53 protein-coding genes and 5 pseudogenes (1 of these 58 cut by a window edge) are annotated in these 55,837 nt (G+C 61.0%); 23 read left to right on the forward strand and 35 right to left on the reverse strand.

Features of this window, described 5'->3' with window-relative positions; translation table 11 throughout:
* The 3 genes from Q5Y72_RS14940 to Q5Y72_RS14950 all read right to left on the reverse strand — a co-directional run.
* A partial coding sequence (locus tag Q5Y72_RS14940) for a cation:proton antiporter (RefSeq protein WP_305964227.1) occupies nt 1-1,157 on the reverse strand: 1,157 nt, incomplete at its 3' end.
* Nucleotide 1,158: 1 nt separating this feature from the next.
* On the reverse strand, nt 1,159-1,674 hold the full coding sequence (locus Q5Y72_RS14945) for a DUF421 domain-containing protein (protein ID WP_305964228.1): 516 nt from the start codon (nt 1,672-1,674) through the stop codon (nt 1,159-1,161).
* Between the two features lie 27 nt (nt 1,675-1,701).
* Nucleotides 1,702-2,304, reverse strand: a complete 603-nt coding sequence (locus tag Q5Y72_RS14950; RefSeq protein ID WP_305964229.1) for a hypothetical protein — start codon at nt 2,302-2,304, stop codon at nt 1,702-1,704.
* Nucleotides 2,305-2,478: 174 nt separating this feature from the next.
* On the opposite strand from Q5Y72_RS14950, the gene Q5Y72_RS14955 reads away from it, so the two are divergent.
* The 14 genes from Q5Y72_RS14955 to Q5Y72_RS15020 all read left to right on the forward strand — a co-directional run bounded on the left by Q5Y72_RS14955 (nt 2,479) and on the right by Q5Y72_RS15020 (nt 14,634).
* On the forward strand, nt 2,479-2,922 hold the full coding sequence (locus Q5Y72_RS14955; RefSeq protein ID WP_305964230.1) for an MgtC/SapB family protein: 444 nt from the start codon (nt 2,479-2,481) through the stop codon (nt 2,920-2,922).
* A gap of 55 nt (nt 2,923-2,977) precedes the next feature.
* Nucleotides 2,978-3,670 (forward strand): Crp/Fnr family transcriptional regulator, encoded by a 693-nt coding sequence (locus Q5Y72_RS14960; protein WP_305964231.1) that lies wholly within the window; start codon nt 2,978-2,980, stop codon nt 3,668-3,670.
* A gap of 350 nt (nt 3,671-4,020) precedes the next feature.
* Nucleotides 4,021-5,328 carry a glycosyltransferase family 2 protein gene (locus tag Q5Y72_RS14965; protein WP_305964293.1) on the forward strand — a complete coding sequence of 436 codons (1,308 nt, stop codon included), beginning with the start codon at nt 4,021-4,023 and terminating at the stop codon, nt 5,326-5,328.
* Nucleotides 5,325-6,305 carry a glycosyltransferase family 2 protein gene (locus tag Q5Y72_RS14970; protein WP_305964232.1) on the forward strand — a complete coding sequence of 327 codons (981 nt, stop codon included), beginning with the start codon at nt 5,325-5,327 and terminating at the stop codon, nt 6,303-6,305. The genes Q5Y72_RS14965 and Q5Y72_RS14970 overlap by 4 nt, the downstream gene beginning before the upstream one ends.
* Nucleotides 6,286-7,338: a glycosyltransferase gene (locus Q5Y72_RS14975; protein WP_305964233.1), complete on the forward strand. Its 1,053-nt coding sequence runs from the start codon at nt 6,286-6,288 to the stop codon at nt 7,336-7,338. The genes Q5Y72_RS14970 and Q5Y72_RS14975 overlap by 20 nt, the downstream gene beginning before the upstream one ends.
* Before the next feature lie 62 nt (nt 7,339-7,400).
* The gene (locus Q5Y72_RS14980; protein WP_305964234.1) at nt 7,401-8,426 is read left to right on the forward strand and encodes an acyl-CoA dehydrogenase family protein; all 1,026 of its coding nucleotides are present in this window, start codon (nt 7,401-7,403) and stop codon (nt 8,424-8,426) included.
* Nucleotides 8,423-9,124, forward strand: a complete 702-nt coding sequence (locus tag Q5Y72_RS14985) for a PIG-L deacetylase family protein (RefSeq protein ID WP_305964235.1) — start codon at nt 8,423-8,425, stop codon at nt 9,122-9,124. The genes Q5Y72_RS14980 and Q5Y72_RS14985 overlap by 4 nt, the downstream gene beginning before the upstream one ends.
* Nucleotides 9,124-9,687, forward strand: a complete 564-nt coding sequence (locus tag Q5Y72_RS14990; protein ID WP_271071009.1) for an SAM-dependent methyltransferase — start codon at nt 9,124-9,126, stop codon at nt 9,685-9,687. The genes Q5Y72_RS14985 and Q5Y72_RS14990 overlap by 1 nt, the downstream gene beginning before the upstream one ends.
* Nucleotides 9,684-10,748 (forward strand): glycosyltransferase family 2 protein, encoded by a 1,065-nt coding sequence (locus Q5Y72_RS14995; RefSeq protein WP_305964236.1) that lies wholly within the window; start codon nt 9,684-9,686, stop codon nt 10,746-10,748. Before Q5Y72_RS14990 ends, Q5Y72_RS14995 begins: the two co-directional genes overlap by 4 nt.
* A gap of 1 nt (nt 10,749) precedes the next feature.
* Nucleotides 10,750-11,235, forward strand: coding sequence for a YciE/YciF ferroxidase family protein (locus tag Q5Y72_RS15000; protein ID WP_305964237.1), 486 nt, complete (start codon nt 10,750-10,752; stop codon nt 11,233-11,235).
* Nucleotides 11,236-11,437: 202 nt separating this feature from the next.
* On the forward strand, nt 11,438-12,001 hold the full coding sequence (locus Q5Y72_RS15005; RefSeq protein ID WP_305964238.1) for a hypothetical protein: 564 nt from the start codon (nt 11,438-11,440) through the stop codon (nt 11,999-12,001).
* A complete protein-coding gene (locus Q5Y72_RS15010; RefSeq protein WP_271071005.1) occupies nt 11,998-12,396 on the forward strand; it encodes a phage holin family protein in 399 nt (132 codons plus the stop codon). The genes Q5Y72_RS15005 and Q5Y72_RS15010 overlap by 4 nt, the downstream gene beginning before the upstream one ends.
* Nucleotides 12,386-13,630, forward strand: coding sequence for a DUF3618 domain-containing protein (locus Q5Y72_RS15015; protein WP_305964239.1), 1,245 nt, complete (start codon nt 12,386-12,388; stop codon nt 13,628-13,630). The genes Q5Y72_RS15010 and Q5Y72_RS15015 overlap by 11 nt, the downstream gene beginning before the upstream one ends.
* Before the next feature lie 53 nt (nt 13,631-13,683).
* Nucleotides 13,684-14,634, forward strand: coding sequence for a YihY/virulence factor BrkB family protein (locus Q5Y72_RS15020; RefSeq protein WP_305964240.1), 951 nt, complete (start codon nt 13,684-13,686; stop codon nt 14,632-14,634).
* Between the two features lie 24 nt (nt 14,635-14,658).
* Here Q5Y72_RS15020 and Q5Y72_RS15025 read toward each other — a convergent pair whose 3' ends face one another.
* On the reverse strand, nt 14,659-15,300 hold the full coding sequence (locus Q5Y72_RS15025; RefSeq protein WP_305964241.1) for an SDR family oxidoreductase: 642 nt from the start codon (nt 15,298-15,300) through the stop codon (nt 14,659-14,661).
* Between the two features lie 437 nt (nt 15,301-15,737).
* Here Q5Y72_RS15025 and Q5Y72_RS15030 point away from each other — a divergent pair, with 437 nt between their 5' ends.
* Both Q5Y72_RS15030 and Q5Y72_RS15035 read left to right on the forward strand, forming a co-directional pair.
* A complete protein-coding gene (locus Q5Y72_RS15030; RefSeq protein WP_305964242.1) occupies nt 15,738-16,034 on the forward strand; it encodes a hypothetical protein in 297 nt (98 codons plus the stop codon).
* Nucleotides 16,018-16,206: pseudogene (locus Q5Y72_RS15035) on the forward strand (integrase core domain-containing protein); the annotation flags it as partial. The gene Q5Y72_RS15030 and the pseudogene Q5Y72_RS15035, both read left to right, overlap by 17 nt.
* A 271-nt stretch (nt 16,207-16,477) precedes the next feature.
* Here the strand turns inward: Q5Y72_RS15035 and Q5Y72_RS15040 are convergent.
* The 3 genes and pseudogenes from Q5Y72_RS15040 to Q5Y72_RS15050 form a co-directional block, all read right to left on the reverse strand.
* Nucleotides 16,478-17,047 carry a type 1 glutamine amidotransferase domain-containing protein gene (locus Q5Y72_RS15040; protein ID WP_305964243.1) on the reverse strand — a complete coding sequence of 190 codons (570 nt, stop codon included), beginning with the start codon at nt 17,045-17,047 and terminating at the stop codon, nt 16,478-16,480.
* A gap of 30 nt (nt 17,048-17,077) precedes the next feature.
* Entirely contained in the window at nt 17,078-18,217 is a 1,140-nt protein-coding gene (locus Q5Y72_RS15045) for a glutathione-independent formaldehyde dehydrogenase (protein WP_305964244.1), read from the reverse strand.
* A gap of 361 nt (nt 18,218-18,578) precedes the next feature.
* Nucleotides 18,579-19,187: pseudogene (locus tag Q5Y72_RS15050) on the reverse strand (transposase); the annotation flags it as partial.
* A gap of 316 nt (nt 19,188-19,503) precedes the next feature.
* On the opposite strand from Q5Y72_RS15050, the gene Q5Y72_RS15055 reads away from it, so the two are divergent.
* Nucleotides 19,504-19,920: a ribbon-helix-helix domain-containing protein gene (locus Q5Y72_RS15055; protein WP_305964294.1), complete on the forward strand. Its 417-nt coding sequence runs from the start codon at nt 19,504-19,506 to the stop codon at nt 19,918-19,920.
* Between the two features lie 31 nt (nt 19,921-19,951).
* Nucleotides 19,952-21,037 (forward strand): extracellular catalytic domain type 1 short-chain-length polyhydroxyalkanoate depolymerase, encoded by a 1,086-nt coding sequence (locus tag Q5Y72_RS15060; protein ID WP_305964245.1) that lies wholly within the window; start codon nt 19,952-19,954, stop codon nt 21,035-21,037.
* Between the two features lie 30 nt (nt 21,038-21,067).
* Here the strand turns inward: Q5Y72_RS15060 and Q5Y72_RS15065 are convergent.
* From Q5Y72_RS15065 to Q5Y72_RS15130, 14 genes and pseudogenes are all read right to left on the reverse strand, one after another.
* Nucleotides 21,068-21,268 (reverse strand): annotated as a pseudogene (locus Q5Y72_RS15065) (IS110 family transposase); the annotation flags it as partial.
* Between the two features lie 65 nt (nt 21,269-21,333).
* A pseudogene (locus Q5Y72_RS15070) lies at nt 21,334-21,906 on the reverse strand (ParB/Srx family N-terminal domain-containing protein); the annotation flags it as partial.
* Nucleotides 21,907-22,206: 300 nt separating this feature from the next.
* Nucleotides 22,207-24,747: a DEAD/DEAH box helicase family protein gene (locus Q5Y72_RS15075; protein ID WP_305964246.1), complete on the reverse strand. Its 2,541-nt coding sequence runs from the start codon at nt 24,745-24,747 to the stop codon at nt 22,207-22,209.
* Nucleotides 24,748-25,130: 383 nt separating this feature from the next.
* Nucleotides 25,131-26,690 carry an Eco57I restriction-modification methylase domain-containing protein gene (locus tag Q5Y72_RS15080; RefSeq protein ID WP_305964247.1) on the reverse strand — a complete coding sequence of 520 codons (1,560 nt, stop codon included), beginning with the start codon at nt 26,688-26,690 and terminating at the stop codon, nt 25,131-25,133.
* Nucleotides 26,687-27,340 carry an N-6 DNA methylase gene (locus Q5Y72_RS15085; RefSeq protein WP_305964248.1) on the reverse strand — a complete coding sequence of 218 codons (654 nt, stop codon included), beginning with the start codon at nt 27,338-27,340 and terminating at the stop codon, nt 26,687-26,689. The genes Q5Y72_RS15080 and Q5Y72_RS15085 overlap by 4 nt, the downstream gene beginning before the upstream one ends.
* A gap of 49 nt (nt 27,341-27,389) precedes the next feature.
* A complete protein-coding gene (locus tag Q5Y72_RS15090) occupies nt 27,390-28,079 on the reverse strand; it encodes an RES family NAD+ phosphorylase (protein WP_371930841.1) in 690 nt (229 codons plus the stop codon).
* Complete coding sequence (locus Q5Y72_RS15095; protein WP_305964249.1) at nt 28,076-28,489, reverse strand: antitoxin Xre/MbcA/ParS toxin-binding domain-containing protein; 414 nt, start codon at nt 28,487-28,489, stop codon at nt 28,076-28,078. The genes Q5Y72_RS15090 and Q5Y72_RS15095 overlap by 4 nt, the downstream gene beginning before the upstream one ends.
* Before the next feature lie 58 nt (nt 28,490-28,547).
* Nucleotides 28,548-29,207: a hypothetical protein gene (locus tag Q5Y72_RS15100; RefSeq protein WP_305964250.1), complete on the reverse strand. Its 660-nt coding sequence runs from the start codon at nt 29,205-29,207 to the stop codon at nt 28,548-28,550.
* Nucleotides 29,204-29,980, reverse strand: coding sequence for a DNA methyltransferase (locus tag Q5Y72_RS15105; RefSeq protein WP_305964251.1), 777 nt, complete (start codon nt 29,978-29,980; stop codon nt 29,204-29,206). Before Q5Y72_RS15105 ends, Q5Y72_RS15100 begins: the two co-directional genes overlap by 4 nt.
* A gap of 28 nt (nt 29,981-30,008) precedes the next feature.
* Nucleotides 30,009-30,491 (reverse strand): annotated as a pseudogene (locus Q5Y72_RS19940) (DNA cytosine methyltransferase); the annotation flags it as partial.
* A gap of 5 nt (nt 30,492-30,496) precedes the next feature.
* Nucleotides 30,497-31,462 (reverse strand): helix-turn-helix domain-containing protein, encoded by a 966-nt coding sequence (locus tag Q5Y72_RS15115; RefSeq protein ID WP_305964253.1) that lies wholly within the window; start codon nt 31,460-31,462, stop codon nt 30,497-30,499.
* Complete coding sequence (locus Q5Y72_RS15120; RefSeq protein ID WP_305964254.1) at nt 31,459-31,854, reverse strand: VRR-NUC domain-containing protein; 396 nt, start codon at nt 31,852-31,854, stop codon at nt 31,459-31,461. The genes Q5Y72_RS15115 and Q5Y72_RS15120 overlap by 4 nt, the downstream gene beginning before the upstream one ends.
* On the reverse strand, nt 31,851-32,108 hold the full coding sequence (locus Q5Y72_RS15125) for a hypothetical protein (protein WP_305964255.1): 258 nt from the start codon (nt 32,106-32,108) through the stop codon (nt 31,851-31,853). The genes Q5Y72_RS15120 and Q5Y72_RS15125 overlap by 4 nt, the downstream gene beginning before the upstream one ends.
* Nucleotides 32,108-32,314 carry a helix-turn-helix transcriptional regulator gene (locus tag Q5Y72_RS15130; protein ID WP_305964256.1) on the reverse strand — a complete coding sequence of 69 codons (207 nt, stop codon included), beginning with the start codon at nt 32,312-32,314 and terminating at the stop codon, nt 32,108-32,110. The genes Q5Y72_RS15125 and Q5Y72_RS15130 overlap by 1 nt, the downstream gene beginning before the upstream one ends.
* Nucleotides 32,315-32,511: 197 nt before the next feature.
* Between Q5Y72_RS15130 and Q5Y72_RS15135 the strand changes: the two genes are divergently transcribed.
* A complete protein-coding gene (locus Q5Y72_RS15135; protein WP_305964257.1) occupies nt 32,512-32,706 on the forward strand; it encodes a hypothetical protein in 195 nt (64 codons plus the stop codon).
* Between the two features lie 222 nt (nt 32,707-32,928).
* A complete protein-coding gene (locus Q5Y72_RS15140; RefSeq protein WP_305964258.1) occupies nt 32,929-34,194 on the forward strand; it encodes a tyrosine-type recombinase/integrase in 1,266 nt (421 codons plus the stop codon).
* A gap of 24 nt (nt 34,195-34,218) precedes the next feature.
* On the opposite strand, the gene Q5Y72_RS15145 is transcribed toward Q5Y72_RS15140, so the two are convergent.
* Complete coding sequence (locus Q5Y72_RS15145; protein WP_305964259.1) at nt 34,219-34,818, reverse strand: hypothetical protein; 600 nt, start codon at nt 34,816-34,818, stop codon at nt 34,219-34,221.
* An 871-nt stretch (nt 34,819-35,689) separates the two neighbouring features.
* Between Q5Y72_RS15145 and Q5Y72_RS15150 the strand changes: the two genes are divergently transcribed.
* Together Q5Y72_RS15150 and Q5Y72_RS15155 are read left to right on the forward strand one after the other, a co-directional pair.
* Entirely contained in the window at nt 35,690-35,998 is a 309-nt protein-coding gene (locus Q5Y72_RS15150; RefSeq protein WP_305964260.1) for a helix-turn-helix domain-containing protein, read from the forward strand.
* The gene (locus Q5Y72_RS15155; protein WP_305964261.1) at nt 35,995-36,906 is read left to right on the forward strand and encodes a reverse transcriptase family protein; all 912 of its coding nucleotides are present in this window, start codon (nt 35,995-35,997) and stop codon (nt 36,904-36,906) included. Before Q5Y72_RS15150 ends, Q5Y72_RS15155 begins: the two co-directional genes overlap by 4 nt.
* Before the next feature lie 616 nt (nt 36,907-37,522).
* On the opposite strand, the gene Q5Y72_RS15160 is transcribed toward Q5Y72_RS15155, so the two are convergent.
* The 4 genes from Q5Y72_RS15160 to Q5Y72_RS15170 all read right to left on the reverse strand — a co-directional run bounded on the left by Q5Y72_RS15160 (nt 37,523) and on the right by Q5Y72_RS15170 (nt 43,891).
* Nucleotides 37,523-40,579, reverse strand: coding sequence for a type ISP restriction/modification enzyme (locus Q5Y72_RS15160; protein ID WP_305964262.1), 3,057 nt, complete (start codon nt 40,577-40,579; stop codon nt 37,523-37,525).
* Between the two features lie 414 nt (nt 40,580-40,993).
* Complete coding sequence (locus Q5Y72_RS15165) at nt 40,994-42,778, reverse strand: DUF2326 domain-containing protein (RefSeq protein WP_305964263.1); 1,785 nt, start codon at nt 42,776-42,778, stop codon at nt 40,994-40,996.
* The gene (locus Q5Y72_RS19945) at nt 42,775-43,014 is read right to left on the reverse strand and encodes an ABC-three component system middle component 8 (RefSeq protein WP_371930842.1); all 240 of its coding nucleotides are present in this window, start codon (nt 43,012-43,014) and stop codon (nt 42,775-42,777) included. The genes Q5Y72_RS15165 and Q5Y72_RS19945 overlap by 4 nt, the downstream gene beginning before the upstream one ends.
* Nucleotides 42,998-43,891, reverse strand: coding sequence for an ABC-three component system protein (locus tag Q5Y72_RS15170; protein ID WP_305964264.1), 894 nt, complete (start codon nt 43,889-43,891; stop codon nt 42,998-43,000). The genes Q5Y72_RS19945 and Q5Y72_RS15170 overlap by 17 nt, the downstream gene beginning before the upstream one ends.
* Nucleotides 43,892-44,147: 256 nt before the next feature.
* On the opposite strand from Q5Y72_RS15170, the gene Q5Y72_RS15175 reads away from it, so the two are divergent.
* Nucleotides 44,148-45,110, forward strand: coding sequence for an SOS response-associated peptidase (locus tag Q5Y72_RS15175; RefSeq protein WP_305964265.1), 963 nt, complete (start codon nt 44,148-44,150; stop codon nt 45,108-45,110).
* Nucleotides 45,111-45,279: 169 nt separating this feature from the next.
* Here the strand turns inward: Q5Y72_RS15175 and Q5Y72_RS15185 are convergent, their stop codons facing one another.
* The 9 genes from Q5Y72_RS15185 to Q5Y72_RS15225 all read right to left on the reverse strand — a co-directional run.
* Nucleotides 45,280-45,531 carry a hypothetical protein gene (locus tag Q5Y72_RS15185; RefSeq protein WP_305964267.1) on the reverse strand — a complete coding sequence of 84 codons (252 nt, stop codon included), beginning with the start codon at nt 45,529-45,531 and terminating at the stop codon, nt 45,280-45,282.
* The gene (locus Q5Y72_RS15190; protein WP_305964268.1) at nt 45,531-46,205 is read right to left on the reverse strand and encodes a YcbK family protein; all 675 of its coding nucleotides are present in this window, start codon (nt 46,203-46,205) and stop codon (nt 45,531-45,533) included. Before Q5Y72_RS15190 ends, Q5Y72_RS15185 begins: the two co-directional genes overlap by 1 nt.
* A 93-nt stretch (nt 46,206-46,298) precedes the next feature.
* Entirely contained in the window at nt 46,299-46,586 is a 288-nt protein-coding gene (locus Q5Y72_RS15195; protein ID WP_305964269.1) for a DUF6127 family protein, read from the reverse strand.
* A complete protein-coding gene (locus Q5Y72_RS15200) occupies nt 46,583-47,659 on the reverse strand; it encodes a DUF2793 domain-containing protein (RefSeq protein WP_305964270.1) in 1,077 nt (358 codons plus the stop codon). Before Q5Y72_RS15200 ends, Q5Y72_RS15195 begins: the two co-directional genes overlap by 4 nt.
* A 20-nt stretch (nt 47,660-47,679) precedes the next feature.
* Nucleotides 47,680-51,681, reverse strand: coding sequence for a baseplate multidomain protein megatron (locus tag Q5Y72_RS15205; protein ID WP_305964271.1), 4,002 nt, complete (start codon nt 51,679-51,681; stop codon nt 47,680-47,682).
* Between the two features lie 12 nt (nt 51,682-51,693).
* The gene (locus tag Q5Y72_RS15210) at nt 51,694-52,140 is read right to left on the reverse strand and encodes an NlpC/P60 family protein (RefSeq protein WP_305964272.1); all 447 of its coding nucleotides are present in this window, start codon (nt 52,138-52,140) and stop codon (nt 51,694-51,696) included.
* Nucleotides 52,137-53,021, reverse strand: coding sequence for a phage/gene transfer agent baseplate hub protein (locus tag Q5Y72_RS15215; RefSeq protein WP_305964273.1), 885 nt, complete (start codon nt 53,019-53,021; stop codon nt 52,137-52,139). The genes Q5Y72_RS15210 and Q5Y72_RS15215 overlap by 4 nt, the downstream gene beginning before the upstream one ends.
* Complete coding sequence (locus Q5Y72_RS15220) at nt 53,018-53,641, reverse strand: DUF2460 domain-containing protein (protein WP_305964274.1); 624 nt, start codon at nt 53,639-53,641, stop codon at nt 53,018-53,020. The genes Q5Y72_RS15215 and Q5Y72_RS15220 overlap by 4 nt, the downstream gene beginning before the upstream one ends.
* 28 nt (nt 53,642-53,669) lie before the next feature.
* On the reverse strand, nt 53,670-55,837 hold the 3' portion of the coding sequence (locus Q5Y72_RS15225) for a phage tail tape measure C-terminal domain-containing protein (protein WP_305964275.1). 10 nt of this gene lie beyond the right edge of the window; 2,168 of the gene's 2,178 nt are visible here — the last part of the coding sequence; its start codon lies off the right edge, out of view — the gene reads right to left on this strand; it ends in the stop codon at nt 53,670-53,672.

Here is a 55,837-nt window from a genome sequence, read left to right on the forward strand (position 1 = left end):
CACAGATCGGGCAGATTGGCAAACTGGGCGTGTCCGCTTGCATAGGCCAAATAGTAGATCGACCCGATACCCCGCACACCGTAGACGGCCACAAGTGTCCGATCGGAATTCACCATTTCGCTTCCCGAAAGGGAAAGCAAACCCGCCAGGGGCCGCAAACACACGATCAACAGCACTGCCAGCGCGACGTGATGCCAGCCCAGATTGGTAGTTAGGACAGGCAGCACGCCGCCCAAGGCAATTAGCAGAAGTGCTGTCAGCGCGTGTTCAATGGATTCCGAGAAATCGTGCAGGTGCCGGTGATAGTCGTGCCCGGTCTCGATCCGGCGCAACGACAGGCCCATGGCTGTCACCGCGATAAAGCCGTACCCCTCGACCAGTTCGGTTGAGCCATAGCACAGGAACACGCCGGCAATTGCAATCACGCCCGATCCGGTATCGGCCAACCGGGTATCGCGCGGCCAATTGAAGATGATCTGGCCCAACAGCCAGCCTCCGGCCCAGCCCATGACCGCGCCAACTCCGATACGCCAGCTCACGTCTTCCAAGAGCCATCGCAGGCCCCATTCTCCGGGCATCAGACCTTGCGCGATGATCAGCAATCCCAAGTAGACGAACGGAAAGGCCAACCCATCGTTCAGTGCCGCCTCGGTCGTCAACGCGAAACGGACGGGGTGTTCACCGCCTTCATGCGGCGGCGCGATCTGCACATCAGCGGCGAGCACCGGATCGGTGGGCGCAAGCACCGCCGCCAGCAGGACGGCCCCGCCTGCCGTCAGTCCGCCCAGTATGACACCCAGTATCGCTATCAATATAATTGTCAGCGGCATGGCGAACAGAAGCAGACGAAAGGTCGGTCCCCATTTGCTGGGCGGCCCGAGGCTGTCCACACGCATCGCCGCGGCGAAAAGGGCCACGATCACGGTGATTTCTGCCATAACCTCCCACACCAACGGTGCATGACGCGGGTCGGGCGGAGTGGGCAGCCCCGGTATCGCAAGCACGGCAAACGCGCCAAAGAGGATCATCAGCGGTGCCGCTGCCGGTTCACGGGAAGAAACCAGCCGCGGAAACCACCGTGCCAGGATGACGATGATCCCGACGACGGCCAATGAAAGGTGATAGCCGCTGAATTCGAAAAAGGCTTCGGCATCCATTTTAGGTGTTCCCCACGCCTTTGAACAGCACCTCGTCCATGCGATCACCGTGCAAGACCGAGATATTGCCTGTCGTCTCCAGCACGACGGCTCGGATCGAAGACAGGTCTAGAGCGTTTGCCTCGCGCAGCTTTGCGATCAGGTCCTCCTCGGCCACGCGGGTGGCGCGCAGGGTGTCACGCAAGATCACCCCGTCCTTCATAAGCAGGACCGGCGTATTCTGCACCAACCGGTCAATTTGCTGCGACCAGCGCCGCAGCCGGGACATCGAGTATTGCACAGCAAACAGGCTTGCCATCGCCGTGAGCGTTTGCAAAAAGCCCGACCATTGCTGCGATTGCGAGACGTTGGCCAGAAGCGAACCCATGGCGATCGTCATGACGAAATCGAAATTCGTCATCTTCGAGAAGGATCGCAGACCGACGATGCGGACTAGCAGGATGATCCATGAGATGCCGAGCGCACTCAGCAATGCCCCCTTGATGATGGCGTCGAGGAAAGGTTCGTCAACGAACATGGGTTTGTTCCTTTCAGAAGAAAGACGTTACTGCTTCAATTCCGTCTCCAGCTCACGCTTCAAACGACACCGCCCCCACCAAGACCGGATCTGCGTGGCATAAACCGTCTTCGGGCGTATCCGGCATTTGCCTGCGTCAAATGTGATGCAGAACTGTCTTTTAGCGGCGACGACCGCAGAACTGGCCGCCGAAATGGCAGCAACCTTCAGTTCTACTCCGCTTACACCGTCAGCCTGCAGATCATCGGAGGTATTTCGCTGTGCCCGCTGCAAGAGGTCCTCGAAGCTGCCAATATCTACAAATTCACCGCTTTTCAAAGGCCCTTGGGAAGTCGTGGCAACCGGGTTGGTTACTTCCTCTTTTGCGATCTCCGTCCGGTCAGCGACAGAGGTTTGCCGTTCGCCATCCGAGGTCCGTATCGTGAGGAGAATTTCAAAGATATAGATCGGCTCGAAACCAAGATTGCTGATGAACAAGCGCCCATCAAGGCTGCGACTTCCGCCAAGATGAATCAATATCTCGGTGCGCCGCTGACGGCGCACACCCGAAACAAGGACTTGCAGGTATACAAACCAGACCAGAGCCGTAACGATTCCGACTGCAGCTTGAACCGGACCGGCATTTTCCACCAACCACGTCCATATGAATAGATCCTCCGGAGAAATAGCGTCGCTCCTCTGCCTCTTCGGCGATATCGGCACCATAAATGCGCCTGCGATGCTTCGCCTCAATACATATTGAATGTGCGGCTCCCTAAACCTGTTAACCAAGCTTACGGCAACCTTCATGGAGCACGTTGGAAAATGATTGATTTCAGCGAATTCATCATGCGCGTCCTCTTCGCGGGAGGGGGCGGGCTGGTCGTCGGCCTAGACCGTGAGATCAAGGGAAAACCACTCGGGGCCGGGACCTACGTGCTTGTCGCGATCGGCTCGGCCGCGCTGATGGTCGTCACGCTGAACTTCGCGCTGAGCGGAGTGGCGGAGGATGAGGCCATGACCGTCGATCCGACCCGCCTCATACAGGGTATCGTGGGCGGTATCGGTTTCCTTGGTGCCGGCGCGATCATGTCGCCGGGCGATAACGGTCGCCTCAAGGCCATCCGCAGCGGAGCCGCCATCTGGGCTGTGGGCTCGATCGGAATTGCCTGCGGTCTCGGCTATCTTAAAGAAGCGGCTTTCATCACGGCGTTGATTTTCGTGGTTCTCAACATCTTCGATTGGCTGCATATTCGAGGTCAGGAATAGGAGCTCTGTCGTGCCCGAAGCATCCAGTTGTCTGGTTACCAAACTTTCTCACTACATGCCGCTGTCCGATCTGGACAAAGAGCGGCTTGCGAGGCTGGAAAAGTCCGAGCGCACTTTCCCTGCGGGACAGGAGATATATCAGGGGGGTGACGAGAATAGGAACCTCTATGTGGTCAAGCACGGCTGGGCTTTCAGCTATACGGATCTGCCCGATGGTCGGCGCCAAATTGTCAAGATTCATCATCCGGGTGATATCATAGGGTTTCCGGATGTCGCTCTGAAACACGCGACGACAACCCTGCGCACGGTGGAGAACGTTTGCCTGTGCCCGTTCCCGAAATCCTCTCTCGACGAAATTCTGAGGAAATCGCCACGGCTTTCCGCGTTGCTCATCTCGATCGCGCTGAGAGATCATGTGGTGCTGATCGACGTGCTGCGCGCCATGGGCCGGATGAGTGCGCAAGAACGGATCAGCTACATGCTGCTCGACCTGCTGGCGCGGTTGCGGATCACCAACCGCAGAATGACCGATACCTTTCGCCTGCCAATGACCCAGAGCCAGATCGCAGACTATCTGGGGCTGACCAACGTCTATATCAGCAAGACCTTCCTCCGCCTTGAGCGCGAAGGTTTCATCCAGCGCGATCAGGATCAGGTTCGCATCCTGAAAGAGAGCGAGATGATCGAGCTTACCGATTTCCATGATCGCTATGCCGAGATGGACACATCCTGGTTTCCACAGGACTGATCAGACGGCCTTTCAATCCAGTTGAAAGCCGGACCTCGTCTTCTCAGGCAGGCTTGTCCTGCGTCTGGGCGTGTAATGCGCCTGCACGTGGGAACTTAAAAGCACCAGAAGCGTTGCCGTGGAGGCTTCTAATAATCCTGTAAGCCACTGATTTCTGGAATCTAATATCTCTATTTAACGCCCGGGGGTGAACGGTGGAGCTACGGCTTTTCATAGCTTTGAGCGTGCTTGTCCTTGCGGCAGCGATTCCCGTAATCGGCGCCGCGATCTGCGGTGCCACCATTGCAGTTCAGGTCGCCCTCCTGGCGCTTCGGCCATTAGGCGCCTGTCTGTCCGTTCATCCCTCTCCTGTGCCGCGGGATCCTGCCACTCCCTGGTTTTCGGTTCACATCGCCACCCATTGCGAACCGCCCCGCATGGTTATCGCCACGCTGCGCGCCCTGCTGGATCAGCAGTGGCCGACAGAAGGTTACGAAATCATCGTGATGGACAACAACACAGCCAATCCCGCGCTTTGGAAGCCCGTAGAACGGTTCTGTGCCACCCATTCCGACCGAATCAGGTTCCTGCACCGAACCGGCGTGAAGGGTGCCAAGGCCGGGGCGCTCAACATTGCGCTTGCGCATACTGACACGCGCACCACCCATATCGTGACCGTGGATGCCGACTACGTTGTCGCGCCCGATTTCCTGGGGCGCGCTGCCGTCGTCCTGCAGCGGACTGGCGCAGATTACGTCCAGTTTCCTCAATCCTACATGGGCACCGCTCTCGTAGCGCCGGGCGTGGATGCCGAGCTTGAGGAATATTTCCGTACCAACGCCGCCAGTGCCGACGACGCCGAGGCTGTGCTTTTGACCGGCACGCTTTGCGTGATCTCGCGTGCGGCCCTTGTTGCCGCGGGCGGATGGTCAGGCGCGGCCACAACAGAGGATGCGGAACTGGGCGTGCGGCTTTGCAATGCTGGCTTCTCGGGCCGCTTCATCAATCAGGTGGTCGGCAAGGGCCTGCTGCCGCTGTCGCTGTGCGACCTTGAAAAACAGCGTTATCGCTGGTGCAGTGGCAATGTTCAGACGCTGATGCGCCATGCCGCTATCGTCTTCGGCCTTGCCGGTTCGCTTACGCTGGCCAAGCGGATCGCGATCTTGTCCCAGCTGACCGCATGGGTCAACCTGGCGTTGGTACCGTCCCTACTCCTGATGGCGTGGCTGCTGACCGGACAGGATCACACGGCTCCCGCGACGCTGGCAGGCGTTGCCATCGTCCTGAGCCTTTGTGACATCATCATCCGCGTTTTAGCGCGGGGCTGGCGGGACCGGTTGGCTCCGGGGATCGCGTTACGCGCCCTTGCCTGCCGCATTGCCTTGGCCCCACAATCGGCGAAGGCGACGTTTGATGCACTGACCGGCTGTCGGCTGAAATTCATCGTGACTGACAAGACCGGCAGCAGAACCCCTGCTGTGAGCGCGCTGTCTCCCTGCACACTGCTGATCTTCATCATCGGCGTTCTGTTGCTTGCTATCGCGCAACCGCCGGATCCGATCGTCCTTACCGCGCTTACGGCACTGATGCTGCCGCTTCCGGCAGCAGTTCTCACCGGCAACAGCTTGCGCGCTTATCGCGACGCTGTGAAGGCGCAAACACAAGAGGCTATGGCATGAAATCCAATCCGCTCGCCCCACTCGTCGACATCATAATTCCCACCTACAACCGCGCGCATCTGATCGACAGCGCCATCCGCGCCGCGCTGGATCAAAGCTGGTGGAACATCCGTGTAACGGTGATTGACGATGCCAGCACGGATGTCACCGCGGAGGCGGTGGCGCCCTACCTTGAGCATCAGAAGTTCAACTACGTCCGGCTCGCGCGAAACGTCGGCACGGCACAAGCCAAGAACGTAGGCCTTTTGTTGACCGACGGCGATGCGGTCACCTTCCACGATTCAGATGACATCCCGCATCGCGACAAGGTGCTGCACCAGGTTCGCGTGCTGACCGCGCAGGACGTGCGCGCCAACGAATGCCTGAACTGGCGTCTTGCGGGCAAGCAGGGTGGCCAAAAGCTGGAGGTGAGTGCCGTCCTGACCCATCATGAACTGATCCTGCCAGACGGTCGGCGGGTTGAGATCCGGCGCGACCTGTCGCTGCTCGATGATGTGTTCCCGAACCTCCAGATGGGTTCGCAGGTCCCAGGCGAATGGACGCATATCAATTCGGGCCTCTTTCGCACCGACGTGTTCCGGCGCCTTGGCGGTTTCGCGGATTGCATCGAGGAGGACCGCGAGTTTCGCAACCGATTGATTCTCGAAGGTGAGGTCATCTGGATTGTGCCGGAACTGCTCCTGACGAAGATCGAGACGCCCGACAGCCTGACACAGTCTGCGGCATCCGATTATGACAGCGCGCGCCGCCGGATGGACCGGGCAAATGTCTGGGCAAAGGTCGAGGCATGGCGGGCCGGCAGAAGGGTCAACCCCGTGCCGGTGGATATCCCTAACCTTGAGATTGCGCAGATCAGTCGCCTCGCTTGCCTAAACCTCCGCGACATCCCGATGACAGAGGCGACGGCAGCGTGGGTTACAAACATTTTCTCCGGTCCTGCGGAACAGGTGGCATGCAATGAAATCGATCCGGCATGAAACCGCGCCAGCGCGGATTGCCATCGTCGACCCGTGCAGCGCGGCTGGCTACGATTTGCCCGATATCGACACCGGCGGGCTCGGCGGCACCGAGGCCACGGTGCTGCGCGTTGCCAGCGGTTTGCACACCCGGTTCGACATCACCCATTTCCAGAGCGGTCGCACCAAAATGCAGCTTTCGCACGCCGGTCTGCTCTGCCCGCTGTCCGATCTGGACGCGACCGGCAGCTTCGAGACCATGATTGTGATCAACCGCTGGAAAGTCGCGCTGAAGCTGCGCAAGCGATATCCCGACACAGCCATCTTCCTGTGGCTGCATGTCTATCCGGGTCGCCACAACCGCAAGATGGGCGCGGCCCTGAAAGAGGCGGGTATTCTCGTCATCTGCGTATCGCACACCCATGCCTGCCAGTTGCAGGCGTTTCTGGGCGACGAAGCCACACCGCCGCTCCACGTGATCTACAACCCGCTAGACAACGATCTGCGGCCTGACGCGACGCCGCGCGACCCCAACCGGCTGCTTTTTGCCAGCTCTCCGCATAAAGGGCTGGCGCAGGTCTTCGCGCAATTTGCGGCGCTGCGTAAACACCGTCCGAAGCTAACTCTCGCGGTGGCCGATCCGGGCTATCTACGATGGGAGACCGGCCCGGTGCCGGAGGGTGTCGTCTTCCTCGGCGCGCTACCCCACCCGGAGCTGGTCCGCCACATGCGCCGCGCCTCGTGCTTGTTCTATCCCCAAACCGCTTTTGCCGAGACCTTTGGCTTGGTGCTGGCCGAGGCGAATGCGGTCGGAACCCCGGTCCTCGTGCATCGGGGTCTCGGAGCCAATGAGGAGATCGTCTCGGATGCGCGGCAATGGGTGAATGGCGACGACCCGAGCGAGATTTTACAGCGCATTGACGCATGGCGTCAGTCGCCGCCGGAGGTAAGAGGTAATCCGGCTTTCCGCCTTAGCGAAGTTGCCCGGCAGTGGGCGCGGCTTCTGCGGTCTGGGGCAGCCGTTCAGGGCAAGGCTCGTGAGGTGCAGCCATGAAAACGGGCCCCTTCGCATCTTGGCAAATACCGAATTTGAATGGTCCATCCCTGCCCCCGCACGTGACGGATGGTCTGCGGGCCGCAGCTGACGCCGAGGAGTGCGGCGAGCGCCCTGTTTCCCGTTCGATCGCGCTGCTGAGTAATGCCGGCCTGCTCGGCGATGACGGCAGCGCCGACCCTATCTGCACCGCGCGGGCGCTGATGCAGGTCGGAGCTGCGAACCTCAGTGTTGGCCGGCTCTGGGAGGGGCATGTGAATGCACTTCGGCTGATCCATCTTTACGGGTCAGCCGCATTGAAGCTCAATGTGGACGCCCTGATCGCCGAGGGCGCCGTGCTCGGCGTTTGGGGTGCGGACGGGCCTGTGCCCGTCACACTAGACGCCAGCGGCACGCGGCTGCAGGGGGCCAAGCGTTTTACCTCAGGCCTTGGCACGGTCAGCCATGCGCTCGTGAGCGTGGGCTGCGATGTCGGCGTTCGGCTGGCACTGGTCGATGTGCGTGACCCCGACCGTGCCGACACCTCTTGCTGGAACATGCAAGGAATGCGGGCGTCAGCCTCGGGCAATTACGATTTTTCCGGGCTGAAAGTGCAGGACTGGATCGGCGGCCCAGACGATTACCTGAAGGAGCCGAATTTTGTGGGCGGTGTCTGGCGAATTGCTGCGTTGCAGGCGGGGGCAGCCATCGGTTTGCTGGACCAGGCCGCGACCGATCTGCGCGCCATGGACCGGATGCAGACCGAGGCGCAGCAGGCGCGCCTGATGACCGTGTTGACCCGGGCTTGGGCCGGCGCCGCGCTGGCAGAACGCGCCGCGCAGGCCTCGGTTGATTGCTCTCTCGAGGCTGAGCAGATTGTCGCCACCTCCATCGCGGCGCGGCTCTTTACTGAAGAGGTTGGGCTTGATGCCATCCGCGCGAGCGAGCAGTCGATCGGGCTGCGCCATTTCGAGTCCGGTGCCGAAACTGGACGCATGGCCCGCGACCTTGCGGTCTATATGCGTCAGGCCGCGCGCGACGCCTTTCTGCAACGGACAGCCCGGCAGGCGTTGGGGCAGGACGATCGGGCATGGGGGGTCTTCGGATGAATGTCGCCGACCATCCTGACCAAGCCGTGTTCGAAGGCCGCGAGAAATTCGTGGTGCTGGCACCGCACCCCGACGATGAATCGCTGGCCTGTGGGGCGCTGCTGGCGCGCGCCTTTGCGGGTGCGGGTGCGCATGTAATATGCCTGACGAATGGCAGCGCCAGCCATCCCGGGTCTCGCGCGTGGCCCCCTGAGCGTCTAGGCGTTCTGCGTTGCGCCGAGCTTACTCGCGCCATCGAATGCCTCGGCGGCACAGCGCGCGACCTGACTTGGATGGGCTTGCCCGACGCGGCTCTTTATCGCGTCGATCCGCAGGACGTCACGGCACGACTTGAAAAGACAATCGCACGGACAGGCGCAAGGCATGTCTTCGTGCCAGCGCGTGAAGATCACCATGAGGATCATCAGGCTACCGCTGCCTTCGCGACAGCGCTTCGCACGAAGAGGCCTGACTGGATATTTCATAGCTATCCTGTTTGGTCCAGATGGGACGACCCGGATTTTGCAAACAGCATCGCACCCTATGCGCCGATCTTCTTGGCGCCGGAGGAGCATGAGGCGCGCAAGCGCTCCGCCATCGCCGCACACCGTTCCCAGCTGGGTCAGGTGGTCGCGGACGATCCTTTGGGCTTCGTGCTTCCGTCGGGTTTCATCGAACGCTTCGCAAGCGAAGACGAGATCTTCTGGAGGATGCCGTGATGGGCGTAGGCCTGGAACATCTGAACGCGCTTTATGCCGATAATGCGGACCCGTGGAATTTCGCGGAGAGCAATTACGAACAGGACAAGTTCACCGCGACCCGCGCAGCGCTGTCGCGTCCGCGCTATGAGGGCGCTTTTGAGCTGGGCTGCGGGAATGGCCAGCTTGCGCGTCGCCTCGCGCCGCTTTGCGACACTTATACCGGCATGGACGCCGTGGAAGTCGCCGTGGAGACCGCTCGGCGCACACTTCCACAGGCGTGTTTCCTACAAGGCTTCTACCCCTGCGCCTTGCCGAAATACGCCTTCGACCTGCTGATCCTGTCCGAGATTTTATACTTCCTTGACCCCAGTGCTTTAAAAACCCTTGCCCGCGACATCGCCACGTTCTGGTCCCGGGCCGAGGTGATCTGCGTGACCTACTTGGGTCAGACCGGCCACGGGCTGCAGGGACAGGAGGCGCTGCAGATCTTCACCGCCGCGCTCGACACACATGCGTTCGAAGCAGTCACACGGACCGAAGGGTATCGCATCGACCGCGGAGTGCCGGAGGATGCGTCATGACCAGGCCCCAACCCCCGGATATCGCTATCGTTATCCCAGCTCGCAACGAGGCTGCGCGGATTGCTGATTGCCTGACTGCACTGGCCGGACAAGTCAGCGAGCGTGTAAGGGTGATCCTTGTGGTCAACAACACCACGGACGGCACTGCCGGTTTGGCCCGCAAGGTCGCCAGCGGGAACGGGATCAACCTGTCGGTGCTGGAATGTACATTGGCCGCGCACGAAGGCGTCGGCACCGCGCGCAGGATGGGTTGCGATCACGCGCTGCGCAACATGCAGGGCCTGCGCAGCCTTCTGACGACGGATGCCGATTGCATCGTGGCATCGGACTGGATCGCGCGAAACCTCGCGCACTTGGACGAGGCTGACGCGGTCTGTGGCAGGATCGAACCAATGGCGTCCGAAACCGAGATCCTTGTCGGGATAGATGCGCAGCTCGGCATGCTGGAAGCTACCTATCGCCGACTGGTGCAGGATTTCTTTGCCTGCCACGTTCCGGGTCACGCGGAAATTGCAGGCACCCATGGCGATGCCGCCGGGGCGAGTCTCGCTCTTACGCGGGAAGCCTACGTGATGGCGGGTGGCTTCGCCCCCGTCAAATGCGGCGAGGACCGTCGCCTTGTCCGCGCGTTGCGCCGGGCCGGGGCCAGGGTTCTCCACTCCGATTACGTTAGCGTGCAGGCCTCGTGCCGCCTGACCGGACGCGCGCCTGGCGGAATGTCTCATGCCTTGAAAGTTCGCAGGGGCGCAAGAGACTACCTGATCGACGATAGCCTGCCGCCGGCCGACTGGCTAATCCGGCAGGCCGGTTGCGGGTGCCTGGGCCCATGGCCGTTGCTGGTGCCTGCCCGGCTGAGGCTGAACGTGCGCGATCTCCCCCGCCACATCGAAATACTCGAAACCTTCCGAAACTCAGAGCGGGTTCTGCCCGCCGCGAGAACACCGGACGCATCGCTGTTCAAATGCCACGTGATTGGCGCTGCACCGGAAAGAAGGACGGCGATTATTCCTGCCGTCCCCTCACCGCGACCGTCGGCACGGTCAACCTTGAAAGGAGCCTGAAATGACTAAACTGAAAGATCTGTATATCGAAGAACTACAGGATCTCTGGTCCGCGAATGACCAGATGTCCGAGGTGGTCTCGGCCATGGCCGACAAGGCCTCGGACAGCGAGCTGGCCGACCGGCTGAGCGCGGCAAAGGACGGCATTGACCAGCACACCCGGCTGCTGAAATCCCTTCTGGAAGATGCCGATGCTGAGGTGAAGAAGGAGCACTGCAAGGGCATGGAAGGGCTGGTGAAGGAGGCGCGGAAACACGCACTCGACAGCGACATGAGCGGCGCCGCGCTGGATGTTGCGATCATCGCGCAATACCAGCGCATGTGCCATTACGGCATCGCCGGGTTCGGCACCACCAAAGCCTTTGCCGAGGCTCTTGGCGAAGACGACGCCGCACGCAAGCTCGATGACGCGCTCGATAACATCTACGAGTCCGACGACTTCATGACCGAACTGGCCGAACGTTCACGCAATGTCGATGCGGCGTAAACTTTAACCGGGCCGGCCAGAGGGCCGGTCCGGTAATCCTGACAATCTGCCCGAAGGGAACGCCGGAAGGTTGGTTGGGTTAAGTAAGTATATATTTCGGAGATTCCGGAGAGGTTCAATGCACGCGGTAATTTATCTGATCGGAATCATCGTGGTCGTTCTCGCAATACTCAATCTCGTCACCTGATCCAGGGAGGATACAATGACAGCCCAAAACGAAGAAAAGCCGGACGCCGGCAAGACCATTTCCGAGAAGACAAGGGAAGCTGCCGAGGCTGTGTCGGAGACAGCGAAGGAACATGCTCAGGATCTGAGCAGAACGGTCGTTTCCGAAGCGAAGGACTATGCAGGGCAGGCCAAGGATGCGGCGGCTGGCGAAGTCAAGAACGTCGCCTCGGCGCTCAGGACAGCCGCGAGCGAATTGCGCAGCGGCTCACCGCAAGAGCGCACCTTCGGTCAGATTGCGGACACGCTGGCGGGAGCCTCCGACGCGTTGCGCGACAAGGATCTGGGCGAGATGGTCGGTGCCATAAATGATTTCGCACGGCGCAATCCCATGCTCTTTCTTGGAAGCGCGGCCCTGATCGGTCTTGCCGCAACCCGTTTCGCCAAGGCGAGCGGCGGATCGTCTTATCCCCGAGCGGAGACATCCGGCTTGCAAAGCGGGCAGTCCACATATCCGCCGGCGACAACGTCATCCGTGCTGCCGACTGGCAGCACTTCGGCGCCTGCCAGCACGAGAACACGGGAAGGAGGCGCAGCATGACACACGATCCTAACAAGTCCACCGGCGGCCTGCTGAGCGATGCGCTCTCCCATGTGAGCTCGCTTGTTCGCAACGAGGTCGACCTGGCGCGCGCCGAGGTGAACGAGAACCTCAAAAGCGCCGGGATCGCCATCGGCATGATCGTTGGGGCAATCGTCGTGGCCCTGACGGCGCTCAACGTCCTTTCGGCCGCGCTTGTCGCAGCCCTGACCGAGGCGGGCATCCCCGCCGGCTGGTCCGCCCTAATCGTCGGGGTGATCTTTGGCATCATCGCCTATGTGATGTTGAACAAGGGTACGAACGATCTGAAACTCAACAGTCTGGCTCCGACGCGGACTGCGAAGAACGTGAAGCGCGATGCGCAAGCCGTGAAGGAGGCATACGATGACAAGTGATACCCGCTCTCCCGAAGAGATCGAACGCGATATCGAACGCGAACGCGCAGGTCTGCGTGATACGCTCGGGGACTTGCAGGACAAGTTCTCGGTTGAGACCATTGCGCGGCAATTCACCGATCAATTCCGCGAACATGGCGGTGAGATCGGACGATCTGTCTCCGATGCCGTCAAGAGAAATCCAGTTGCTTTGGCCTTGACCGGAGTGGGCATCGCCTGGTTGATGATGGGCAATCGTTCGGATGATGTTTATCGGCGCGACGACTATAATCGCCGGGACGATTACCGCCGTTATCGGTCGCGTCTGGACCACGAACGATCTCACGACGATGCCCGATCTTCTTATGATCGAGACGATCGGCTATCCCGCTCACGGCAATGGAGCAGCCCCGATCGGCATCTTTATTCGGGGCGCTTTGGCAGCACGCACGACGCCCCTGCCTGGGCTCGGACGCGCCAGGAGGACGATGAGAATGATGTAACCGAGCGCATTGGACAGGCGGCCTCTTCGGCGCGCAGTTCGGTCTCGGATGCAACATCCAGTATCTCCGCCAGCGCCAGTGATGCGGGTTCTCGTGTTGCGGAAACTGCGCGCTCTGCCGGATCAGGCGTGGCCGACAAGGCTAAGGATCTCGCTGCGTCTGCCAGGGATGCGGGCAGTTCAACTGCGGAAACGGTCCAGAACCTGACCTCAACCGCTGCCGACCGCGCCGCTGCCCTTCGTAACCGATTGGCGCAAGGGACGGAAGACCTGACCGAGGAGGCACGCAAGCGCGTCATCGACGCGCGACACCGCGCGGTGGAGGCTCGCGAGGCGGCAGCCGAATACGCCCGCAAGGGCCGCGATCGCGTCATTGACATCTTCGAGGAACAGCCGCTGATCGCGGGTGCCCTGGCCGTGGCGCTTGGTGCCGCTCTCGGAGCCGCGCTGCCGCGCACCCGGATCGAGGATGAATATCTCGGTGAGCAGAGCGATAACTTGATCGAAGAGGCGGAGCGCATCTTTGCCGAGGAAAAGGAAAAGCTCGGCAAAGTCGCCGACGCGGTAAAGGACGAGGCCGGCAAGGCGGCACGCGATCTTAAGGATGAAGCGGATGAAGCCGCATCGAAAGTGGCTCAGACGGCAAAGGACAAGGCCACCTCTGCGGGCAAGCGCGTTTCCGATGCCGCCAGGACGGAAGCCGAAAAGCATGATCTGGGCGACGTGAAGAAGTCGCCGAAATCCTCCTCCTGACCCATGCCCGGTCCGCAAAGCCGCGGGCCGGGTTTTACGAAAGCAAAAATTATATGGCACGTGGCAGACAAGCGGAATCGCCTACCGACATTCCCGCGAAGGGATGGAAGGACATTACCCTCAGAGTAAAATCAGAACTGGCCGACGATCATGTCGGCCTCATCGCGGCCGGCGTTGCATTTTACGCGTTGCTGGCGATCTTCCCTGCCCTCACCGCCCTGATGGCCCTGGGCGGTCTGGTGCTGGAACCCTCCGAGGTGACGGCACAACTGGACCAGTTGACCGACGTGATGCCGCAGGAAGCCGAGCAGATCATCCTGGATCAGGCCGTGGCCGTCGCCGGATCGCGCGAAGGCGGGCTCGGCCTTGCCTTTATCGTAGGTCTATTGCTCGCGATATACTCTGCGTCCAAAGGCATGGGCAGCCTGATGGAAGGATTGAACGTCGCCTATGACGAGGAAGAAACGCGCGGCTTCATCTCGAAAACCCTCTGGACGCTCGGACTCACGGTGTTCCTGATCCTCGGGCTTGTCCTTGGCCTGCTCGCGACATTGGCGCTACCGGCGGTTTTGAACCTCATTGCGCTGCCCGATTGGCTGGAGACCGGGATGGGATTGGCACGTTGGATGATCCTCGCCTTGATGACGGTGTTCGGCTTGGCTGTGATCTACCGCTACGGCCCATCACGCGACGATGCGGAATGGAAATGGCTCAGCCCCGGTGCTGTTGCGGCCTGCCTGATATGGGTGATCGCATCGGTGGGCTTTTCGATCTATGTCAGCAACTTCGGCAGCTACAACGAAACCTTCGGCAGCATGGCAGGGGTCATCATCCTGCTGATGTGGCTGTGGATTTCGGCATTCATTATCCTGATGGGTGCGGAACTGAACGCGGAAATCGAAGCGCAGACAGCACATGATACGACAGTAGGGCCGGACGAGCCGATGGGTGAAAGGGACGCCGAGAAGGCTGACAGACTGGGCCCGACACAAGGACGATCCTGACGGACGGTCATTTGGTGAGATTGGTCAGCGGTCTGATCCGCAGCAAGAACCGCAAAGGTCAATACGCCCCAGATTGACAATCTCGTTCGATGATAACCCGCCAATCAGATCGCCGCCGTTCGGATGGAGCACTTGCCCCGTCATGTAGGACACATCCTCACAGGCGAGAAACAGCATCGAGGGTGCTACCTCGTTCGGCTCGCCGAGCCGGCCGAGGGGCGCGCACTTCCCAATATCCTCCACCTTGTAAGGAGGAAACGATGCGGGGATCAGCGGCGGCCAGATCCGGCCCGGCGCGACCCCGTTCACCCGGATCCCGCGCGGCGCCAGTTTCGATGACATTGCCCGCACGAAAGACAGGATTGCCCCCTTGCTGGACCCATAGTCGATCAGCAGGTCCTGCCCGCGATAGGCGGTGACGGAGGTCGTGCAGATGATGGATGCACCCTTCTCAAGATGCGGCAATGCCGCCTGCACCATGAAGAAATGACCGCCGATGTTCGTCCGGAACGTGCGGAAAAGCTGCTCTTCGGATATCTCTGTGACCTCTTCCCGCGCATGCTGTTCGGCGGCGTTGCAGATCAACACGCCAAACCTGCCGAACCTGTTGTCGCGTTGCCCTTTAATCTGAGACGGGACGGGGAGTGGGCAAAACTTGGGGGTCATGCGGCTGCTCTTTGGTAGGCTCCGGTTAGCCGACAGTCGAGAACGGCGGCGCGGGCAAAAGCCAATCCACGGAGCCTTCCATGACGATACTCACCGACACCCAGACCCTGATCCTAAAGCGTCCCGCCCGAAGGTTGAATCATGATGGTTTCCGGATGGCTTGATTTGCGATTCCTCCTTTTCAGGAGGATGGATCATGTCAGCACCTTTGCCAGATGCGCTGCGCGCGCGGTTTCAGAGATTGATTGAGGAAGGGTTAAGCGGGCGTGCGGCGGCGCTGCGCCTTCAGCTTTCTGCGGCGACTGGAGCGCGTTGGGCGCTGGCGATCCGGCAGACGGGTTGCGCCCGAGCGGGCCCGCAAGGCCGTCCTGCGGGCAAGGGGAAGCTCGATCCGCACCGTGCCTTCCTTTGCTGAAGTCATCGGTCAGGACGGGGATATGACGATGCCCGAACTGGCTGCCGCCCTGCTGGACGCAACAGGTGTGCGGGCCCATCCGACGATGATCCACCAGTGGAAGAAGGCGCTGCTCGAGGGGGCATCGGAGATCTTCGAACGCGGCGGGAAGAAGAAGGCTGAGGTCGACGAGGAGACGGTGCGGTCGCTGCACGCCAAGATCGGGGAACTGGCTGTCGCCAACGATTTTTTTGTCACGAAAGCTCAAGCCCTGGACCGGCAAGTGAGGCGCGGAATGATTGAACGTCACCACCCTAAGCTGTCGGTCGGGACGCAATGAGTGCGTCTACCTGCACGCTAGGGAGACCGGTTCGCAGGCCAAGGCCGGCGTTGGCCGATGGATCACCTTCTACAACCACCAGCGGCCTCACGCCGCCCATGGCGGACAGCCGCCCGCCGTGGTCTACTTCAACCAGATCGAAACCGACCAGCAGGGGCAGAAAGTAGCTTAAGTTACGCCAGATCCTGTCCAAGAGATGGGGAGTAGCTCAGTGGAACGAAACCGGACGCTACAATGGGTCAAGCCTAGAAGCTTATCAGACCGGCCGAAGAGTTCACCGCGGTTGAAGCCACTTAACGTTTGACTGTTCGTCCGGCGCGCCGTGTTCGTCTGATACGCGGCGTAGCGGATGGCCATCACCACCGGCAATCCGCTACGCCTGTCTTGCGTTGATCTTCTTCCGTGAGCGGGCCCTCAAATGGTTTGTCGAGACCGCCCCGTTTTTAATTCCCGGCTGCGAGCCCAGCGCCCGCACCTGCCGCGACTTGCTCCACGAGTTTTGCACAGAAGGCGGGTAAATCGTTGGGGTCGCGGCTTGTGACAAGGCCGTTTTCGACTACCACTTCCTCATCGATCCATGTACCGCCGGCGTTCTCGATATCGATCTTCAGCGTTGGGTAGGACGTCAGGGAACGCCCCTTAAGCACGTCAGCCTCAATCAATGTCCAGGGTGCATGGCATATAGCCGCAACCGGTTTTTTTTGATCGAAGAAGGCCCGGATGAAACCAATTGCCTCGCCGCTGCCGCGCAGCTTGTCGGCGCCAACAGTCCCTCCGGGCACGACAAGACCGTCGAAATCGTCGGCTTTGACCTCGTCAAACGTCTTGTCGATAGTATAGCTGCCGCCCTCGTCAAGGTCGCTATTGACTGTACGAGCCAGGCCCGCTTCAAAACTGATCACGGTCACTTTGCCGCCAGCCTCCTCGATAGCTTGCTTGGGCTTCGAGAATTCTGGTTCTTCCGTCCCGCGGGGCGCGATCAGAACCGCAACTGATTTGCCCTGTAATGTCATAGCTATTTCCTTTTCCGTCAAAGATTAAGGTCAGTCCGTCGGCTTCAGCACAACCTTGGTCCAGCCATCGTCGCGTGCGTCGAAATGCTTGTAGGCGTCTGGCGCCTGATCGAGCGGCAGTCGATGCGAAATGATTTGCGCAGGATTGGCCCGGCCATGCTCGATAAGATTCATCAGTCGCCGGTTATAATGCTTTACATTGCATTGCCCGGTGCCGATCTTCTGCCCCTTGAACCAGAAGTTGCCGAAGTCGAACGCAATCTTGCCTTCCTTCTGCAGATCGTCGGGCGCATTGGGGTCTTCCGGGATGAACACGCCGACAACGCCGATGCCGCCGGTGGCCTTCGTGCTTTTAACGAGGCAGTTCATCGTGTAATTGCTGCGCTCCTTGCCGTGGCGATCGCAGCACTGGTAACCTACCGCCTCGACCCCACGGTCGGTCCCGAGGCCGCCGGTTGCTTCTAGGATCTGCTGGGCGGGATCGCCCTTGCGCATGTCGATCGGAATCGCGCCCATCGCCTCGGCCAGTTTCAGGCGGTCATCGTGGAAATCGACCACGAAGATCTGAGCGGCGCCGCGGATTTGGGCTGAGTGCGCGGCCATCAGACCGACCGGACCAGCGCCATAGATCGCGATGCTTTCGCCGGGCAGGAAACCGGACAGTTCGACGCCATGCCAACCCGTCGGGAAGATGTCGGAGAGCATGACATAGTCATCCTCCTTCTCTTTGGCGTCTTCGGGCAGCTTCAGACAGTTGAAGTCCGCATAAGGAACGCGCAGCAACTCGGCCTGACCGCCTTGCCACGGCCCCATCTCAGCAAAGCCATAAGCTGCGCCGGCGGTTCCGGGGTTGGTCGTGAGGCAAAACCCCGTCAGACCGCGTTCGCAATTTTCGCAGAACCCGCAACCCACGTTGAACGGCATGCAGACCCGATCGCCCTTCTTGATCCGATCTACGGCAGAGCCAACCTCGATGACTTCGCCAAGGTTTTCGTGACCAAAAACCCTGCCCTTCTCGAAGCTGGTGCGGCCCTCATACATGTGAAGGTCAGACCCGCAAATGTTGGTGGTGGTCACCCGAATGATAACATCGGTCGGTTTCTCGATCTTGGGATCGTCGATGGTATCCACGGAAACGTCTTTGGGTCCGTTGTATACGACTGCTTTCATCGGCTTTTCCTTTCGTAGCGCTGCTCAAGACGTCATCAAGTGGAGCGCTTGCTGATGATCCGGACCAGCGCAACGGCGAAGGAACGCGCATCTTTCCAACTGATCTCAGGGCCCTAACCCGCCGGATGCCTGAGCGGTTCCTTCCCGTTCGCAGTTCTTGGATCGATTTTCGGCGGCTTTTCGATTTCTTTTGCCGGGAAGGTCTAAAAAAGCGGCGGATTGATGCACTCAAGAAATCCCTGCGAAAACCACGGCGCCATGACGGCGCAGTGCATAGACGCAGCCCTGCCAGCAGCACCATCAAAAGCGGTATAAGCGCAACAAGATACAGCTGTGGATAAATTTGGGTGACGCGACTTGATCAGGCGGCGCGGCTTTGGTTGGCATCGTCAGCGACGACCCCGTCGGTAAATCTGACGCCTTCGATGACGCGTGGCAACTGGTTTGTGCCGTTGAGCTTGCGCCACTTCTTCGATGCGGCCCGGACCAGGGTGAAGACCATCAGCTTTGCGGTTTACTGCGACACTTCGCCGTTGGTGCGGACAGTGCGATGTCGGACGGTGGCAAAGACACTTTCAATGGGGTTGGAGGTGTGCAGATGCTCCCAGTGTTCGGCCGGGAAGTCGTAAAATGCTAGCAAGGCCTCGTTGTCCTTGGTCAGGCAGGAGACGCCACGCTGGTATTTGGCGGCGTATTTTTCCTTGAAGATCTCTATGGCCGCCAATGCCGAGGCGCGGGTTGCGGCGTGGGAGATCTCGCGCAGATCGGCGGTGACAGCCGGCTGCACGGCTTTGGGGAAGCAATTGAGCACATTCGCCTTCTTGTGAAACCAGCAGCGTTGATGGCGGGTGCCAGGAAAGACCTCATCCATGGCCTTCCAGAAGCCCAAGGCGCCATCGCCGACAGCCAGTTCCGGCGGCACGGCAAGGACGCGGGTGTTGGATGTCACTGAGAACTGACCCAGCCACGATAGAAAATCTCACTGAGAATTGACCCATGTGGAACCCTCCCGCTGACGGGAATTGTCGGGGGTCATTGGAGTGATCGACATGGATATTTTGAGCGTCATTCGACGTTGGGCACTTCGGGATAAGTTGCCCAGGGCATAGGAAAATTCCAGCGCGCAAGGATCGCTATTCCTCATGTCGTCTGCTCCTTCAGGTTGGGCAGACTCTACATCACGGCGAGGGAACTTCCGGGGAGCAGGTCACCTGAGCCGGTGCAGAAGACTCATTGAAACCCCGACTATAACCATCTATATACCATCCATGCGGATGGAGGTTGCGATGCACAATGTCACCCGTCTGCCCGAGCGGCAGGCAGAACCCGAAAAGATCACGATCAATCTCGGCCATGTCGACTTGGGCCGGATCGATCTTCTCGTGCGCGAAGGCTTCTATGCTAACCGGACAGACTTCATTCGCACCGCCATACGCAACCAGTTGAGCAGTGAAGGAGGTTCGGTCGCGCAGTCGATCGAACGGCACAAGCTGGAACTTGGGCTCTTCGACATCACGCGGGCCGATCTGGAAGCCTTCGCAGAGGCCGGGCAAATCCTGCACCTCAAGGTTGTCGGACTGGCGAGGATCTCGGCGGATGTTTCACCCGAACTGGCCGTGGCGACGATCGGGTCGTTGAACGTGCTTGGGTCACTTCAGGCACCGAAGGCCGTCAAAGCCGCCCTTAAAGACCGCATCACCTGAGGCCGTCCGCCTCTTAAGAAGGATAGTATCAATGAACGACGATTTCGCGACGGCCATGCGCCGGGCGCTCGGGAAGACGTGTGCCAATGACCCAGTCAGTGCCACGGCAATCATTCAAGAGGCTCTTGCGCGTCAGACTGGTACTGCGCCAAGCGCCCCGGACAGGAGCGACACAGTTGCAATGAGGTCCGGAGACCCATTCGCCAGCCTGCTGCGTGACGGTTGCAAGCCCTGTTCCGGCGGCGGCTTGATGCAGGGATTGCAATTGCCCTCGCGACCCGCTGGTAAAGAGATCGAAGTGCCGGAGGGCGCCCACTATGAAAGCCGCCACCATGGGGGCCCAGCCGGGTCACGCCGCTATACGCTCTATACCCCCACGGACCGTCCGGCGGGTTTCGCCGGGATTGTGCTGATGCTGCATGGCTGCACACAGTCACCCGACGACTTTGCTCGCGGCACGCGCATGAATGAGGCGGCCGAAATCGCGGGCTACATCGTCGCCTACCCAGAGCAGGCGCGCGCGCACAATATCCAATCCTGCTGGAACTGGTTCCGACCGGAGGACCAGGCGCGCGACCAAGGCGAGCCAGGGATTCTGGCAGAACTCGTCCGAGATCTCATGGCCGAGTTTGATTTGCCAGAGGGTCGGGCCTTCGTGGCTGGCTTGTCGGCGGGCGGCGCGATGGCGGCCATCATGGCGCAGGCCTATCCTGACATATTTGCGGCCGCGGGTGTCCATTCCGGGCTTCCTGCAGGTGCGGCCAGCGATGTCATTTCAGCCTTTGCCGCAATGCAAGGGAACAGCGTTTCCCGGACGCCGCAAGGGACAATACCGATGATCGTGTTCCACGGAATGGCGGATACGACAGTTTCGCCGGTAAATGGTGTTCGTTTGATCGCCGGTTCAGGTATTGAGACCCAGCATAACGGAAATGGCCGAACCTGGTCGCGTTTCATCACCCACGATGGCTCGGAACTGTGGCGCGTCGCGCAGGCCGGTCATGCTTGGTTCGGGGGCGATCCGGCGGGCTCATACACCGACCCCTTCGGTCCCGATGCCTCGGCAGAGATGATCCGTTTCTTCGAGAAAATCGCTGAGGGCGAAAGCAGCAGGTGACGAAGGGCAGAGGTGGTCGCGAGATTTCGGACCAGTTGCTAACCCGATCCGCACCGGAAGGTCGTAACCAGCAAGGGTCGCAGACAGGCGCTGGAAGTCTTCCAGCGTGTTCATGACGGTCATACGACGCCGACGGGTCTTGCCCGGAATGCTGATCAGGACTTCGTGGCGATGCTTGGAAATGTCGATGGCAACCAGCACGGTCGCGACGATAGAATGCTTGACGGTCATAGCCAGTCTCCTCAGCGGTGTGGTTCACGCAAAACCACTGTTGAGACCTGAGACCCGGTTATTGCCAGCAGTTTGCTGACCACATCCGCCGAGGTGCTGTCGCCGCAGATCAGCCGGTGATCGCCCAGCCGCCAAAGATCGCCCGGCACCGAGACCGGATCGGTCGGCGGTTCGGGCACCTCGTCCTCACCCTCGGCGACGGCGTCATCGCCGAGATCCGGATCCTGCAGCAGCGCCTCCAACTCGTCTTCGGCAAAGCCTAGCAGCGAGAGGTCGAAATCGTCGGCCAGCAGACCGGCCACCTCGTCGCGCAGCAGGCTTTCGTCCCAGTCGCCGAGTTCTGTCAACTTGTTGTCGGCGATCCGGTAGGCCCGGCGCTCTGCCTCGTCGAGATGGCCGAGCCGGATCACCGGCACTTCCGCAAGCCCCAGTTCGGTCGCCGCCAGCACCCGGCCGTGACCCGCGATCAACTCGCCATCGTCACCAACCATGCAGGGCACGGTCCAGCCGAAACGCGCCATGCTGGCGGCGATCCGGGCGACCTGATCGGGCCCGTGCAACTTCGCATTTCGGGCATAGGGGCGCAGCCGCTCGATCGGCCAGAACTCGATCTGGCGCGGCGCAAAGGTGAGGTCCATGGGGCAGGGTGGTCCTGTGGTTTTGGGTGGTTTCCAGAAGGTGGCTTCCTCCTGGCTTCCGGTCGTGGTGGCTTCCGCAAAGTGGATCCCGGGATCCACCTTGGAATCCAGCAGGAATCCACCCTGCGGAGACGCTTAAAGCCTTGTATTATTGAACGAAAATGGTCTCAAGCTGGCCAAGTGGATTCCGGGTGGATTCCCCGGTGAAATCGCCTGACGCTGGCAAACTTCCGCGCTGCGCCCCCCCGAATACGGATGCCGCCGGGGAGGAACCAAGGCAGGGGGTAGGGCCTCCCTACTTCATTCCTTGGCAACCACAGTGTCGTAGAGCCCGTAATGGGTCAGATCTTGGTGGCTTTCGATCCCGGTGTAGCGCAGCGACGCATCCTCATAGCGCCGAAAGGCGAACACGGCCTGGTTCATCTGCTCGGTGTTAAAGACCTTGAGGCGCACCAGCAGATGGAAATCCTTAACCGTCAGACCTGTGACGGCCAAGAATAGGTCAGGCTCCAGCTTTGTGATCACGTCCTGCAAGGTGTTTTCACGGAAATCGGTCAGATACATGAATGCGGGGATCCGCGTCGCGAATTTGATCAGCTTTTCCTGAACCAGCTTTCGCTTGGACTTGTATTCCTTCTCCTCCTCGGTCAGTTCCTTTTTCTCTTTTTCGGTCGCCCCACCGGCCTTGACCTTGCTCTTGAGGGCTTTGACCTTCTCGCTCTTGTTGATGATCGTTTCGATGATGTTATCGCCCAACGCACGCCAGCCTTCGATCCGCTCGACGGCGGCCATGGCTTCGGGGTTGTCCATGATCCGGCGCAGCGTATCATTGTCCACGTTCACCAGCAGGGCGCTTTCCCATTTGCGCGCCAAGAGCGTGGCCGATGTGCCTGCCATTGCGATGTCGAGAATGCTTCCGGCGTCGATTTGCGCCATGACCGCGCCGTTGTAGGCCAAGACGGGCAGGAACGAGACGAGGTCCTTCACTGCATTCTCCGGGTTCGGCTCGCTGGGGGATAAGCCGATCCCGTATTCGGATAGCTGGCGCAGGGCGCGCGTCGGTGCGAAGTCGAAGACGAAGCAGACCGGCTTGAGGACTTCTTCCTCGTTGGGATCGTCGCCGTTTGGATTCTTAATGGACCAAGGCGATTGCACCCGGAATGCCGCCTGAAAGTAGGTCTCGGGCGATTTCAGGTTGCGCAGCATCAGGATCGACGACCATTGCGCCACCGTCACACCGGTCGTCAGCTTGCCACAAGACAGGGTGATCGTCTTGCTGTCGAAACCGCTGCCGATGGCGTTGCGGACGGGTGGCAATGCCTCAAGGCCGATCCCCGCCGTTGCGCCTGCTGCGACGATAACCTTGTAATCGTGCCAGAAGGTGTTGTGCTTCTCGTTCAGCAGGTTGGCCATGGCGTGGCAGGCGGCCACGTTCGGCAGGAACCAGAACGAATGCTGCAGATAGGGCAGCAGACGCACATCGGAATATGGGAACGGCGGGCGCATTCCCGACTTCAGGCTCTCTACCGTGGATGGCGCATATTGCCCCCGGATGATGTCCAGCCATTTCTGGACGTCGCTCTTGTGCGTGAACTGGGCGGCGCTGTTCGTGCCGGTGGCCGAGAAGAACTCGTTCAGATCAAACTCATCGAACTCGCCCGAACTTGCGACCGCCACCAACTCGTCGGGCATCTGATAGGTCAAGAGCCGCATCTGCGGCAGAGATCCATAGGGGTTCCACTGGCCGGGGTGCTTTGCCGCCCATGCCGCCTTGGCGCGTTGTTCGTCGGTGTAGGTCCAGTTGAAGATCTGCTCTTCGATGAATTCGCCGGTCGCCAGCGCCTTGAACGGCGTGCCCGAGAGGTAGAGATACGCTTTCGTCGTTATGGGCAGGAATTCGGTCTCTGACTCCAGCGGTTGCTGAAGGTCGGCGATCCGGTCCTTAAGCTTCTTCGCGTTGTCCAGCCGTTCCTCTTCGCGCGAGATTTCCTCTTCCTCGCCTGCGAACAGTTCCTTGGCGGTCTCTCTCCAGGCCCCGAAATGGTATTCGTCGAAGATCACCAGATCCCAGTTTTCGGCATGAAGCCATTCGTTCTTGGGCTTGATGTTTCCGCGCGCGTCGCGGCCGAGCAGGTCCTGGAACGACCCGAAATAGACCACCGGCTTCTTGCGGTCGATCTGGGTAGGGTCGCCGCCGGTCTTGACCGACAGATACTGCCAGCCAGCGAAATCCACATGGCCTTCGAGGTCGGACTGCCAAGCGTCTTCAACGGCGGGCTTGAACGTTACCACCAGCACCCGCTTGGCGCCCATCTTCCGCGCCAGCTGATACGAGGCGAAGGTCTTGCCGAAGCGCATCTTCGCGTTCCACAGAAAGCGTGGCACGGCATGCATGTCTTCGGCCCAGCGCGAGACGAAATAGTCATGCGTCACCCGGACCGCCTCGGCCTGTTCCTCGCGCATCCGGTGGGTCTGGGCGCGGGTTCCGTCCAGCTTCTTGCCCGTGCGCAATTCGGTCAGCACGGTGAGCACATCGGCCACCGTGCAGCGCATCCATTCAAGTTCGTGATTGGCCAGACCCTTGCGGGCCAGCGCCGCGCGCACCTGATGGTCGGTGAAGAACGTGCCGTCCTCGCGCTCGGCCGGTTCATCAAGTTCGATGGTGTAGTTCTTGATGGCGGCGGTCTTCAACTGCTCCGCCACGCGGCCTTTGACGCTGCGGGTGGTCTGGCCGATCTTGAGCAGGCCCGCATGCGCGTCGTCGGCAATCGCATAGGCGTAGATGCGCGGGCGGGCTTCGGGTTTGGCGGCGAGGATTTCGTCGATGGTCGGTTTGTTCATTGAACTCCTAGTCCGACGTTGCCGGTCGTTCGGCGTCAGTTTAGACCCAAGCGGAGACCGGAAGTCTCTACGAGTTTCCACCAAAACCTGTTATCGTTGACGCGGAAACGATAACTTCCTGATCTATAACCGCGCCGCCCCTTCTCGACATTCAGGCCGACGGCAGATAACGCAGCTGCCATGGCCGGATCGTTAAAGTACACGCGCAACTCCGAACCCCATTTGTTACCTTGGTTTTGGTAATGCGGGGGTGAGCCGGGCGACACGCTGACACCTGTTGCCGCGTGGTAGCGCTTTTCAAATCTCGACTGTGAGCGGGGCGCGACTTCTGCCTCGAGGAGAACGTCTATTGATGTCGGCATTGCCGTGGAACCTTCCGAAAATTAATCTATAGATCGTATCTTGGAGCCGATAAATTCTCGTTCCTCCAATGTCAGTTGATACCGTTGGGCGAGTGCTTCATCAGTCCACAAAGTCGTCATGTCGAGAATTGGGACAAAATTATACGCCGATTTCGTAAGATGATGGGAATACATGAACTGCGCGACAAGAAATCTAAAAAACTTTGATCTCATATACATAATGAGATTTTCCGCTTCGGCTCTGGATCCGTATGCTCCGATTACGAGATAAGTCTCGGTGCAGATTTCGCCCGGTGGCAAAACCTCAATCTTGGAAAAGACTTTCCGCTTTCCGTCTTTTCCCGGGTTCCCAGCATGGTCGTAGGCGACATAGGAAGTAATCACTTTCCATTTGTCGATGATCTCCGATCCAACGGTAATTTTGTTCCGTGGAAATGGTCCTTCGCCCTTTTCCCAGCGCAACACCAAGTCTCCAGTCTCCTCTGGGCGCGCATTGGTAGCAAGTCCAAACGGTTTCCTGCTGGAGACCTGCAGGCTCATCGTTGGTTCGTTCTCTTGCAGAACTTTCCGAATAATTGGAACGGCGCCGCTGTGACGAACGAAAGTCGAAAATTCATCTAACCGTCGTTCCGTCGTACTTTCAGACGAACTACCTACTATGTTTGTGACTTCGCACAGACCGCGTTCGTCGCGGTTCCAAAGAAAATAGCAGACACCGCCCGCAAGGTCTACACCCGGGAATGCGTCTTTTGCATTCTCAAAATCAACCAACTTTCGGAGTCGACTATCGGCCAGCATTGTGGCTCTGAAATCACCTAAACCCTTTCCGCCCCCAAACCAGCGCGAGGGGATAATCATCGAAAGATATCTCGGTTCTAGTGTCTTGGCCTGCTCAACAAATTCTTGATAGATCGGCGAAGCGCTGACGCCGTGCCCTCCATCGGACAACTGGTAAGGTGGATTGCCGATAATCACATCGAACTGCATGTGTCCTCCGAATATCTCGCTAATACGAGACTTAATGTTGTCGGTATGAATGAACGTATAGGCGTGCGATTCACGGTCGGCGCCCCGATCCATGGTTTTGTTGCTTGCTCCGCAGTAGCGACATTTCCCATTTACCCACACGTGCTCAGTCCGTTCAAACCAGACATTGCCTGCGTCGGTCGTGAAACTGCACGCGATGGAATGCGCGCCGTTGGCATGCTTCGAGCAGTAGAGGCTCCGCCGCGCCAGCAGGCTGGTCAGTTGCGTGATGCCGATGCCGAAGACCTGTCTGGTCAGGATGTGATCGACGCGCGCCTGCAGGTCGGGGATTTCGCCCGCCAGCCCGTCGATCAGACGGCGCGTGATCTCGCGCAGAAAGACGCCCGACTTGGTGCAGGGATCGAGGAACCTGACCGTGCTGTCGGCCCAGAGATCGGCGCCGCCATGGTCGGCGGCCCAAGCCTCGGTCAGCGTGTCCAGCATGCGGTTGGCGAACTCGGGCGGAGTGAATACCTCGTCGTTCGACAGGTTGGCGATGCAGGTCAGCACATCGGGATTGCGGCCCCGAAAGGAAAATCCGACCTGATCGTTCATGCGGCCTCCTGCGGGGTGCCGTCATGAGCGATGGCCAGATCGCGCAGGGTCATCGCGGGCCAAGTGCGGATCGGGATGAAGATTTCATGCTTGCCCAGGTGCGAGAACAGCGTCCCCTCTGCGCTGAAGGCGGAGGAACCGGTCAGAACATCCAAACGGAAATCGCGGCGCTGGAACTTGCCTTTGCCCAGATAGCCCCATTCGGCAAAAGCAATCGGTTGATCGTCCTGCGTCCGCATTGTCAGCGCATCGCCATGAACAAGGTTCTGCGCCAGAACGTATGATGCGGCGCGATACATATCGTCGTTTTCGTCGATGTTCAGATATTCGGCCATCACACCGATCATGTTCGCCCGGCATTCAGCGATGTTGTCGGGCAGAAGCTCGATCCCATAGGTGCACATGAGCGCGTAGAGAGAATAGTGCCGCTTCTCGAAATCAGACTTGCCGAACTTGATTTCCACAGCGGCCAGTTTGCGTTGCAGCACCCGAACCAGAAAGTTGCCGCTGCCGCAGGCGGGTTCGAGAAATCGAGAATCGATCCGGTCGGCCTCGTCCTTGACGAGATCGAGCATGGCATCGACGAGCCATGGGGGCGTGAAGACTTCCCCATGATCTGCGACGCGTTTCTTTGACTTTATCAGGCTCATGCGAAATTCATGACAGATTGGAAGGGTGGGGTAAATCCGGCAGCGACCGTCATTTCACCCTCATGACCTCTCCCGTGTCGAGTCGCTTCACGAAATCCACCTCCGCGCCATTCCAGTGATAAGAAAAATGCGCGCCCTGGGTTGGAATAGAGATCACGTCAGGCCAGAAGATGGCAATGCACTGACCGCCCGGATAGCGGATACTGGGCCAGACGATTCCGTTTGATCCCGCCATGCGGCGTTCTGCACCGAATATTTGCGAGGGCTGGTAGTCGTCGGGGTGCAATAGGTCCGACTGGCCTGCGGCGTCGTCCAGATCGGCATCGATCGAGCCGATCAACTCCCGGAACTGGGAGGTCCAGCCCGGCGCCTCGTTTGTGGAGCGCATGAATCGGGCATGGTGATATATGGTTTCGGCAATTGCGACCTCAGTGCTGTCGCCTGCATAGTAGAGCCCGAAACTACCGTCCGAGAACCGCCCGGGTCTTAAGGGAGAACAGTGAACGAAGGGTGCCATGACCCAGCTTGCGCCAGTTCCTGTCACGCGTCGCGCCACGGGTACTTTGGACAGATCGCCGATGCTGTCGCGGATTCTTGGATTGAACTTGGCCTCGGCAGAAGCCAGCGCCTCCCAGTCTGCGGGATCTGAAATGTCTTCAAACAGGTCGATGGGCGGATAGATGGAGCGGATGATGCGGATGGTACGTGGCCAGTTCACACGTCGAACAGGCACCGTCACCAGGCACCCCGTTCCGCATCAAGATAGCTGCGCAGGTCCATCAGGTCGGTGATCTCGCCTCGCATCATGATATCGAGCGCGCTGCGCCCGCCGAATGTCTCACTGGGCTTTCGGATCCACGCGTAACCGCGACCGGGCTCAGCGAACAGATAGCGCAATGCCTTGTGTATCCCGATCAGGATGGCCATCCGGGCGCGCAGATCGCGGTCGATGCGTCCGACATCGCCAGCCTTCCAGCGCGCCCATGTACGCTGAGCCATGTCACCCAGAAGTACGCGCGCCTCGATATCCGTCAGCCCCCACGCGCGGAAAAGGTTAACGGTGGCGCGCGCCAGAGCCGCTGCTTCATCGTCGGTAATGACGGGAAGGTCAGGGCGTGCGATGATCGGCTGGACTGTCGTGAACTGCATGACCGCTCTCCTTTGGCATCAATATATGGATTGTGTGCCAAAAGGCAATGATGAATATCTACATGCGTGTCCACGGCTTCACCCTTGGCATCGCCTCCGTCACCTCGATCTCCCGCAGCATCCCACCCGCGATCAGCCCGTCGCGGATCCAGCTCAGCGCCTGCCACCAGTCGTCATAGGCGCGGTGGGCGGCTTCGATCTGCCGGGGATGGGGCGTGAAGGTGACGGGGCAGGCCAGGATATCGACGCTGCGCCATTTGCCGCGGGACAGTACCCGCGCCGTGCCGACGACCGCGGTCGCTGCACGTTCCCCATGCTGGTTGCGCTTCACCTCGACCGGCACGCAACGCGGCACGGCGCCGGGCATCCAATCGGGTGTCAGCCCGGCGCGGGCCAGTTCCGCGACGCGGATCGCCATGCGCCTGCCGCCGAGACTGTCGGGCATGCCAGCCACGCAGGCAGCGATCACCTCGGCATCCTCGTGGGTGTAGCTGCCGATCTTATACTGGCCGCCATCGATCCTGCAGCCCAGCGCGGCGCGTTGCAGCAGGACATGTTCCAGCCCGTAGCCGTAGCTTTCGCCGGTTTTCTCGTCCGGCACGGGCAGTTCCAGCTGCGCCTTTTCGACCCGGAACGCCCATTCCAGCGCCGCCTGCACGCCCAGCGCGCGTTTTGCCCGTCCGCCACCCGCGCGGCCGATCCGCCCCTGAATGCTCATGGCTGCATTCCTTCAAACAGGGACATCTGCTCCGGGCGCTGGTCCTGATCCGCCGGTCGCCAGATCCATTGGCCCGAGGCCATGGGCAGTTGCGAGAGCGCGCCACGCATGTGCTGCTGCCAGCGGATGAACTCCGTTGCCGAGCAGGCGCAAAGCGCGTGTCCGATGGGCCAGCCCATCAGCCATCCGACGAAGAGCGGGTTCAACCGCCGTCGCGCCCGGCCCTTCAGGATCCGCCGCGAGACAGCGCGCCCATGCGAGGCAATCATCGAAGCCCAGAGCCGGCGCGAGATCGGGGCGTGCGGCGAGGATGGCAGCCCATGCGGCATGATCGCCGGGGCCGGGCGGGTAAAGCCCTGTTCCGCCCGGTAATGCAGGATATCCATCCGGCTCTTGCCATCCGCCCGGGTGATGCTGGCCTCCGAACTGCCCTTCCAGTTCTGCGCGGCCGGGGTCGGCCATTGCGTCTCCGGAGGCGCCCAGTTTTGCGCATCTCGCGCCAGGCAACGGTTGCCTGCCTTCGGCCCCGGAATCTGACCCGCCCCCCGAGGGCTGACATCGTGCGCCTGCGGTGTCGTCCACCATTGCGCCGCCTGCGCGGGCAGGGGCGGCGTGCCGCCCGCGCCATAGCTCTGACCCGGTCCGCCCTTCGCCCCATCGCTGGCCTTCGGCGTCGACCAGCTGGCAATGCCCAGCGCCAGCGCTTCCGCCTTGCGGGTGAAATCGCTGTTCCCCGCCGGGTTGTAGGTTCCGGTGCCGGGATGCAGGCTCATCGGTGTGGGCCAGGATGAATATCCGCAGCCGCTGGTGCGGCGCACCGACTTCTGCCGCGCTGAACAGACCCGCCGCAGGCGTGTAACCCAGTTCCCAAAGCTCTCGGAGCACGGTTTCGAGGCCGAGGGTGACGTGACCGGCGACGTTTTCGAGAAAGACCCATTCGGGGCGGCATTCGGCGATGACACGGGCGACCTCGGGCCAGAGGTGGCGGGGATCGTCCGCGCCGCCACGCTTTCCGGCGGCGCTGAAGGGCTGGCAGGGATATCCGGCCAGCAGAGTGTCGAAGGCGTTACGGAAGGGGCGGGCATCGAAAGACCGCAGGTCGTCCCAGATCGGGGCCGGGGCGAAATACCCCGCGCGCTGGGCGGCGATGAGGACGGATCGGGGCCAGTCCTCCCATTCAACGAAGGCGCGGGTATGATATCCGGGTTCGGCGAGCATGAGGCCCAGATCCAGACCTCCGCCGCCTGCGCAGAGGGACAGTCCGTGCCGGGGACGTGACACCATGGCATTCACAGCACCCCTCGTTCACGCAGGCGCTGGGCGGTGACCAGACCTCTCTCAAGCATGGCATTGCGCACGGCGTTGGAGATGGCGTTGGAGGGCAGGTAGCCCTCGCCATTCACCATCCCGGCGTAGAAACTGGCGATTTCGTCGAGGCTGGCCCGTGGGGCGTCGGCAGATTTGGATTTGGGCTTGCGGCGGTGATCGCCATCGGAGGGAGCCGGTGCTTTGGCCGTGCGTGCCGCCCGTTCCATCAGCCGGTCCAGCGCTCTCGGCCCGTCCGGCGGCTCGGGATGGGTGTTCCGGCTGTCCCGGGCGACCGCGACGATCCGGTCCTCGGTCAGCCCGAGATCGGTGATCCAGCGGCGGACATGTTCACGGGCTGGCCAGCCCTGCCACCAGGCGGACAGGGCGGCGTCGGCGTCCAGGCCCAGCGCATCGAGCAGCTCGTCGAAAAATTCTTCAAATCGATCCTCGCGCGCTCGCGCGTCCTCCTCCTCCTTTACTGGTTTCCTTAAAGGTTCCCTTACAGGGTTAGTCTCCGGATTCCGGAGATGGCTTTCGGCAAAATCCGGAGATGGCTTTGCCGAAAATCCGGAGATGGGCCCATGTCCGGAATCCGGAGTTGGATCGCCGCCCGGTTCGTCTTCTGGCCCCTCATCGCCATCTCCGGTTTCCGGAGACGGGTCTTGCGGAAAGCCCGGCTCAAAGCCCAGGATGTAGCGGGTGGCCTGACGCTTGTGGGTGCGGGGATCATGCGTGCGGACCCGGTAGATCAGGCGTCGTTCTTCCAGTTTGATGAGATGTTCGTTCAGCGCCGAGACCGACATCTCGGCATCCTCGGCCAGCCGCACCTGTGTCGGAAAGCAGCCGAAATCGGGATTGTGGCGATCGCAGAGATGCCAGAGCACGATCTTTGTGGCAGGCTTCAGCCCGCGCTGCTGGATGGCCCAGTTGGTGGCGGCATGGCTCATGGTGCGGCCCTCCGGGCGGAGGTGGCAATGCGGGTGGCAAACCCGTGATCGGCCAGAGCGGTCAGCGCATCGTCGAGAGACCGGACCAGCGCCCAGCCGAAACCTTGCGCCATCACCGCGTCGCGGAAGGCTTCCTGTGACGGGCGCAACCGGCCTTTCGAGGCTTTCAGCTCCAGAAACAGCAGGCGACCGTCGCAGAGGACCATCAGATCGGCGAAACCGGCATGAACGCCCATGCCGACGAGGATCGCCTGCCGCTTCGCGCCGCGCGGTCCGGGCTCGGTCACCTCATTGGCGCAATGATGGATAATGGCGGTGCGGGGCAGGATCTGGCGCAGGCTGCGGACCACCGCACGCTGCAGATCGGCTTCGGGGGTGCCGCGGCGCTTCATGGCTGCACCTCGCGGTTACGGTGATCATCGTGATCACCGTCATTCCGTCGGCCGCGAACCGGCTGTCGGGCATCGACGATCAGGCGCAGCAGTCGAGCCTCTTCGCGCTCCGCTTCGGTCGCGCCGTGGCGGGCCAGCACCTCGCAGGCGATGGTAACGAGGCGGTCGCTGTGATGGGCGGCATCGGCAATGACGGCGCGGGCCTCGGCGACACGGTCGGCGGGCCAGTCGGGCGTATGGATCAGATCGGTCATCAGCGACGGCCTCCGGCGCGGCGGCGGCGTGGTGCAGCCTGTTCCTGCTCTTCCAGCCAGTCCTCGACGGCGGCGCGGCGGTAATAGACCTTTCGGCCCGCACGGACGCAGGGTGGTCCCATGCGCTGGGCCTCCCAGCGGCGCAGCGTGTCGACCGAGAGGCCCAGTTCGGTGGCGAGGTCCAGTCGGCTAATCCAGCCGCTCATCAGGGTTCGGGGTTTTGCGGTCGGTTCCGGCATCGATCCGAGATGCGGCATCGGGGTCTCCATCATTGTTGTGGAGGCGATTGAGCGCAGATGCCGAGGGGTGGCGGCGAGGCGGAGGGTGGCACAAAGATTGCCGTCTTCGTGCCACCCCATGTTTTGCTGGGTTTGAGGGGTTTTGCCGGGCAGAGCGGGGCAGGATGGCCACCGCTGCCGATCAGCGCTGGATTGACGGCAAAGCGGCAAACGCCTGCGAACAGCAGTATTGGCCTGCATTGACCGGCATTGACGGGCAAAGAGGGGGTGGCATCCGGCACGACACCGCGCCACCCATTGATATCATTCGGGATTTACAAATTCGTCTCTGCGAGACTGGCAAAGATGCCCGTTCTTGATGGCGATTCCGGTGATGTGGCTGAGATCAGGCAGGGACGTGGCACCCGGTCATGGGGCCGCAGAACGCTACCCAGCGCCGAAAACCCCAGCAAAACAGGGGGTGGCGCGAGGATGGCGACGTTTATGCCACTCTCCGCCTCGCTGCCACCCACGTTCCCATGCTTCGCTTGATAGAGCCGCGCAACCACGCCTCATGTCGGATGCCAGAAGGACCGAAAACCATGCCCGAACGCATCAAGCTGACCGAAAAGATCCTGCGCGAGGCCGAGCCCGTGCCGGGTCGGGATTATCAGATCTTCGACAGTGAGATGCGCGGATTCGCGGTCTGCATCTATCGCGGTGGCGGGCGCGCCTTCACGCTGGATTACCGCCATGCCGGGCGACAGCGCCGGATGACTTTCGGGCGTTGGCCCGACTGGTCGGTCTCGGCGGCGCGGGAACGCGCCCGGGAACTGCGCCGGGAAATCGATGCCGGGGCGGATCCCTTGGCCCTGCGCGAGGAGAAGCGCGAGGCGCCGCGCGTCGACGATCTGATCAAACGCTATTGCGCCGAGCATCTGCCGAAACTCTCGGAACGCAGTCAGGCCGACCAGCGCTCGGTCATGGCGAAACTGGTGGCACCTCGTTGGGGACGCAAGCTGGTGTCGGACATCACCCAGAGCGATGTGGACAGGCTGTTGACGCAGATCGCCGAGGGCCGGGCAAGGCCGCACAAGGCAAAACCCAACAACCGGGCGCGCAAGTTGCAGGGGCCGAAACCCACACCGGTCCGCGCCAACCGGGTTGGCGAGATCATTCGAAAGATGTTTACGCTGGCGGTGCAATGGGGCTGGTGCGAGGACAATCCTGCCCAACGCTTTCATCGCCGAACGGAAACTCCGCGCGAGCGGTTCCTGTCCAAGGAGGAAATCGCCAAACTGGCTGCGGCGCTGGATGCCGCCCAGGATCGGCGCGCGGCTGATATCATCCGGCTCTGCATGCTGACCGGCGCCCGGCTTGGGGAGGTGCGGCAGGCCCGCTTCGAACAGTTCAATCTCGAACAGATGAGTTGGTCGAAACCGCCTGCCATGACGAAACAGCGCCGCGCCCATCGGGTGCCGATTTCCGACGAGACCGCTGCCGTCGTGCGGCATCGGCTGATGCTGGTGCCGAAGGGCGTGCCGTGGCTCTTTCCGGGCGACACACCGGGCCAGCCGGTGCAGGAGGTGCGCCGCTTCTGGGCGCGGGTGCAGAAGAACTGCGGGCTCGAAGATGTCCGCATCCATGACCTGCGCCATACCTTCGCCTCGCTTCTGGTCAGCGGCGGCGCCTCGCTGGAAATGATCGGCAAATTGCTCGGGCACAGCCAGATGCAGACGACGCTGCGCTATGCCCATCTGATGGATTCGCCGCTCCGCGCCGGGGTCGATGCCGTGGCCAGCGCCTTCCGTCCAAAGCCGCGGCTGGTGCATGATGCCGGGAATGGCTCGGATTACCGCTCTGCCTGACCGGCCCATCGCCGACCATCGCCATCACGCTTCCTCGCGCCGCAGCGCTTTCCACACCGGCGTGATCCGCCTCCGGATGCTGCGGCCGTCGGGAATCCGCTCGCCATCGGTCTGATTGGCAAACCAGTCCTGCATCTCGGCGATCAACTCCGCCTGCGTCGCGGGCAAGCCATCGTCATGGATGCGCAGGATCAACGCGACATTCATCCCCTCCCAGTCATAGGGCGTCGCTGCGCCGGGCCCGGTTGCGACCCGGCGCACCATGTCATTCTCGTCTTCGAAGGCATGAACTTCGTCTGCCAGGATCAGCATATCGGCGATCGCCACCGGCACGCCGCCCACCGGATCGGTGATCGGCAGCCAGTCCTCCCGGTCGATGGGCTGGATGCGGCGCATGACACCTTCCGTCGGACCGGTACCGCAGCGGCGGAACAGCGGCAGCAACTCCATCGGTGAAAGGACCACCTTGCCTGCCACGGCATCCTGCCCACAGCGGACCATGGCGATTCCCGTCACGATCCGAAACCGGCCTGCGTCCGCCCATCCCGCGATATCGGCGATATTGCAGCCCCAGCGGGCGGTGACTTCATGCAGGGTGTAATGCGTGCGCGGCGGCAGGGCCATGGTCTTATCCTCTTCCGTTTCTGCAGAGGATTGCCGTCGCTCAAACCCGGTGCATCCCGCGCCCGAAGGTGCGGGGGAAGTGGAATTGGCGGCAATAAGGGCAGGGCGCTTCCTTGCGCCCGATCTCCTGTCCCTGAGCTATATTCCGATGAGGCTGCTATGCTTGCGGTTGAGCTTGATTCTCCTCTTGCGCGTGGTTTTGCATCGTTCGGTCGGCGGGAACAAGACAAGAACATGCGTTACCTTGCAAACATGTGGATGCTGTCGCGACGTCGTTCGGAGGTGGCGTTCAACCTGAATTGACACGAAGCTGCAGGCGCCCAACGACGGTTTGCCTACTATATTGTGTGTTTTTTTGGCGAGTTTCACATATCTAATTCGCTGGTGGCGAACAAAGCTCTTGATTTGGCGAACTGGACCATCTATTTTGCGATCAATGCTCAGGTGAGAGATAGCTGCCATAGGCTGATCGGTTCGCCGATCGAGGGGGCTTCGGCCTCTACCCACTTCGGGGCGTGGCGACCGCATCCGCGCGATGCGATCCACGACGACGACCCGACGACTTAAGTCCGCAGCTCGCGTTGCGGCACGGGGATACCTAGGAGATAGCCTCTGCCCTGATTGCCTCTTGGGAAGGCGGCACACTCGTCGGGATGGTCCCGGCGAGGAAGCCCAGGAGGTTGCGACATGGGAAATAAACCTGTGAAGCCCCTGAGCACCGGGCAGTGGATCCGTCGCTGGATTCGGCGCGTTCTTCGGAAACGTCGGACCCTGATGGTCGCGTTCTGGATGGTGAAAGCCATCGTGTATCTGGCGCGACTGTTATTCTGAGACGGCTCCTAGGTGTTCAACTGCTGAGGATGGGAAAACAATGCTGAACGAAGCTCTTCGCCTGGTCCGGGTCTACCACGACCTGTCGCAGGCTGACGTGTCCGAGCGCGTCGGGCTTTCAAAATCATATGTTTCGGAAATCGAAAGCGGTGAAAAGAACGTCTCGCTGGCGGTTCTCGAAAAGTATTCTACTGCTTTCGACATTCCGATGTCGTCGTTGATGCTCTTCGCGGAGCGAGTGGAGGGTGCAGGAAAGGCCGATGCCATTCGGGTATACGTTGCTGACAAAGCCCTGAAGATGCTGGATTGGGCTGCGACAATTTCCGAGTATCGTGGGGCAGGAAGGTGAGCCTCGACCGGAACCAGTCAATCCTGTACAAGATTACGAGCCCGCAGATGTTGGCGGATCGCCTGCTGATTTCTCGCGAGGAACTGGCCGCGCTATTGGCCGATGCCGACCCCTACAAGCGCTGGATCGACAAGAAGTCTGGTCGTGCAATCCAAGAACCTCGGCCGAGACTCGCAAAGGTGCATCGCAGGATTGCGAATCTCTTGGCTAGAATCCACACGCCATCCTACTTGCACTCGGCCAAGAAGGGGCGATCCTACATCTCCAATGCTGCGGCACATTCGGTCGACGACGGGTGCGTCAAGATCGACGTCCGGAGGTTTTATCCTTCAGCGCGGGCACAGGCCGTCTATCATTTCTTCCTCGACCGGATGGCTTGTGACGGTGATGTTGCCGGAATGCTCGCCAAGCTGCTAACCGTGGACGGTCATCTGCCGACAGGGAGCAGCGCCAGCCCAATCGTCTCGTACTTCGCATACGAAGATCTGTTTAATGAGCTCGCGGCTCTGGCCGAAGCATTCGGCTGCAAGATTACTGTTTACGTCGATGATATTGTGTTTACGGGCGAAGGGGCGACGCGGCTCCTGTTGTTTGAAGCAAGAAAGGCCATCGGCAAACGGCACCTTCATGGGCACAAGACCAAGCTCTTTCGCCCCGGACAGCCGCGGATCATTACTGGGGTTGCCGTCACCAGCGGTGGGCTTCGGCTGCCTAACCGGCGCCAGGTTCGTATTGCCGAGGACCAGAAGTTGTTCGATGACTTGCCGCTCGGCCGCGAGAAGCTCGCGGTGGCAAGGCGGCTCACCGGCCGACTATTTGAAGCCAGCCAGATCGACGCAGGTTGGCGAGTCCGCGCTGAGGCAATGGCTACCCAGCGCGATAGTATCCAACGAAAGATCGGTATTTAGAGCGGCGTGAAGTCGGCTGGTTATGGCTAAACGCAACGACATAACCAGCCGTTTGGCCTTGGTAGACTGGGAGGATGACCGCCGGGAACGGCTTGGGGACAGTCCAAGCCGCGAGTGCGATTTGGGCAGGATGTCGGCCGAGCTTGGGGTTTTGGAATATTGGCGGTGATGACCACTTTGGCGACGCGTGATGATGATTGAGCGAAAGGGACATCGGTCTACATCAACGCCACATCAACCTGCGACTGCGGGGTTCGCGTCTGTTTTGCGCATGAATCCGTGCCAATGCTGCTTGGTGCCGGGAAGGAAATTCGGTCAAATCAAAGGCTTGCGCCGTAACCTATTGATATTGCTAACTTATTAAAATTTCGGGGCTATGGGCTCATAACCTGAAGGTCGCAGGTTCAAATCCTGCCCCCGCAACCAAAAAATCACCAAAAATCAAATTCTTGGATGGCGACATAAACAGTCGGACATCCCCATCCCCACTTTACATCAACGCCACATCAACGTTTGAAGAGGCCGGTGGCTTCTAAGAATGACCGGAGCTCACGGTGCGTAGAGTTGATTGAATCTCGGGCCGAGTCCCTCTTGGCCTGCGAGTCGTGACACTACCCTACGCCTTGACAGATGACGCCTCTCGTAAGTCATCGACGATCTTCATTGTCTTCACAGACACCGTAGCAACCCGAGCTAGAAGATAGATCACCCGCTCCTTGTGATCGGCAAAGCGGTAGCGAGCGTCGGGATTGTCTTTCAGCCACCCCTCGACGGTCTTGTCGCGAACCGTCTTCTCCTTGTGCTGATCGAGGACCCAGTCGAGCCCCGCTCGGTTGCCGAGACGGTAGTCCCACGCCTGCGGCGGCAGGCCGGTGAGGGTGGTGGCGGAGTCAATCTCGATGCAGCCTTTCGCGGGGTGAGATCTGAGCTTTGGCTTGCCGGGATCGGCGTCTCTATCGTGGCGGTCGATAGGCCATGGATCGGCCTCCTCGTAGCCGACATGGAGATCGAGTAAGCACCTTCCCCGCTTGGCCCACCAAGCAAAGTCAGTGTGAAAGGGTATACGGGGGAACTCATGGCGCAGGTTGATGGCGTAAGTCTCGCGCCAGACGGGGTCGTGGAGGCAGGCGTAAACGTATGCGAAGATAGCGTCTTTTGTGATGCCGTTCCTCTTAGGGGAGCGATAGTGGGCAGCGAACTTGTTGACGGCCCAATCGGTAATGTTGTCGATACGCTCGCCGGTGGGCGTGTAGCGGTAGCGGGGGAGGCATTGATTTGCGTCCAATGAGAGAACGGTTAGATTTGGCAAGCCGACCGTTGCGAAGGCAGCGAAGTCCAGTCGTCCACCACTTGTAAAGCAGATGACCTCTGTACGCTGGTCGCCGATTTCGATTGCGTCAAGCGAACCGCTTTCATCGATATATAGGTCCGACCTATAGAAGAACCGCGGTGAGTAAGGCCGATATAAAGATGACGCGATCCGGCTCGGGTCAAACGGCTCATGTAAGTTCGCCTCGAAACGCCGGGTAAGATTTCGAGACTTCTTAATTGCGGGATCGATTTCTCCGCGCGACTGCCGATACTTTGAAACAAAGAATGACATCTTTGACGCGAGGGCATCCTTGCTGACGTCGTAAACCCAGGCGTCTCGGTTAGTGCTAACTCCCAACGAGAATAGCTTAAACACCGCCCGCTCTTGCCCCTTTATTTTGGCGGCCTTGGTTTTCTTATCCGCCACAGGCAGCAGATCGTCCCATTCGTTCTCCACCTGATCAAGCCAGTTGCTGCGCAGAGACGGCTTGATCCGCTTTGCCCCGATTGTTTCCAGTTGCGCCTCGGCCAGCCATGCTAGCTTGTCGTCGGCGCGCTCGTCCTCAGGGCGGCGGACGTAGCGAATACCCTCGCCTGCCCCGCCCTTGACGAAGAAGGCAATGCACACGCCGGTCTGAATGCCGAAGACGTTGTGCATTGTGCCTGACAGCTTCGGGTTCGCCCTCACGTCGGCGCCGAGGTCCACAATCCAGATGTCCCCGAACTCCTGACCGACATAGTTGCGGAAACCGTCGAAGGTACGCGCGTCGACGAAGGAGCGGTTGGTAACGAAGGCCACCACGCCCTCGTCCGCGATCCGGTCGAAAGCCCAGCGGTAGAAGCGCGAGTACATATCGTAGACCTTAGTCTTCTGTGCCGTGCTCAACTTCACAAAGGTGGCCCTTATCCGCTCGTCGATCCGCGGGTATTGTCGGTTCTTGTTGTTATCGTTCTCGTTCTGCTGGTTGGCATTGTAGGGCGGGTTGCCGATCACTACGCTGATTTTACGGCGGTTCTGCGACTTCACCCGCTCAGTGTTCTCGTCGGTGAACTCGCCCAGGAATGACATCTGCTGGCCGCGCCGGATACCCAGCCCCTCCACGTTGTCGAGCGTGTCCACAAAGCAAAGGTTGGGATACTCTGCGATCTGTCCGGTGATACCGGCATATGTCGCCTCTATGTTAAGGTTGGCGACGTAGTAGGGTAGGATCGCCACCTCGTTGGCGTGAAGTTCTTCGCGGTACTTGCGTTCTAGGACGGCGCGTGGCTCGCCGCGCATGTGCTCGATCAACTCACAAACGAAGGTGCCCGTACCCGTTGCTGGGTCGAGAATCTCAACGCCCGTGTCAGCGAGGCGTTTGCCGAAGTGCCTCTCGCATAGCCAGTCAGCACCGCGCACCATGAAGCGGACGATCTCGTTCGGTGTATATACCACCCCCAGCCGATCGGCCGCTTTCGGGTTGTAGGAGCGGTAGAACCCCTCGTAGATCACCTTTAGGAAGGTCTGCTTCTCTCCGTGGTCGGTGATTTGCGAAGCAGCCATCTCGATGGAATTGTAGTAGGGCTCAAGCCCCTTGAGCATCTGCCGCTTGGTCGCGCCGCGCAGGAACAAGTTTTCCAACGCGTAAAGCTCTCGGGCGATGTTGTTGGTGCGGTGGAATTCTCCGTCATCGAAGACTTGGGCGAAGATGTTTTCGGTTAGGATGTGCTGAATGAGCATCTCTCGCACGTCTGGCTCGGCAACATTCGGGTTCACTGTCTCACGTACGTGCTCAAGAAAGGCCCCGGCCTTGGCGCCGAATTCAGCATTGTCCTTGTATGCCGAGTCAATCCGCCGCCGCAAGTGATCGAGAATCGTGGGCAACTCAGCGCGGAACTGCTCTACGGCCTTGCGCCATTCGCCAATCACCGCCGGCTGCCAGTCGAAAAACGCAGCTAAAAGGCGCGCGAGATCTTCGGCATTAGCCATTCTACAGCGCATTGCCTCGCGTCCGTCCTGGAAAAGAACAGCGGTTTCTGTATCCTCGAAGATGGTATTTGTGATTGGGTAACCGACGGCGCGTTTCTTCGCGATCTCCTCATCAAGATCGTCATCGGTGTCCTTTGCCTCCCAATATCCGTGCTTGATGCGAATCTCGTGGAGGATTGTGCCGTCGGGGACCCGGGACGCTGCAGCACCGGTGCCAAGCGGTAGTTCCGGAGCAAAAATAAGGTCTTGAGCTTCGGCCCAGTCTTGTAGGAGGCGCTGGAATGCTGATCGTAGCACGGACTCGAGTGTTGAGCCGGACGAGGTACGAAGACGGTCAATGCGGGCGTGGTAGTCGCGGACACGGGCGATGGTCAAAGTCTGCTCGACGCTCACTTTTGGGGGCCGAGGAGAGGGTCGTGAGGCGGACCAATCTCGCTTGCGGCTCTGTTTGTTTCACGCGGGACACCAATCACCTGAATGGGTTGCGCTTTCTCTACCATCCGATTTTTCAATCGCGCGGTCTAGTGACGATCACAATTGTCAATTCAGAATTGGCGCGATGGCCTATCAGCTGGTGCCCCTAGTCGTGTGCGTGCGCTTGCAGAGACGTACTGCTATTCGCCCGTCAGGCTGATTCTGGCGCGCCCGCAAAGAATCACTGTTTCCCTCCCTACCTCTACTATCCGTGTGGCTGGTCAGTCAGGGCGATTCAGCCATTTGGCAACAGTGTCAACCACGGCGCCGAGATGATGCGTGGGCCTGATTGGCGAGACACCGGACAGAACTGCTAGAGCCCACTGGGCTGAACTACCAACTGTCGAAGTGGAACAGCCTTCCGTCTGGTCCATCATCGTGAAGTCGCAAAACAATGTCATTGGCGTCTAACCCCTCTGCGGCGCCGGGTAAATCGAAATCCATAACGGTGATAATTGATTGAATACCAAGATCCGCATGTTTTCGAATAACATTCAGCAAGTTTTGCTTTGGCCTCGGATCCAGAAGCTCGAAGACACCATCATGAAAGATAAACCTTGGAAAGGCTCCGCCAAGGTGAGCACGCACCATTGCAAGATCGAAGGCGACGCAAAGGAGCTTTTTGTAGGAGGTACCGTCCGCTTCGTTGGTAGACATTTCATTGCCGTCGACAAAGTCTGTTCGGAAATCGAGATTACCCTCCCCGTTAAGTGTTACCGAAAGGATTGCGTCTCGGCCGAGGACGTCCCTGATAATGCTGCTAAAATATTCGCGGACTGTCGAAAGAAGGCTGGTCCGATCTGCACTGGCGGTGCGAAGTGCGGCTTCGGCGGCTCCTTGTAGTTCTGCATAGCGAGCTTTTGCCTCGCGGAGCTCGCGTCTTTTATCTTGAATATTAAGGAACGCGTTGTGCTGCCGACGCAAGATGTCGATTTCTGCAGCTGTCCGCGCAACCTCGGCCGACAGTGTCCGATATTTCTCGAAAACATCGTCGCTTCTCAGAAAGGCAAGAGCCTTTTTTCGCCGTATATTGAGTTCCTCGAGCTTATTCTCTGTCGCTTCTAGCTGGGTTTTCGAAGTAGAAAGTTCTTCCCGTATGTACTCCGCGCGTTCGTCCGTAATGGCTCGATTAAAAGCGATCAACTGCTCAAAATCAGCCTTTAGTTGGTCAGGGAAAACAACACGTGCTTCTTCGAAGAGCGCCTTTGCCTTTTTGGGATCAAAGATAATCTCGTCCGCCTGCAGGCTGCGCTCTAGCTCAGAGATTGTGTGAGATAGAGCGTATCGGCTTTGATTCAGATCGGCGATCTGAACGTCGATTTGATCAACAATAGACGCTGTCTTCGCTTTGTCGAAGCCCTCAAAATCAAACTCGTCCAACTCTTCCTGCATCCGTTCCACTTCGACTTCTCGGAGCTGGATGAGGGCGTCGATTTTTTCAGGATCAGCTTCACTACTGTCGGCATCACGTTCGGCTTGTGCCAAGATAGCCGCTTTAGTGTCGATGTCAGACCGCAGATCATAGCGATTGGAAAAAATCTCCGCATCAAGACCGAGCAACCGAGCGAGGACCGGCTTCCAATCCTTATCGCTTCCCGCATGTCGCTGGAGCTTGAATACATTATCATAGTCAGCCTGCGTGCGCAGGAAATACCCAATAACATTACGAAATGCCCACGGATCAACATCTCGAAGATCAAGATATCCATCGAGCAACGCCTTGGCGCGATCGAATGCCAACTCGAAGTGTGACCACTTGTCTGGTGCAAGGCTTGTCGCATCTGGTTGCGTTGCTTCCGATTGAAGGAAGCTTACTTTTGAGGAATTAGCGGCAGCACGCCGGATAGTCAAAAATGTGCCGTCATTTAGCTCCAGCTCGATAAAAAAGACGAACTCGTCGAAAAGCTCGGCTCGTTTTCGAAGAAAATGATCTTTACCGACGCTTCCGAGCAGACAAAAATCGATGACGCGTGCGAGTGTAGACTTCCCAAGGTTGTGGGAGCTCTTTGCTTTGTTTTCAGGAAGCCTGACTTCGGCCAAAATTATATTAAGGCCCTCGTTAAAAACGATGGGTGTGAAATAATGATTAAGGTTGCTATACAGTCGGCGAAGTTTCATGGCTTTGTTGCAAGTTCAAAGCGATCCGCCTTTGGCAGGTAATTGATTAGCCCAAGCAAGAACAGCATATTTATCGCAGGCAAGAATAGTGCTTTGGCATTCTTGGTGCGCTTTTCAACCAAGTGGAGGAGATCAGAATATGTCTCTGTTCGTTTGCTTTTTAGGCGTCCTAAGATGACAACGGAAACGCTCACGACCGTCAAATCTGGGTGCGCATGTTTAGACGGCCTGATCATCTTTGTCCATCCCGATATCGCAGTTCCAGTACATGTAGTAGAGCACGACCCTTGTGAGCCGGCGGTTCGAACGGAGAATTCCAGACCTACCCACCAAGAGATCGAAGAGGTAGTTGAACACATCATCGAAGGTGTCAAAAGCGCCGCGCTTTGCCACGATCTTCAGTTGGAACTCTTCCACCGCCTCTTGGTAGGATGCTTTGAACCGCTCGTTGATGGGGTCGTACAGGAACTGTCGTACGATGGCCATCTCTTTGAAGTAAAGCCTTCTGAGCGTCGCCCCGAACTCTTCCGTCATGTTGTTGATCTGATTTTTTTCCTTCAGTGGTGTCCGGGGGGTGGGAACGCTCCGATCTTCGTCCTCCGATACCAACTGAGTGGCCTCCCTGATGCCTTCGATGACTTCAGCAAGGTCGTCAGGACGGACGATCAAAGGCATCTGGAGCGGGTTGATGGAGACAGACGACTTTGCTTCCGGAAAGAGCTCCAGCAAGTCATCGAGTTGCTGCGAGCCAAGCACAGCGACAGAAGCCCTATCTAGGCCAGTCTCGCTTGAGACTAAGTCAACAAGTTTTGGCTGTACAATGCCCGAAAGCCTGCGGTTTGAGATCACTAGATAGTTCTGAGCTTCACCAGCCTCCACTAGGGCTATGATGCGCGGAAGCTCATCGAAGAGAATACCGGTGCGTTTTTCGAAGTTGCAGAAATCATTATCGCTGAACGATGCATTAATCGCGTTGGTATGTTTCGCTTGGACAATAGTGCATCCAACCCAAGGAGCGTTTTGGGAGGGATAACAGTCCGCTGTACCGTGGAATTTTGCATCTCTGCCACCATCTTTGCCCTTTGTGAAGCCGATCAGGCCAGCACCGAACATGCGTTGTCCAATTGCCACGACGAGTTGCTCAAACTGGGTATCGCTGAGATCAAAATAGGGTAACAAAGTGTTTATGCCTCAGAGGGTTTGCTGCCGTGCACCTCAAGATGATGCAGGTTCTGGTCCGATGCAACAACATCTAGTTTCCGCCAAGGGGAAGTGTTGCATACTTCGCGAACGACCGTTTCGCTCTAACTCGTAGTTGGCGCTATACATACTTGTCAGCGAGCCATGCGTTCTTCATTTGTTCTTGCTCATGGCACGCCGCAGCACACCTCAAGCCAAGATCGACGATTCGGCCTTCCCGGTCCGGGTGCTGATCTGTGTGCCGGAGATGGGCTTCGGTCGTCGGTCCGACGCGCTGCATGAGTGGCTGGCGACGCGGATCGGCCGTGGCAACTATGCCTGGCATGGTGGCGGGCGCGGTGGCACGCGGGACCGGATCGCGCTCTATTTCCGTGAACCGGATGCGGCCAGCGCCTGCCTGACCGCCTTTCCGGATCTGGAACTGGCTGACGGAACATCTCTGCCGGGCTACAGTTCACCCTACCTGCCCTTTGGCCGTTCCGAGGACCACGATACCGTGTGCAACCTTTATAATCAGACCACCACACAGGAGGCGATGCGCCAGCTTTTCAAGGGTCTGACCATGACCGACCGCGCGGGCAATGTCGCGCCGGGCAAGGTTTATCCCGATCAGCTGGCACCGATCATCCGCCATGATGGCAATTCGCTGGAATTGGTGAAGGCGCGGTGGGGGATGCCATCGCCGCCCTCGGTTCTGAAGACCCAGCGGGATCCGGGCGTTACCAATGTCCGCAACCTGACCTCGCCGCATTGGCGGCGCTGGCTCGGCCCCGCGCATCGCTGCCTGGTGCCAGTAACGGCCTTTGCCGAACCGATCAAGGGCGGCAATCAGTGGTTTGCCCCAGCCGAAGCAGAGACGCCTATGTTCTTTGCCGGGATAGAGGTCCGGGGCTGGACTTCGGTCCGCAAGGTGAAGGATGGAGAGACGACGGACGATCTCTATGCCTTCCTGACCTGCGCGCCCAATGCCGAGGTGAAATCGGTGCATCCGAAAGCCATGCCCGTTATTCTGACCGATCCCCGAGATTGGGAGAGCTGGCTTTCGGCACCGATCGAAATCGCCAGCAAGCTGCAACGCCCTCTGCCGGATGGCGCATTGGCGCTGGTGGATGCCCCGGCCGAGGCGTCCTGACATCGGCGATCAGCCCGCACAGACCCGCGCCTGTGCCCGCATGACGGCATAATCCGCCATCATCCCGACCAGCACGGCATTCTCCGGCAGGGCCTCCAGCTCTGCAGCCGCCCGCTCCCGCACCGCTTGATCGTAAGCGACGACCGGCGGGCAGGCCGCGCCGCCTGGATCAGAATCTTCCGTCGCGCAGGCGGTCAGCGAGATCGTCGCGATGGCGAGGGCGGTTGCTGGCAGCCTCCAGCATGCGTCGTTGAATTTCATTCTGTCGCTCCAGCTGTTTCAGGCGTCCGGCATGGCGACCGGCGGTCTCACCGGCCCGCCGCAGGTTGAGGAGGAAAAGAAGGACCGCGCCGATCAGCGCGATCCCGATGACCAGACGCCGCGCCCAGCGCGACGCCAGCAGCGCAACGAGGGTGCCCATCACCGCCGCCCCCGGTTCCAGTCGTCGAGCCTGGCCCAGACGGTCAGCCCGATGCCGGCCAGCGCCAGGGCGATGAAGGCCCAGCGCAGGGTGTCGAGATAAGGGATCAGCGGCTGCATCGCCGATTGCGCATCGCTCAGTGTGTCCTGCGCGAACTCGATCCCCGCCGCGCCAACGGTCGCCAGTCCTGCCGCCCCACTGCCTTTCATCGTGCGGCTGTCGGTCAGATGTTCTCGCGCGGGAGGCTGGTCCTCGGCGAAGGGGATGGCGCGCGCTGGAAAGGGTTCACCCCAGTGCCGCGCAGGGCCGAGATCGATATGCATTAAGCCGGATCGGGGATAGGTGCCGAAACCCAGAAAGCCCTCGGCCCGGGCTGCCTTCTCGAACACCACCGGATCGTGATTGGCCATGGAGATGTCGAATGCGGTGCCTTCGAGGTGCTTGGAACGTTTGGCCCCGCCGACGCGTCGGTTATGTTCCGGACTGCGATAGGCGGAGTTTACGATCAGCGGCTTGCCGAGGCGCGTGCGCAGGGCCTGCAGCCGGTCGAGGGCCTCCTCGTGGATCAGGATCGCGCCAGTGCCGCGACAGGCGATCTCGGCGGGCGAGAAATTGGGCCAGCGCCAGCTGTCTTGCGGCACGTCGCGCCAATGGCGGTAGAAACGGGTGGTCATGAGGATCCTCCGGATAAAGAAAAGGCCCGCCGGGAGGGCGGGCCATGGGTGATGGGGTTGTGGTGCGGGTGGCGGTGATTGCCACCCAGCGCGTCAGCCGCCCTCGCCGAAGAGTTTCAGCTTCAGCGCTATCCCGGCCAGCAGGGTCAGGATCAGCCCTGCGGTCAGCATGCGGATGATTGTCTGGGCGGCGGTGCGGCGCATCAGGCGGATGCCCTCCAGCAGCGCCCGCAGATCGCGGATGTCGAGGGCGGCTTCCCTGCCGTCCAGCCCGGCATCGGCCAGCGCACGCCTCGCGCCTTCCTGCGCAGCCCTTGCCAGCAGTTCTTCGAATTCGCTCTCGCTCATCTGCAGCACGTCATCGAGACGTTTGGGTGTCATCCGATCTTCGCTCCCCAGAAGGTGGTGTGGTCCGCGGCGAAATACCCATCTGCCGCCCGGAATGTGCCCTGCAGCGCGACCGTGTCGCCCACATTGAGGCTGGCCATGGTTTGCAACCAGAGGGCCGTGGCTTCGGAGACATGCGCGCCGGATATCTCGCCGAATGAGCCCCGGATCTCTGTCGATCCGTTCAGGACCAGCCGTCCGCGCATCCGGGCGCTGGTATTGGCGTTGATCTTGTAGAGCAGAGAGGCGCCGAAGAGATATGTGCCCGCGACCGGCGCCACGAAGCGGTTGGTCGCGGCATCGAAGCAGCCTTGGTCATTGTATTCGGCCACATTGATTCCGAGTGTGGTCCAGCTGTCGGTGGCGACGTAATTGTCATAATTCGTATAAGCCATGAAGCGCGGCAGGTTCGGCTGGTCCACGATGCCCGTTGACGGATCGACGCCCAGCGCATCGCGGAAGCTCGACCCGTCGGGCGAGACGGCAATGCGCAGCTGGTCCGATCCGAACATGCCGATCAGGGCCCGTGTGGAAAACCCGGTCTGCAGGATCAGTCCGGCATCGTCGGTCCCTGTTTCCCGGTTCAGCGTCTGGGTCAGATCGCCGCTGCCGCCGTCCGCCGCATAGAGCGCGGTCCAGAGGGCGTTGTTCAGCTTTGCCGAAAAGGGCGAATCGGCGCTCGCCGCCATGCCGATGCCGAGCCGGGTCAGATCGTCGAGGGCGGTCGGAATGACCGTTTTCCACCCCGTGCCGTTCCGGACCAGCAGCGCGGCCTCATCCTCGACCCATGCCCGCCAGCCCTCGCGCGGCGACAGGCGCAGCCAGAAGCCATCGGTCCAGAGGGCGACGTTCAAATCCCAGCCCGCCCAGCCGCCGGTCGCGCCTGAGGCGACGATATAGCGATCACCATCGGCGGGGCTTGATGGCGGCGCGGTCAAGCCCCGGCTCGTCACCGAAAGCTGCACCAGCCCGTCCAGCAGACGCAGGGCCTCGTTATGGGTGATATGTTTCTGGGCCTGCGCCGCCATCAGATATGGCAGCAGCAGGTTGGTCGTACTGTCGGACATGCGGATGTCTTTCTTCAGGATCAGAGATAGAGGGTAGTCATGCGTGCGGTGCCGCGCCCGATACGGGCCGAAAGCTGGCAGATGCGGAGCCTCACACTGTCGCCCGGCGCCAGTTCGGCGCCCCAATCGGTGACCTGCTGGGCGGCGGTGTAGGTGACCGAGGATTTGTCGCTGGTCAGGGTCCGCTTCACGACCGCGCCGTCCATGATCCGGACCTCATAGCGTTCCAGTTCCTCGCCCAGTGGCACCTCCATCCCCTGCCAGCTATCGGCGACGAGGCTGCGGGACCGGCGTGTCCAACGGATTGGCAGATCGCCCGGCACATGCGGGTGCCGCCATGGCTGGTCGATATGGACCGGCAAGAACGGCCGCAGCCCAGCGCCTTCGGGCGTGAAACTGATGGCCGTGAAGGTGTCGCTGCTGCCCGGATAGCGGGCGGGACCGATGCGCCAGTTGAACGGGATGCCGAGATCGGCTTCCAGGATCGGCAGCGGGGTCAGGGCCTCGTTCAGCATCACCACCCGCGCCCCGGCTGGGCTGGGATGGCCCATGGCCTGTTCGGTGCCGCGCTGGCCGCGCAGCAGCCGGGTCAGGCGGTATCGTCCGGGTGCAATCAGCTCGGCATGGCCCGCCTGTACGATCTCCCAGCGGCCCGGTGCCGTCTCAACCGCCATTGCATTCGCCCCACTGAACAGCGCCAGATCGCTGACACTGTCCAACTGGCCGCTGGCGAGATCGAGGATCAGGACATTGCCCAGATCAAACCGCGACGTGGGACCGGGCCAGAGCTTCGATGCCAGACGGCCAAGATTGGCGCGACGGCGCACCGTCGTCACCAGCTCGAACCCGTCTGTGCCGGGGCTGCGATAGACCGCCAGTGCGCCGGGCCATGGCTTTGCCGTCGCCGCGATAAGTGGCTGATGCGCCGGGATATCGTCGCGCAGCTGCGGCAGGTCGAGAATGACGACTTCGGGTGGTCCGAATGTGACGGCGCGGGGCAGGGTGGCGGGGCGTTCGGCACCGGGTGGCAGATCATAGGCCTCGCGGTCCTGCCGCACCGCCTCGATGCCCCGCGCTTGCGCGTCGGCAATGGCGGTCAGGCGGAATTGCTGCTGGCGCCCGTCGCGATCCAGCGCGATGACATCGGCCGGATCCAGCGCTAGTTTCGAGGGCGGCAGGCGGAACGCGGCGCTTTCTCGGCCCGCCCATGCTTCCTGCAATGCGCGGCGGCAGCGGCGTTCGGCCTCTTCGGGCGGCACCGCCATCGGAAAGCTCTCGGAGGCGATGCGGCTTGTGTCGACCGTGATCCGCGACGCTTCGACCAGCGCGGCATCGTAATCCTCATCGGCCCGTGCCACCTGCCACTTCAGCGCCTGCGGCAGTTCCGTCTCCTGCGCCCGGGTCAACTCAAACGCCTCGCCATCCGCATTACCCGCGACCAGATCGTCATGTCTGATGGTGGAGACCGGCGCCCGGCCGCGCATGACAAAGCGGATCAGGCCTTCGCTCTCGACCGCGTCAAACCCGAAATGTCGCGCCAGCATGGTGATCGAAGCGCGCGGGCTTTCCAGCGCGGTGATGGCATAGCCCTCGGCGGCGCCCCAGAGCCCGGAGACGTCGATGCGGGCTTCCGGCAACTCGGCGCGCAGGCAGATATGACGGATGAGGGCCGCGAGTGACACCGCGCCCAGCCGCCCGGTCAGCCAATGCCCCAGCCGCCAGTTGGCGCCGTCGGTCCAGACATCGCTGAGCGCCGGAAAGAACGGATAGGGCCGGGCATCCCAGGTCCATGCGGCGCATTCGCCGACATCGACCATGCGCTGGCCGGTGACGGTCGAGACCGGATTGTTCGCCGGTTTTCCCCAATGGAGATATGTCGCCTCCAGATAGGCGCGCTGGATGGCGTCATCCCTCCATCCGCGCGAGAAATATGGCACGAAGCTTTCAGAGGATTTGGGGTCGTAAAAGACATTCGGCTGGTTGGTGCCGCGGTCGATAGCCGGGCAGCCTAGCTCGGTGAAGCGGATCGGTTTTGATTCCGGCAGCCATGCCGTCGGTGCGGCGGCCTCGACGCCGCTGGGCCGGTCGAAATGCCGGTTCGACCACCAGCCCAAAATATCTTTGGGTCGGAAGACCCAGGGCTTGCTTTGCGCACCGTCGGTGATCGGGGTTCGGACCTGTGCCGCGCGGTCGGCCTCCGTGGCATAGAACCAGTCATAGCCCTCGCCGCCCGCGATGTTGGATTGCAGATAGGTGCGGTGATGGATCGCGGGCCAGCCGGCTTGCGCGTCCAGATGATCGAATCCGTCGCGCCAGTCGGACAGAGGCAGGTAATTGTCAATGCCGATGAAATCGATGCTTTCGTCCGCCCAGAGCGGATCGAGGTGGAAGAAGACATCCCCGCTGCCGTCGCCTGGCTGATGCCCGAAATATTCCGACCAGTCGGCGGCATAGCTGATCTTTGTCGTGGGCCCGAGAATGGCCCGGACATCGGCGGCCAGTGCGCGGAGGGCCGCGACGGCCGGATAGGCATTCGCGCCCGCACGGATCGTGGTCAGCCCGCGCATCTCCGAGCCGATCAGAAAGGCATCGACCCCGCCTGCCGCCGCGCAGAGATGGGCATAATGCAGCGCCATGCGCCGTAGCCCGTGGTCGGACGGATTGCCGGTCCAGCGGACCTCGTCGCCCGTGACGGTGAAATCGCCCACACTGGCGCTGCCGAAGAAGGCGCCAACCTGATCCCCGGCAGTCGCCGTCTTGTCGACGCTGCCCGCCTGACCCGCAGCAGGCGAGCAGGTGATCCGCCCGCGCCATGGAAAGGCGGGCTGGCCCATCCCGGCGGCATGGTCAGAATAGGGATCCGGCAACACATTACCCGGCGGCACATCCATGAGGATGAAGGGATAGAAAGTGACGCGCAGCCCGCGTGCCTTCATTTCCCGGATCGCCTGCACCACCGCGAAATCCGCTGGCGTGCCGCCATAGACGGGACGCTCGTCGCCAGCCTCATTCGAACCGGTGGCATTCGGCTGGCGACCATCACGGCTGACCAGATGCGCCTGATCGCGGCTGACGCCATTCACAGACCATGTCTTGGGGCTGCTTGCCTTCTCGACCACCTCGACACCCGGCCGGATGGTGCAATGCCCACAGCGCAGGTCATTGCCGAACCAGGCTACCACCAGACTGACGCTTTCCACCTTCGGCGCCATGGCCTGCAGCCGATCCAAGGCCACGATCATGTCGGGACTGCCGGGCGTGGCGTTCAGGTTCTCGGCCGTGGTCTCGCCACGCCCGCCCTTGCGCACCGGCTCGGTGGCATAGGTGAACTCGCCCGAGGCCGGGATCAGGGTCACAGCACGGGTCAGCCCCTCGGCGGTGTCCGGATCGGCCAGCGGCCGGAACACCTCGAAAGACAGCTGCGGCAGCCGGTTGCCGTAATCACTCAGCGGCAGATCCTCGAAGACGACATAGGCCGTGCCGCGAAAGGCAGGTGTTTGGTCCACGCCCATGGTCACGGCGATGAAGGGGTCCGGCTGCTGCGTTTCGGAACCCGGATACCAGCGCCAGGTAAGCCCCGAGGTGTCGAGTGGCTTGCCGTCGGCCCAGATGCGGCCGATGCCGGTGATCTCGCCTTCACACAATGCGACCGCGAAGGATGCATAATAGAGATATTCCGTGGCCTCGACCTTCGGTCCGCCACCCTTGCCGCCGCCCTGACGGCTGGTCTTAGTCTCCTCGCGAAAATCCGTGGCCCAGAAAATATTGCCGCCCATGCGCATGCGGCCGAAGATGCGCGGAATGACTGCGCCCTCGGTCGAGGCTGTAATGCGCAGATTGTCGAGCCTTGCGCCTTCGATGCGCTGGGCTGGGGCGAGAGACGAGACGATCCAGCTGTCCACGGCCGCGCCTATGGTGGAGCCGATCATGCCGCCGATGGCAGCACCGGAAAATCCGAGGATCGCGCCCCCGAAGCCGCCGCCAATCGTGGCGCCAACCGAGGCCAATACCAATGTTGCCATAGCGAAAAAGTCTCAGATGCTGGGGAAGAGGAAGGCGAAAGCGATGCGGCGGCGCCAGGCGGAGGTCAGGGGTTCTTCGATCACGCCCAGCCGCTCATAGGCATGGATGAAGCGGTCCGGCGCGGTCAGAATGCCGACGTGTTTGGCGATGGCGCCCGTTCGCATACGGAACAGGATCAGCGCGCCCGGTCCGGCGCCCGCGACCGGCAGTTCGATCATCATTCGCCGTGCGCCGTCTGCCAAAACCTCGGTGCAACCCGTTTCGCCCCAGTCGCGGCTATAGGGCGGGATCGGGAATGGTTCGTCGCCCACGACCTCGCGCCAGACGCCACGTGCCAGCCCGAGGCAGTCGCAGCCGACGCCCTTGAGGCTGGCCTGATCGTGATAGGGCGTGCCGAGCCAGCCCCGTGCGGCGGCGATGATGCGGTCCGGATCGGCGGCGCTTTGCGGCCGGGTCACAGCACACCGCCATCATGACCACCGTCCGATGAGGCATAGCGCAGAATAGTGTCTTGGCCGGGGATGTGTGGAAAGCCCCGGAAATTGACCACATTCCCGAACTTCTGGCCGCAGGTGGCGATGCGCTTGTCGCAGCCCGCATGGATGGTGAAATCATTGCCCGTGCCGATTGGGCGGATCGGAGCTTCCAGAAGCGTCAGGACGGCAATGTCATCGCTGCGATCATGGGCCAGCACTTCGGCCCGGCGTCCGGCATTGCGACCGGATGTCCATGTGAGCGTGCCAAAGCGGAACCAGCCGGGTGCAAAGCCACCGAGGCCGGAGGCAGTGAAAGCCCGGTCGCGCAACCCGTCGATCACGATGCCAGTGCCGCGAAAGGCCGGATCCTCCAGATCGACACCGCAGCGGGCATCGCCCAGCGCGGCGTCGCAACTGGCCTGAAAGGTCCGACCGACGGTCTGGCCCAGAATATGCGACATCGAGCGGATCTCGGCCACGAAGGCATGGCGCCCGCGCCGGATCTGACCGATGGCGCCGCGCCGCATCAGAATGCGCTGGCCGGGTGCCTGCCAGTTGACCCGCCAGAGCTCCACTTCGGCATTGTCCCAGCGCCCGTCGAGAATATCGGCCTCAGCAATCCGGTCCGAGCGCAGCGCGCCTGCCGCGTCCTGAGCATCGACCGAGAGATCGGCACCGGTGCGGATCTCGCTGGCGGTCAACCCGCTTTCCGGTTCGAACTCGGTGCCGTTGAAGGCCAGCACCCGGTCGTGATCGGTGAAGCCGAAAGCGACACCATCGGTGCGGGTGATGCGCCAGCACCAAGCCAGCGTCGTGGTGGCGCTGTCGAGATGGGTCTGTAGCGCGGGCGGGATATTCTTCATCGCCGGATCTCCAGAAGAGGAATGGAGGTGATGGAGCCCAGCCGCTCGATATCCAGCGTCACGTCCAGCACGTCGCTGTCGAAACGCACTGGCACGTCGAATTCGAACCCGGCCGTGATGGCGACGCCGGTGGTGGGCGCAGTGTCGAAACTGACGAGGCCGGTCTTGTGGTCGACCGACCAGCCCGAGCCTTGTGCGACGCCGTTCAGGGCGATCTGGACGGTGCCCGCGACCGGCTTGGTGATGGCCCGCACCCAGCTTTGTCCGCCCGAGGCATAGCGTTTGACCAGTTGAAACCCTGTCGTGCCATCGCCGGTGCCGATCTGCTGATCCGAGGGCGAGGGGATTCGTGATGACAGGCAGGATTTGTGATCGGCCCAGTCCTTGAAGCGAAAACCATAAAGCCGGCCGTTCCGCGCCTCGAAAAAGGCCACGACCACCGCCAAATCGTCGGCGCGGCGGATGCCATAGCTGACGTCATAGCGGCGGCGCGAATTGGCCCAGCTGGCATTGCGCTCCTCGTCGCCCGAGGCAAGCTCGACGATCTGGGTGCGCCGCTCAGGCCCGCCGCGCGCGCCGCGGCTGATATTGTCCGGAAACCGGACCTCGTGAAATGCCATCTTGCGCGTTCCTTTCGTGAGAGGTGTGTCAGAGGCCGCGCCGTCCCAGTGACACAGCGCGGGCGATATCGGCGGCGATCTGGGTGCGGGATTGCCGGAAGCTTTCGGCGTCGCGGGCATGGATGTTGACGGTGACGCCCTTGCCGTAATCCTGCGCTTCGCGGCGTGACAGCACACGCTCGCCGCGCTGAAGGATCGCGGGCACCTCGTCGTGCCGCAGGCCGACCATGCCGCCGCTATGCATGCGTGGTGCGCCGGCAAACGTCAGCGCCGGAAACATGCGGCCAGCACCAGTGGCACCAACCAATCCGCCCGTATGCATGATGCTGGCGAAGATTCCGCCTGCGCCGCCCAGCGCGCCGGAAAGGGCACCTGCGATGGGCCCGAGCAGGAAACGTCGCGCGGCGAGTTTCGACAGATCGGCCAGGAGCGAGGTGACGAGATCGCGGAAATCGAGCTTGCCGGTCTTCACGAATTCGCCGACCGCGTTCTCGGCGCTCTGGAATGCCCCGACCAGCGCCTGGCCGATATCGGCACCGATGTCTTTGGCCTTCTTCGCATAGTCCGACAGCGCCTCGGAGACCGCCTTCCAGCCGGTGGCCGTCGCCTCGGTGGCGGGTTTGGCTTCTTCTGCTGCCGCCTTGCCCGCAGCCCCGGCCTCCTTCGCGGCTGATCCCGCGCCGGTGGCGGCTGTTTCGACATCGCCGAGCACATCCTCGTAGCGCCCGGCAGCTTCGGTCGCCACCTCCAGCGCCGCGTTACCGGCGTCATCCTCGCCGCCCGACATCGCCGCGCGCAGTGCCTCCATGGCCGGGCCGACGCCATCGAAGGCCGAGGCCCGGCTGGAACTGGCCCGGTCGCGATAGCGGCCGGCCATATGCGCCGAATTGCTGGCCGAATGCTCCAGCATCGAGGCCCGGCCCAGCGCCTCGAACACATCGATGCGGGTGTCAGAACCGATCTCTTCGGCCACCTTGTTGAAAGTCGGCGCGATCATCCCGAGAAAATCCGCCCATTTCCCCGCAAGAAAAGCCATGAGCCGGGTCCAGATCGCCTCGATCTCCGATTGCATGGCCCGGAAATCGTCTGCGAAGGATAGGGCTGTGGTCTTGATGCCCTCCCAGACCGCCTTGGCCACATCGCCCATAAGGGCCATGGCATTGCCGAATCCGCCCGCGCCTTTCACCAGCTTCGTGAACTGATAGACCCCCCCCCCGACGATTAGCGCACCGATGCCGGTTCGGATCAGCGCGCCTCGTAGCACGACCAGCGCGGTGGCGAGACCGCGAACGGAAATAGCGGCTGCTGCCAGACCCGCGACCCAGCGCCCGGCCATGAAACCGGCGAAACTGGCGGCATAGGTGGACAGCCTGCCGATCTGGTCGAAAAGCCCGCTGATCGCCATCCCCAGCGGCCCGGTGCGGCTGGCCAGCGCCGCCATGGCATCGGCCACGGCTTCCAGCGCAGGTGCGGCAGCCACGGCCAGCTGGTTCGATAGCCCGCGCCAGACCAGCCCCAGCCGCGAGATGGCGTCATTCGTGCGCTCGATCCGGTCGGCACCCTGTTCGGAGACCACCACACCGAAGGCGCGGACATCCTCGGTTGCCTGGCGCAAGGTGGCGGTGTCGATGCGCGACATCGCGATGGACCCTTCCTCGCCGAAGAGCTGGCCCGCGACGGCTGCACGTTGCGCGAGCGGTACGAACTCGGCAATGGCGGCATTGATCGCGCCGACGCGCTGATCCAGCGGCAGGGCCAGCAACTCGCTCGCCGTCAGTCCCAGCCGTTCCAGCGCATCCGCCGCCGGACCGCTGCCCGCCGCCGCCTGGCTCAGCCGCCGGGTCAGATCCTTGGTCGCCTGTTCGATGCCGGACATCGACACACCGGCGAGTTCGCCTGCGCGTTCCAGCGTCTGGATCGAGGCAACCGTGGTGCCGAGCGATTGGGCGAGCTTTGCCTGCGCATCCACGGTCTGGAGACCCGACCGGACCATGGCGATACCGGCAGCCGTGGCAGCGGCGACCGCAGCGGCTGCCGCCACACCGACTTTGCGGGTGAAGCCGGCCATGCGGGCATTTGCAGCCTCCATCTCACGCGACAGTCGCCCGAAACCGCGCGATCCGGCCTCGCCGACACCTTCCAGCTCGGCGCGCACCTGTCGCCCGCCCACCGCCGCAAGGCGGACGCTGACGCGTT

Origin of the sequence: Paracoccus spongiarum (assembly GCF_030732095.1) — a bacterium.
In the GTDB taxonomy this organism is placed as follows: domain Bacteria; phylum Pseudomonadota; class Alphaproteobacteria; order Rhodobacterales; family Rhodobacteraceae; genus Paracoccus; species Paracoccus spongiarum.

Bases quoted from the DNA above. Each gene is read 5' to 3' on its own strand.
- Q5Y72_RS14945 (WP_305964228.1), bottom strand. From the start codon at position 1,674: ATGTTCGTTGACGAACCTTTCCTCGACGCCATCATCAAGGGGGCATTG.
- Q5Y72_RS14955 (WP_305964230.1), top strand. From the start codon at position 2,479: ATGATTGATTTCAGCGAATTCATCATGCGCGTCCTCTTCGCGGGAGGG.
- Q5Y72_RS14960 (WP_305964231.1), top strand. From the start codon at position 2,978: ATGCCGCTGTCCGATCTGGACAAAGAGCGGCTTGCGAGGCTGGAAAAG.
- Q5Y72_RS14970 (WP_305964232.1), top strand. From the start codon at position 5,325: ATGAAATCCAATCCGCTCGCCCCACTCGTCGACATCATAATTCCCACC.
- Q5Y72_RS14975 (WP_305964233.1), top strand. From the start codon at position 6,286: ATGAAATCGATCCGGCATGAAACCGCGCCAGCGCGGATTGCCATCGTC.
- Q5Y72_RS14985 (WP_305964235.1), top strand. From the start codon at position 8,423: ATGAATGTCGCCGACCATCCTGACCAAGCCGTGTTCGAAGGCCGCGAG.
- Q5Y72_RS14990 (WP_271071009.1), top strand. From the start codon at position 9,124: ATGGGCGTAGGCCTGGAACATCTGAACGCGCTTTATGCCGATAATGCG.
- Q5Y72_RS14995 (WP_305964236.1), top strand. From the start codon at position 9,684: ATGACCAGGCCCCAACCCCCGGATATCGCTATCGTTATCCCAGCTCGC.
- Q5Y72_RS15000 (WP_305964237.1), top strand. From the start codon at position 10,750: ATGACTAAACTGAAAGATCTGTATATCGAAGAACTACAGGATCTCTGG.
- Q5Y72_RS15005 (WP_305964238.1), top strand. From the start codon at position 11,438: ATGACAGCCCAAAACGAAGAAAAGCCGGACGCCGGCAAGACCATTTCC.
- Q5Y72_RS15010 (WP_271071005.1), top strand. From the start codon at position 11,998: ATGACACACGATCCTAACAAGTCCACCGGCGGCCTGCTGAGCGATGCG.
- Q5Y72_RS15015 (WP_305964239.1), top strand. From the start codon at position 12,386: ATGACAAGTGATACCCGCTCTCCCGAAGAGATCGAACGCGATATCGAA.
- Q5Y72_RS15020 (WP_305964240.1), top strand. From the start codon at position 13,684: ATGGCACGTGGCAGACAAGCGGAATCGCCTACCGACATTCCCGCGAAG.
- Q5Y72_RS15025 (WP_305964241.1), bottom strand. From the start codon at position 15,300: ATGACCCCCAAGTTTTGCCCACTCCCCGTCCCGTCTCAGATTAAAGGG.
- Q5Y72_RS15030 (WP_305964242.1), top strand. From the start codon at position 15,738: ATGACGATGCCCGAACTGGCTGCCGCCCTGCTGGACGCAACAGGTGTG.
- Q5Y72_RS15040 (WP_305964243.1), bottom strand. From the start codon at position 17,047: ATGACATTACAGGGCAAATCAGTTGCGGTTCTGATCGCGCCCCGCGGG.
- Q5Y72_RS15045 (WP_305964244.1), bottom strand. From the start codon at position 18,217: ATGAAAGCAGTCGTATACAACGGACCCAAAGACGTTTCCGTGGATACC.
- Q5Y72_RS15055 (WP_305964294.1), top strand. From the start codon at position 19,504: ATGCACAATGTCACCCGTCTGCCCGAGCGGCAGGCAGAACCCGAAAAG.
- Q5Y72_RS15060 (WP_305964245.1), top strand. From the start codon at position 19,952: ATGAACGACGATTTCGCGACGGCCATGCGCCGGGCGCTCGGGAAGACG.
- Q5Y72_RS15075 (WP_305964246.1), bottom strand. From the start codon at position 24,747: ATGAACAAACCGACCATCGACGAAATCCTCGCCGCCAAACCCGAAGCC.
- Q5Y72_RS15080 (WP_305964247.1), bottom strand. From the start codon at position 26,690: ATGAACGATCAGGTCGGATTTTCCTTTCGGGGCCGCAATCCCGATGTG.
- Q5Y72_RS15085 (WP_305964248.1), bottom strand. From the start codon at position 27,340: ATGAGCCTGATAAAGTCAAAGAAACGCGTCGCAGATCATGGGGAAGTC.
- Q5Y72_RS15095 (WP_305964249.1), bottom strand. From the start codon at position 28,489: ATGCAGTTCACGACAGTCCAGCCGATCATCGCACGCCCTGACCTTCCC.
- Q5Y72_RS15100 (WP_305964250.1), bottom strand. From the start codon at position 29,207: ATGAGCATTCAGGGGCGGATCGGCCGCGCGGGTGGCGGACGGGCAAAA.
- Q5Y72_RS15105 (WP_305964251.1), bottom strand. From the start codon at position 29,980: ATGAGCCTGCATCCCGGCACCGGAACCTACAACCCGGCGGGGAACAGC.
- Q5Y72_RS15115 (WP_305964253.1), bottom strand. From the start codon at position 31,462: ATGAGCCATGCCGCCACCAACTGGGCCATCCAGCAGCGCGGGCTGAAG.
- Q5Y72_RS15120 (WP_305964254.1), bottom strand. From the start codon at position 31,854: ATGAAGCGCCGCGGCACCCCCGAAGCCGATCTGCAGCGTGCGGTGGTC.
- Q5Y72_RS15125 (WP_305964255.1), bottom strand. From the start codon at position 32,108: ATGACCGATCTGATCCATACGCCCGACTGGCCCGCCGACCGTGTCGCC.
- Q5Y72_RS15130 (WP_305964256.1), bottom strand. From the start codon at position 32,314: ATGAGCGGCTGGATTAGCCGACTGGACCTCGCCACCGAACTGGGCCTC.
- Q5Y72_RS15135 (WP_305964257.1), top strand. From the start codon at position 32,512: ATGGCCACCGCTGCCGATCAGCGCTGGATTGACGGCAAAGCGGCAAAC.
- Q5Y72_RS15140 (WP_305964258.1), top strand. From the start codon at position 32,929: ATGCCCGAACGCATCAAGCTGACCGAAAAGATCCTGCGCGAGGCCGAG.
- Q5Y72_RS15145 (WP_305964259.1), bottom strand. From the start codon at position 34,818: ATGGCCCTGCCGCCGCGCACGCATTACACCCTGCATGAAGTCACCGCC.
- Q5Y72_RS15150 (WP_305964260.1), top strand. From the start codon at position 35,690: ATGCTGAACGAAGCTCTTCGCCTGGTCCGGGTCTACCACGACCTGTCG.
- Q5Y72_RS15165 (WP_305964263.1), bottom strand. From the start codon at position 42,778: ATGAAACTTCGCCGACTGTATAGCAACCTTAATCATTATTTCACACCC.
- Q5Y72_RS19945 (WP_371930842.1), bottom strand. From the start codon at position 43,014: ATGATCAGGCCGTCTAAACATGCGCACCCAGATTTGACGGTCGTGAGC.
- Q5Y72_RS15170 (WP_305964264.1), bottom strand. From the start codon at position 43,891: ATGTTCGGTGCTGGCCTGATCGGCTTCACAAAGGGCAAAGATGGTGGC.
- Q5Y72_RS15175 (WP_305964265.1), top strand. From the start codon at position 44,148: ATGGCACGCCGCAGCACACCTCAAGCCAAGATCGACGATTCGGCCTTC.
- Q5Y72_RS15185 (WP_305964267.1), bottom strand. From the start codon at position 45,531: ATGGGCACCCTCGTTGCGCTGCTGGCGTCGCGCTGGGCGCGGCGTCTG.
- Q5Y72_RS15190 (WP_305964268.1), bottom strand. From the start codon at position 46,205: ATGACCACCCGTTTCTACCGCCATTGGCGCGACGTGCCGCAAGACAGC.
- Q5Y72_RS15195 (WP_305964269.1), bottom strand. From the start codon at position 46,586: ATGACACCCAAACGTCTCGATGACGTGCTGCAGATGAGCGAGAGCGAA.
- Q5Y72_RS15200 (WP_305964270.1), bottom strand. From the start codon at position 47,659: ATGTCCGACAGTACGACCAACCTGCTGCTGCCATATCTGATGGCGGCG.
- Q5Y72_RS15205 (WP_305964271.1), bottom strand. From the start codon at position 51,681: ATGGCAACATTGGTATTGGCCTCGGTTGGCGCCACGATTGGCGGCGGC.
- Q5Y72_RS15215 (WP_305964273.1), bottom strand. From the start codon at position 53,021: ATGAAGAATATCCCGCCCGCGCTACAGACCCATCTCGACAGCGCCACC.
- Q5Y72_RS15220 (WP_305964274.1), bottom strand. From the start codon at position 53,641: ATGGCATTTCACGAGGTCCGGTTTCCGGACAATATCAGCCGCGGCGCG.